At 72.1% G+C, this 55,680-nt stretch carries 53 protein-coding genes (1 of these 53 only partly in view); 17 read left to right on the top strand and 36 right to left on the bottom strand.

Going from position 1 to position 55,680, the window contains the following annotated elements; translation table 11 throughout:
* The 3 genes in view from ACESM1_RS09680 to ACESM1_RS09670 are tightly spaced (at most 18 nt apart) and all read left to right on the top strand, a layout consistent with a single transcriptional unit that may run on beyond the window.
* A protein-coding gene (locus tag ACESM1_RS09680; RefSeq protein ID WP_372619583.1) for an ABC transporter ATP-binding protein crosses the window boundary here: on the top strand, positions 1-470 show its end. 613 nt of this gene lie to the left of the window's left edge; only the last 470 of its 1,083 coding nucleotides appear in the window; its start codon lies off the left edge, out of view; the stop codon is at positions 468-470.
* Positions 467-1,504, top strand: a complete 1,038-nt coding sequence (locus ACESM1_RS09675; protein ID WP_372619581.1) for an extracellular solute-binding protein — start codon at positions 467-469, stop codon at positions 1,502-1,504. Before ACESM1_RS09680 ends, ACESM1_RS09675 begins: the two co-directional genes overlap by 4 nt.
* Positions 1,505-1,522: 18 nt before the next feature.
* On the top strand, positions 1,523-3,214 hold the full coding sequence (locus ACESM1_RS09670) for an ABC transporter permease (RefSeq protein ID WP_372619580.1): 1,692 nt from the start codon (positions 1,523-1,525) through the stop codon (positions 3,212-3,214).
* Between the two features lie 62 nt (positions 3,215-3,276).
* Here ACESM1_RS09670 and ACESM1_RS09665 read toward each other — a convergent pair whose 3' ends face one another.
* The 5 genes from ACESM1_RS09665 to ACESM1_RS09645 all read right to left on the bottom strand — a co-directional run bounded on the left by ACESM1_RS09665 (position 3,277) and on the right by ACESM1_RS09645 (position 8,930).
* Positions 3,277-4,404 (bottom strand): hypothetical protein, encoded by a 1,128-nt coding sequence (locus ACESM1_RS09665; RefSeq protein ID WP_372619579.1) that lies wholly within the window; start codon positions 4,402-4,404, stop codon positions 3,277-3,279.
* Positions 4,401-5,366 (bottom strand): tripartite tricarboxylate transporter substrate binding protein, encoded by a 966-nt coding sequence (locus ACESM1_RS09660; protein WP_372619578.1) that lies wholly within the window; start codon positions 5,364-5,366, stop codon positions 4,401-4,403. Before ACESM1_RS09660 ends, ACESM1_RS09665 begins: the two co-directional genes overlap by 4 nt.
* Before the next feature lie 34 nt (positions 5,367-5,400).
* Positions 5,401-6,870 carry a M81 family metallopeptidase gene (locus ACESM1_RS09655; protein ID WP_372619577.1) on the bottom strand — a complete coding sequence of 490 codons (1,470 nt, stop codon included), beginning with the start codon at positions 6,868-6,870 and terminating at the stop codon, positions 5,401-5,403.
* A gap of 64 nt (positions 6,871-6,934) precedes the next feature.
* Positions 6,935-7,813 carry a neutral zinc metallopeptidase gene (locus ACESM1_RS09650; protein ID WP_372619575.1) on the bottom strand — a complete coding sequence of 293 codons (879 nt, stop codon included), beginning with the start codon at positions 7,811-7,813 and terminating at the stop codon, positions 6,935-6,937.
* Between the two features lie 70 nt (positions 7,814-7,883).
* Positions 7,884-8,930 carry a TauD/TfdA family dioxygenase gene (locus ACESM1_RS09645; RefSeq protein WP_372619573.1) on the bottom strand — a complete coding sequence of 349 codons (1,047 nt, stop codon included), beginning with the start codon at positions 8,928-8,930 and terminating at the stop codon, positions 7,884-7,886.
* A 137-nt stretch (positions 8,931-9,067) separates the two neighbouring features.
* On the opposite strand from ACESM1_RS09645, the gene ACESM1_RS09640 reads away from it, so the two are divergent.
* Complete coding sequence (locus tag ACESM1_RS09640; protein ID WP_372619572.1) at positions 9,068-10,222, top strand: M20/M25/M40 family metallo-hydrolase; 1,155 nt, start codon at positions 9,068-9,070, stop codon at positions 10,220-10,222.
* Between the two features lie 94 nt (positions 10,223-10,316).
* The gene (locus tag ACESM1_RS09635; protein WP_372619571.1) at positions 10,317-10,904 is read left to right on the top strand and encodes a hypothetical protein; all 588 of its coding nucleotides are present in this window, start codon (positions 10,317-10,319) and stop codon (positions 10,902-10,904) included.
* A gap of 47 nt (positions 10,905-10,951) precedes the next feature.
* On the opposite strand, the gene ACESM1_RS09630 is transcribed toward ACESM1_RS09635, so the two are convergent.
* The 3 genes from ACESM1_RS09630 to ACESM1_RS09620 are packed head-to-tail and all read right to left on the bottom strand — an operon-like array spanning position 10,952 to position 13,960.
* Positions 10,952-12,121, bottom strand: a complete 1,170-nt coding sequence (locus tag ACESM1_RS09630; protein WP_372619569.1) for an MFS transporter — start codon at positions 12,119-12,121, stop codon at positions 10,952-10,954.
* Positions 12,122-12,140: 19 nt separating this feature from the next.
* Positions 12,141-12,893, bottom strand: a complete 753-nt coding sequence (locus tag ACESM1_RS09625) for an SDR family NAD(P)-dependent oxidoreductase (protein ID WP_372619568.1) — start codon at positions 12,891-12,893, stop codon at positions 12,141-12,143.
* Positions 12,890-13,960: a ketopantoate reductase family protein gene (locus tag ACESM1_RS09620; RefSeq protein WP_372619567.1), complete on the bottom strand. Its 1,071-nt coding sequence runs from the start codon at positions 13,958-13,960 to the stop codon at positions 12,890-12,892. The genes ACESM1_RS09625 and ACESM1_RS09620 overlap by 4 nt, the downstream gene beginning before the upstream one ends.
* A gap of 115 nt (positions 13,961-14,075) precedes the next feature.
* Between ACESM1_RS09620 and ACESM1_RS09615 the strand changes: the two genes are divergently transcribed.
* Entirely contained in the window at positions 14,076-14,939 is an 864-nt protein-coding gene (locus ACESM1_RS09615) for a DMT family transporter (protein WP_372619566.1), read from the top strand.
* Positions 14,940-14,947: 8 nt separating this feature from the next.
* Positions 14,948-15,907 (top strand): DMT family transporter, encoded by a 960-nt coding sequence (locus tag ACESM1_RS09610; protein ID WP_372619565.1) that lies wholly within the window; start codon positions 14,948-14,950, stop codon positions 15,905-15,907.
* Here the strand turns inward: ACESM1_RS09610 and ACESM1_RS09605 are convergent.
* Positions 15,850-16,272, bottom strand: coding sequence for a gamma-glutamylcyclotransferase family protein (locus tag ACESM1_RS09605; RefSeq protein WP_372619563.1), 423 nt, complete (start codon positions 16,270-16,272; stop codon positions 15,850-15,852). The two genes, ACESM1_RS09610 and ACESM1_RS09605, sit on opposite strands and share 58 nt — an antisense overlap.
* Before the next feature lie 47 nt (positions 16,273-16,319).
* On the opposite strand from ACESM1_RS09605, the gene ACESM1_RS09600 reads away from it, so the two are divergent.
* Positions 16,320-17,723 carry an L-lactate permease gene (locus tag ACESM1_RS09600; protein WP_372619561.1) on the top strand — a complete coding sequence of 468 codons (1,404 nt, stop codon included), beginning with the start codon at positions 16,320-16,322 and terminating at the stop codon, positions 17,721-17,723.
* A 3-nt stretch (positions 17,724-17,726) separates the two neighbouring features.
* Here ACESM1_RS09600 and ACESM1_RS09595 read toward each other — a convergent pair whose 3' ends face one another.
* From ACESM1_RS09595 to ACESM1_RS09585, 3 genes are all read right to left on the bottom strand, one after another.
* Positions 17,727-19,067: a CAP domain-containing protein gene (locus ACESM1_RS09595; RefSeq protein WP_372619560.1), complete on the bottom strand. Its 1,341-nt coding sequence runs from the start codon at positions 19,065-19,067 to the stop codon at positions 17,727-17,729.
* A gap of 102 nt (positions 19,068-19,169) precedes the next feature.
* Positions 19,170-19,418 carry a hypothetical protein gene (locus tag ACESM1_RS09590; RefSeq protein ID WP_372619558.1) on the bottom strand — a complete coding sequence of 83 codons (249 nt, stop codon included), beginning with the start codon at positions 19,416-19,418 and terminating at the stop codon, positions 19,170-19,172.
* 16 nt (positions 19,419-19,434) lie between these two features.
* A complete protein-coding gene (locus ACESM1_RS09585) occupies positions 19,435-20,178 on the bottom strand; it encodes a TSUP family transporter (RefSeq protein WP_372619557.1) in 744 nt (247 codons plus the stop codon).
* 86 nt (positions 20,179-20,264) lie between these two features.
* Here ACESM1_RS09585 and ACESM1_RS09580 point away from each other — a divergent pair, with 86 nt between their 5' ends.
* The 5 genes from ACESM1_RS09580 to ACESM1_RS09560 are packed head-to-tail and all read left to right on the top strand — an operon-like array spanning position 20,265 to position 24,488.
* Positions 20,265-21,194, top strand: coding sequence for a LysR substrate-binding domain-containing protein (locus ACESM1_RS09580; protein ID WP_372619555.1), 930 nt, complete (start codon positions 20,265-20,267; stop codon positions 21,192-21,194).
* Positions 21,195-21,201: 7 nt separating this feature from the next.
* Positions 21,202-21,882 (top strand): DNA-3-methyladenine glycosylase family protein, encoded by a 681-nt coding sequence (locus ACESM1_RS09575; RefSeq protein WP_372619554.1) that lies wholly within the window; start codon positions 21,202-21,204, stop codon positions 21,880-21,882.
* 15 nt (positions 21,883-21,897) lie between these two features.
* A complete protein-coding gene (locus ACESM1_RS09570) occupies positions 21,898-22,923 on the top strand; it encodes a hypothetical protein (RefSeq protein ID WP_372619552.1) in 1,026 nt (341 codons plus the stop codon).
* A gap of 14 nt (positions 22,924-22,937) precedes the next feature.
* The gene (locus ACESM1_RS09565) at positions 22,938-23,834 is read left to right on the top strand and encodes a metallophosphoesterase (protein ID WP_372619551.1); all 897 of its coding nucleotides are present in this window, start codon (positions 22,938-22,940) and stop codon (positions 23,832-23,834) included.
* 57 nt (positions 23,835-23,891) lie between these two features.
* On the top strand, positions 23,892-24,488 hold the full coding sequence (locus ACESM1_RS09560; protein WP_372619549.1) for an HD domain-containing protein: 597 nt from the start codon (positions 23,892-23,894) through the stop codon (positions 24,486-24,488).
* Here the strand turns inward: ACESM1_RS09560 and ACESM1_RS09555 are convergent.
* From ACESM1_RS09555 to ACESM1_RS09535, 5 genes are read right to left on the bottom strand one after another with little or no spacing between them, the layout of a single operon-like run.
* A complete protein-coding gene (locus ACESM1_RS09555) occupies positions 24,466-25,230 on the bottom strand; it encodes an alpha/beta fold hydrolase (RefSeq protein WP_372619548.1) in 765 nt (254 codons plus the stop codon). The two genes, ACESM1_RS09560 and ACESM1_RS09555, sit on opposite strands and share 23 nt — an antisense overlap.
* Positions 25,231-25,240: 10 nt before the next feature.
* Positions 25,241-26,137: a DMT family transporter gene (locus ACESM1_RS09550; protein WP_372619546.1), complete on the bottom strand. Its 897-nt coding sequence runs from the start codon at positions 26,135-26,137 to the stop codon at positions 25,241-25,243.
* A gap of 1 nt (position 26,138) precedes the next feature.
* The gene (locus tag ACESM1_RS09545) at positions 26,139-27,452 is read right to left on the bottom strand and encodes an NAD(P)H-dependent oxidoreductase (protein ID WP_372619545.1); all 1,314 of its coding nucleotides are present in this window, start codon (positions 27,450-27,452) and stop codon (positions 26,139-26,141) included.
* Between the two features lie 10 nt (positions 27,453-27,462).
* On the bottom strand, positions 27,463-27,660 hold the full coding sequence (locus ACESM1_RS09540; RefSeq protein ID WP_372619543.1) for a hypothetical protein: 198 nt from the start codon (positions 27,658-27,660) through the stop codon (positions 27,463-27,465).
* Positions 27,657-28,661, bottom strand: coding sequence for an NAD(P)H-quinone oxidoreductase (locus tag ACESM1_RS09535; protein WP_372619542.1), 1,005 nt, complete (start codon positions 28,659-28,661; stop codon positions 27,657-27,659). Before ACESM1_RS09535 ends, ACESM1_RS09540 begins: the two co-directional genes overlap by 4 nt.
* A gap of 128 nt (positions 28,662-28,789) precedes the next feature.
* Here ACESM1_RS09535 and ACESM1_RS09530 point away from each other — a divergent pair, with 128 nt between their 5' ends.
* Positions 28,790-30,061: an ABC transporter substrate-binding protein gene (locus ACESM1_RS09530; RefSeq protein ID WP_372619541.1), complete on the top strand. Its 1,272-nt coding sequence runs from the start codon at positions 28,790-28,792 to the stop codon at positions 30,059-30,061.
* A gap of 3 nt (positions 30,062-30,064) precedes the next feature.
* Here the strand turns inward: ACESM1_RS09530 and ACESM1_RS09525 are convergent, their stop codons facing one another.
* From ACESM1_RS09525 to ACESM1_RS09490, 8 genes are all read right to left on the bottom strand, one after another.
* Positions 30,065-31,069 (bottom strand): Bug family tripartite tricarboxylate transporter substrate binding protein, encoded by a 1,005-nt coding sequence (locus ACESM1_RS09525; protein WP_372619539.1) that lies wholly within the window; start codon positions 31,067-31,069, stop codon positions 30,065-30,067.
* Positions 31,070-31,168: 99 nt separating this feature from the next.
* Positions 31,169-32,332, bottom strand: a complete 1,164-nt coding sequence (locus tag ACESM1_RS09520; RefSeq protein ID WP_372619538.1) for a diaminopropionate ammonia-lyase — start codon at positions 32,330-32,332, stop codon at positions 31,169-31,171.
* Between the two features lie 55 nt (positions 32,333-32,387).
* A complete protein-coding gene (locus ACESM1_RS09515) occupies positions 32,388-32,786 on the bottom strand; it encodes an acyl-CoA thioesterase (protein ID WP_372619536.1) in 399 nt (132 codons plus the stop codon).
* A 41-nt stretch (positions 32,787-32,827) separates the two neighbouring features.
* On the bottom strand, positions 32,828-33,160 hold the full coding sequence (locus ACESM1_RS09510; RefSeq protein WP_372619811.1) for an acyl-CoA thioesterase: 333 nt from the start codon (positions 33,158-33,160) through the stop codon (positions 32,828-32,830).
* Positions 33,161-33,229: 69 nt separating this feature from the next.
* The gene (locus tag ACESM1_RS09505) at positions 33,230-34,357 is read right to left on the bottom strand and encodes a M20 family metallopeptidase (RefSeq protein WP_372619809.1); all 1,128 of its coding nucleotides are present in this window, start codon (positions 34,355-34,357) and stop codon (positions 33,230-33,232) included.
* 50 nt (positions 34,358-34,407) lie between these two features.
* The gene (locus tag ACESM1_RS09500) at positions 34,408-35,385 is read right to left on the bottom strand and encodes a tripartite tricarboxylate transporter substrate binding protein (RefSeq protein ID WP_372619535.1); all 978 of its coding nucleotides are present in this window, start codon (positions 35,383-35,385) and stop codon (positions 34,408-34,410) included.
* A gap of 81 nt (positions 35,386-35,466) precedes the next feature.
* On the bottom strand, positions 35,467-36,351 hold the full coding sequence (locus ACESM1_RS09495; RefSeq protein ID WP_372619533.1) for a fumarylacetoacetate hydrolase family protein: 885 nt from the start codon (positions 36,349-36,351) through the stop codon (positions 35,467-35,469).
* Between the two features lie 10 nt (positions 36,352-36,361).
* On the bottom strand, positions 36,362-37,789 hold the full coding sequence (locus ACESM1_RS09490; RefSeq protein ID WP_372619532.1) for an amidase: 1,428 nt from the start codon (positions 37,787-37,789) through the stop codon (positions 36,362-36,364).
* A gap of 79 nt (positions 37,790-37,868) precedes the next feature.
* Between ACESM1_RS09490 and ACESM1_RS09485 the strand changes: the two genes are divergently transcribed.
* A complete protein-coding gene (locus tag ACESM1_RS09485) occupies positions 37,869-38,768 on the top strand; it encodes a polysaccharide deacetylase family protein (protein ID WP_372619531.1) in 900 nt (299 codons plus the stop codon).
* A gap of 46 nt (positions 38,769-38,814) precedes the next feature.
* Here the strand turns inward: ACESM1_RS09485 and ACESM1_RS09480 are convergent, their stop codons facing one another.
* The 4 genes from ACESM1_RS09480 to ACESM1_RS09465 form a co-directional block, all read right to left on the bottom strand.
* A complete protein-coding gene (locus ACESM1_RS09480) occupies positions 38,815-39,792 on the bottom strand; it encodes a Bug family tripartite tricarboxylate transporter substrate binding protein (RefSeq protein WP_372619529.1) in 978 nt (325 codons plus the stop codon).
* Between the two features lie 118 nt (positions 39,793-39,910).
* Entirely contained in the window at positions 39,911-41,494 is a 1,584-nt protein-coding gene (locus tag ACESM1_RS09475; protein ID WP_372619528.1) for a gamma-glutamyltransferase, read from the bottom strand.
* A gap of 69 nt (positions 41,495-41,563) precedes the next feature.
* A complete protein-coding gene (locus ACESM1_RS09470) occupies positions 41,564-44,965 on the bottom strand; it encodes a beta strand repeat-containing protein (protein ID WP_372619527.1) in 3,402 nt (1,133 codons plus the stop codon).
* 176 nt (positions 44,966-45,141) lie between these two features.
* Positions 45,142-45,879: a GntR family transcriptional regulator gene (locus ACESM1_RS09465; protein WP_372619526.1), complete on the bottom strand. Its 738-nt coding sequence runs from the start codon at positions 45,877-45,879 to the stop codon at positions 45,142-45,144.
* 315 nt (positions 45,880-46,194) lie between these two features.
* Between ACESM1_RS09465 and ACESM1_RS09460 the strand changes: the two genes are divergently transcribed.
* Together ACESM1_RS09460 and ACESM1_RS09455 are read left to right on the top strand one after the other, a co-directional pair.
* Positions 46,195-48,357, top strand: a complete 2,163-nt coding sequence (locus ACESM1_RS09460; RefSeq protein WP_372619525.1) for a malate synthase G — start codon at positions 46,195-46,197, stop codon at positions 48,355-48,357.
* A 37-nt stretch (positions 48,358-48,394) separates the two neighbouring features.
* A complete protein-coding gene (locus ACESM1_RS09455) occupies positions 48,395-48,973 on the top strand; it encodes a hypothetical protein (protein ID WP_372619524.1) in 579 nt (192 codons plus the stop codon).
* Between the two features lie 72 nt (positions 48,974-49,045).
* Here the strand turns inward: ACESM1_RS09455 and rseP are convergent, their stop codons facing one another.
* The 7 genes from rseP to tsf form a co-directional block, all read right to left on the bottom strand.
* Positions 49,046-50,155, bottom strand: a complete 1,110-nt coding sequence (rseP, locus tag ACESM1_RS09450) for an RIP metalloprotease RseP (protein ID WP_372619523.1) — start codon at positions 50,153-50,155, stop codon at positions 49,046-49,048.
* Between the two features lie 35 nt (positions 50,156-50,190).
* Positions 50,191-51,375, bottom strand: a complete 1,185-nt coding sequence (gene dxr, locus ACESM1_RS09445) for a 1-deoxy-D-xylulose-5-phosphate reductoisomerase (protein WP_372619521.1) — start codon at positions 51,373-51,375, stop codon at positions 50,191-50,193.
* A 2-nt stretch (positions 51,376-51,377) separates the two neighbouring features.
* Complete coding sequence (locus ACESM1_RS09440) at positions 51,378-52,226, bottom strand: phosphatidate cytidylyltransferase (RefSeq protein ID WP_372619520.1); 849 nt, start codon at positions 52,224-52,226, stop codon at positions 51,378-51,380.
* A gap of 82 nt (positions 52,227-52,308) precedes the next feature.
* Entirely contained in the window at positions 52,309-53,070 is a 762-nt protein-coding gene (gene uppS, locus ACESM1_RS09435; RefSeq protein WP_372619807.1) for a polyprenyl diphosphate synthase, read from the bottom strand.
* Positions 53,071-53,101: 31 nt separating this feature from the next.
* The gene (gene frr / locus ACESM1_RS09430; protein ID WP_372619519.1) at positions 53,102-53,674 is read right to left on the bottom strand and encodes a ribosome recycling factor; all 573 of its coding nucleotides are present in this window, start codon (positions 53,672-53,674) and stop codon (positions 53,102-53,104) included.
* Positions 53,675-53,685: 11 nt separating this feature from the next.
* Positions 53,686-54,408 (bottom strand): UMP kinase, encoded by a 723-nt coding sequence (pyrH, locus tag ACESM1_RS09425; protein WP_372619518.1) that lies wholly within the window; start codon positions 54,406-54,408, stop codon positions 53,686-53,688.
* A gap of 204 nt (positions 54,409-54,612) precedes the next feature.
* Entirely contained in the window at positions 54,613-55,521 is a 909-nt protein-coding gene (tsf, locus tag ACESM1_RS09420) for a translation elongation factor Ts (RefSeq protein WP_372619517.1), read from the bottom strand.
* Positions 55,522-55,680: the final 159 nt, after the last annotated feature.

The following is a 55,680-nucleotide window of genomic DNA, read 5'->3' as shown; positions in this document are numbered from 1 at the left end:
ACCGCGTCGCGGTGATGGACCGCGGTCGCATCGTCGAATGCGCCGCGCCGGCGGAGCTCACGGAGCGGCCGCGCCACCTCTTCACCGCCCGCTTCCTCGGCGCGCGCAGCGTGCTGGAAGGCCGCGCGGAGGCCGGGCTGTTCCGCATCGAGGGCGCACCGGCGGTGCGCCTGCCGCCGGGCGCGCCGACGCGCCCGACGCATCTCGTGCTGCGCGCCGCGCGGCTGATGCTGCTGGCCGAAAGCGCGGCGCCCGACCTGCCATTGGTCGCTCCGGCGCAGGTCGAGGCGGTGACGCGCCTGGACGACGCGGTCCACTACGAGGTCGTGCTCGGCCCGCACCGGCTGCGCGTGCGCCGCCCGACTTCCGAACTCGCCTTCGCCCCCGGCAGCGCCGTGACACTCGCGGCGCCCGTCGAGGCGATGAGCTGGATCGAGGACTTCGCACCCTCCCGAGGAGAAGCCGCATGAGCCTGAACATCAAGCGCCGCGCCCTGCTTGCCGCGCTCGCCACCCCGGCGATCTGGGGCAAGGACGCGGTTGCGCAGATCCGCCGCGGCGACGAGCTGACCGTCGGCGTCTGGGGTGGCGCGCAGGAGCGCCTGGTGCGCCAGTACTGCGCCACGCCGCTGGAACAGCAGCACGGGGTGAAGATCAACTTCGTGCTCGGCGGCACCATCGAGCGCCGCGCCCGCGCCTATGCCGAGCGCGGCCGGCCTTCCTTCGACGTGCTCTACCTCAACATCTTCGAAAGCCGCCAGGCGCAGCGCGACGGCGTGACCCAGGCGCCGAGCGCGAACGTGCCGAACTACGCCAACCTCTACCCGATCGCCCGCCTCGGCGGCTACGGCGTGGCCTTCAACCCGGTGACGATCGTCTATGACCGCCGCGCAGTGGCGGCGCCGATGACCTCGTGGAAGGATTTCTGGCGCGACGACCTGAAGGGGAAGATCATCTGGCCGACCTTCCCCGGTGCGCAGGGCACCGCGGCGCTGCTGATGTCGGCCAAGGTCTGGGGCGGCAGCGAGCGCAACATCGACCCTGCCTTCCAGAACATCGCCCGCCTCAGGCCCTTCGCCGCCATCCAGGCCAGCCAGGACCAGCTCTACGGCATGTTCGACAACCAGGTCGGCGCGGCGAGCATCGAGTTCGGCAGCTTCACCCGCAAATACGCCGAGACGCGCAACCCCGACATCGTCGTCGCCGATCCCACCGAGGGCCAGGCCGTGGCGGTGAACGTCGCCTGCATCACCACCGGCACCCGCAACCAGGCGCTGGCCGAGGCCTGGGTCAACCTGCACCTCTCGCCGGACTGCCAGCGCGCCTATGCCGAGCAGATCTACTACAGCCCGACCATCCGCAACCTGGAGCTGCCGGCCGACCTCGCAGCCAAGCTGGTCATGGGCGAGGCCGCGGTGGAGAAGCTGGTGGATTTCGACTGGGACCTGGTGATCTCCAACCAGGCGCGCTGGTCCTCGCGCTTCACGCGCGAGATCGCGGGCTAGCCGATCGTCATGGGCAGGGTGGGTTCCGGGCTCCTTGCCCTGCCCTATGGCGTCTGGCTGCTGGCCGCCTTCGCCGCGCCGCTCGGCGCGGTGATGCTGCTCTCCGTGCAGGAGAGCAGCGAAATGTTCGCGCCGCTCTCGCTGCTCCCCTCCGGCGCACAATATGCCGAGTTGGTCGGCGACCCGTTCTACCGGCGCGTCTTCCTCAACACGCTGCTGCTCGGCGCCGGCGTCGCGGCGGCCTCGGCGATCCTCGGCTATCCCTTGGCGCTGTGGCTGACGCGGCTTTCGCCACGATGGAAGCCGATCGGCTTCGCTATCGTGCTGGTGCCGCTGCTGACGAACGTCGTCGTCCGCTCGCTCGGCATCATCCTGCTGCTGGCGCCGCGCGGCGTCATCGCCTCGCTGGTCGAGGGCATCGGCCTGCCGCGGCCGGAGCTGCTGTTCGGCTGGTTCGCGGTTGGGCTGGCACTGACCCAGGTCTTCCTGCCCTTCATGGTGCTGGCGCTTTACGACGTGCTGGAGGGCCAGGAGAAGCGGCTGGAGGAAGCCGCGACCGGGCTCGGCGCCGGGCCAGCCGCGCGCTTCTGGCGCGTGACGCTGCCGCTCTCTTTGCCGGGTCTGCGGGCCGGGCTGATCATCACCTTCCTGCTGGCCTCCGAATCCTACGTCTCCGCCGCGCTGGTCGGCGGGCGGAAGGTGTGGGTCAGCGGCATGATCGTGCTGAAGGAAGGGCTCGAGATCATGAACTACCCGCTGGCAGCCGCGCTGGCGATCCTGATGCTGGCCGCCGGCGTGATGGCGACGCTGCTGATCAGCCGCGTGGTGACGCTGCTGACCCCCTGGGTCGCCGGCCGCGCGCCGCGCGTCACCTTCTCGCTGCCGCCGATGCTGCGCCGCATCCTCTTCGCGGTGGCGGAGGCTGTGGCGCCGATCGTCTCCCGCGTGCTGCTGGTGACGGCCATCCTGCTGCTGGTCTTCCCGCTGCTGCTGGTGGCGGTGGCCAGCGTGAACGACAGCCCGCAGGCGACGGTGGCGCAGTTCCTCGGCTTCACCTGGCGCTGGTACGCGATGGTGCTGGACAATCCGCGCTACCTCGACGACGCCTTCACCAGCCTGCAACTAGCGCTGGCCTGCGTCGCCGTCTCGCTCGCCATCGCGCTGCCGGCCGCCTTCGCGCTGGTGCGCGGCGGCTTCGCCGGCCGGGAGACGCTGGGCGCGCTCTACATGCTGCCGCTGGCGCTGCCGGGCATCGCGATCGGGCTCGGCATGCTGCGGCTGCTGCAATGGTTCACCGCGCTGCCACCCTTCCTCGGCATCCTCGCGGTGCATGTCGTGCTGGTCGCACCCTTCATGCTGGCGCTGCTGCGCGCCTCGGTCGCGCAGCTCGACCGCAGCCTGGAGGAAGCCGCGGGCGGCCTCGGTGCGACGCCTGCGCGGATCTTCCGCCGCGTCATCCTGCCGCAGCTCGGCCCTGGGATCGCGGTGGCCTGCGTGATCGGCTTCCTGATCTCCTTCGGCGAGGTGACGGTGACCGCCTTCCTCACCACCGCGCGGCTGCAGACCCTGCCGGTGCGGATCTATGCCGAGGCGAGCTTCAGCCTGGAGAACACCGTCAATGCGATCAGCACCATCTTCATCCTGATGACGGTGGCGCTGCTCCTGCTGGTGAACCGCGTGATGCCGCTCGACCGCGTCTGGCGGCGTTAGTCTCCGCTGCCCTCAGGCGCCGGGCGCCGGCTTGGCTGCGCCGCACTTGCGGCGGGCCGCCTTTACCTCGCCTGCTCGCGCGCGAAGGCCGCCACCGCCTCCGCGATCGCCGTCGCCCGCGGCAGGTCCACGGTGTCCGGCCAGCGGTCCTCCGGCGCGTGGAACCAGGGGTTCTCCCCGATCAGCGAGAGATAGCGGCCGCCGCGCTGTTCGATCTCGTGCGCCTCGCCACCGGCCTTGCCGCCGGTCACCGCGTCGATCGGCCCGCGCCTGTGGCCGGCGGCGACCAGTGCCTCCTCCATGCGCTCCGCCAGCCCGTCCACATTGCTGCGCACCACCAGGCGCGGCGCCTCGGCACAGCCGAGATTGGCGCCGAGATGGATCACCAGCGCGCTGTCCCGCGCCAGCTCGGGTTCCGCGGCGAAGGCCTTGTGCGCGCCGATATGCCCGAGCTCGTGGCCACAGCTCGCCAGCGCTACCACCGCGCGCCGGCGCGGCGCCGCGGCCAGCGCGCGCAACGCGACCAGCCAGGCGAGGATGCCGCCACCGCGCTCGGCGGTGCTGGTCCACCAGGAGGTGCGCGGCGTCAGCAGCAGCAGCGGCGGCCCTTCGCCCGGCAGCTCGGCGCGCACATTGGCCGAGCGCGCAGCACCGCGACGCCCCTGCGCCACCAGCTTCGCCGGCGCGCCGCCGGCGGCAAGCCGTTGCAGCAGGGGCGCATCGCGCCCGGCCACCTGCAGCACCGGCGGCCCGACGGGATGCGCCAGGTCGTGCGCGTTCAGCGGCGCAAGGCTGTCCGGCTTCGTCCGCAGCGCGACGACGATGGCCGCATGCCGGCTCTCGCGCCGCGCCAGCGCGAAGGGGTTGTTGGGCAGGCTCGCCGCCTGCGGATGCATCTCGACGAAGCCGATCCGCGCGGCGGAACCGAGCGGCCCGAGCGTGCCCACCACGCCGCCCGCATCGGTGGTGCCGCCATCGAACAGCGGCAGGCCCTCGATGCGGTGATCGCCGGAGGAAAGCCAGGCCTCGCCCGGCACGAAGCGCTCGAAGCCCACCGGCACCAGCCGCGCGGAGGCGCCCGCCGCCTCGGCCTGGTCGCGCAGCCAAGTCGCGCTGGCGGCGTCACCCTCGCCACCGGCGCGGCGCTCGCCGAAGGCGTCGTAGGCGGCGAAGAACTCCGCGGCGTTCATTCCACCCGCGCCCCGGAAACCTGCACCAGCCGGCGCAGCCGGGCGACTTCCTCCGGCCAGTCGGCGGCATAGGCGGCGGGCGAGGCGGCGAGGGTGATGTCACCGCCCTCCCGCGTCAGCGCCTCGCGGAGCGCCGTGTCCTCGGTGACCAGCTTGTTCACCGCAGCATGCAGGCGCGCCACGACGGCGGGCGGCATGCCGGCCGGCCCGACGAGGGAGGCGCCGCTGACGATCACCGGCCCATCGGGCACCGTCTCCTTCAGGGTCGGCACCTCGGGCAGCGCGGAGATGCGCCGCGCGGCGGTTGAGAGCAGCACGCGCACCGTGCCGTGCCGCAGCCGCGGGATCACGATGTTGCTGATGGCGAAAGCGAAGTCCACTTCGCCGGTCTCGACCGCGAGGGTCGCCTGGTTGGCGCCGCGATAGGGCACATGCGTCCCCTCCAGCCCGAGCGCCTTCAGCATCGCCGCGGCCGCCATATGCGCCGGCGTGCCGACGCCGCCCGAGCCGTAGCGCAGCCCGCCCGCCGGCGCGCTGCGCGCGGCGGCGAACAGCGCCTGGTGGTCCTGCCACGGCGCGGCCGTGCGCACGGCAAGCAGAGCCGGGTTCTCGACGATGGTGGCGATCGGCGTGAAATCGCGCAGCACGTCGTAGCCGGGATCGCGCCCCATCACCGCATGGGTGATGGCGGTGCCGCCGCCCCAGAGCAGCGTCGCGCCATCCGGCGCCGCGCGCGCCACCATCTGCGCCGCGAGCAGCCCACCCGCACCGGCGCGGTTCTCCACCACGAGAGTCACGCCGAGCACGTCGGCGAGCTTCGCGGTGACGATGCGGGCGACAGTGTCCGAGGAGGCGCCTGCGGCGAAGGGCACGACGATGCGAATGGTGCGGGGCAGGTCCTGCGCGCGCGCGGGGCGCGCGAATGGCAGGGCGAGCCCCAGCAGCAGGTGCCGGCGGCGCATGGCGTTCCTCCTCTTCCGTCCTTTGGGCGAAAGCCTATGGCAGCGCCTCGGCTGGCGCCAGCATGGTCCGCTTCACGTGCCGGAAGGGCAGCGCGGCGAGGTCGAGCGCCGCCGGCCCCGGGCAGTCGCATTCCACGATGGCGGCGCAGCGTTCGGCGAAGGCGGCGCGGAAGTGGTTCTTCGCCTTGTTCGCCAGCAACCGCGTGGCGCGCAGGTCCACGCCGTGCAGCGCGAAGAAGGCGGGGTCCACCGCCGCCTCCTTCCGGGTGGTGACGATCACCCGCAGCAGCCCTGCGCGCAGCACACAGGTCGGGCCGAGATCCACCTTCATGCCGCGTTCCATCGGCCCGTCATTGACGAAGCGGCCATCGGTGAGGCGCTCGACCGTCGCCTCCAGGGGCACCGGCGGGCCGAAGGCATCGGTGGTGCGGGCGCAGAGGGTGAAGCGCCGTGTTGCCCCCTCCCCGGCCTCGCGCGCCTGCCCCACCGCCACGGGGTCGTGCAGGAAGGCGAAGACGGTCTCCACCGGCGGCCCGGCCGCGACCAGCGTGCGCAGCAGCCCCGGCGTATCCGCGACGCCGCCGGAGAGCGGGTTGTCCGCCGGGTCGAGCAGCGCCACCAGGCCGGCCGGCGCGGCCAGCGCGGTGGCCAACGCGGCCTCCGGCGAGGGCAGCGTCACGGCGAAGCGGGCGCGCCGCGCGGCGATGGCCTCCGCGATCGCCGTGGCCGCTTCGCGCGCAGCAACGGGGTCGGTGGCCCAGGCCATGCCGCAGGGGCCGGCATGCGGCGTGTCGGACCAGGCGAAGCCGCCGAAGGGCGCGGCTTCCAGCACCGGGCCGTGCCGCAGCACCGCCGCCTCGGCCCACACCTCGGCCATTGGGCCGCCGGCCGAGCGCATGTGGAAGCTGTGCAGCACGCAGGGCAGCTTGACGATGGCGCCGTGCAGCCGCTCGCCGGCCATGCGCCGTTCCAGCAGTTGCAGCGCGCGGTCCGCCGTCTCGGCCATGTCCACATGCGGGTAGCTGCGATAGACGCTCGCGCCGTCCAGCAGCGTCGCGATCTCGGGCGCCATGTTGCCGTGGAAATCGAAGCTCGCGACCAGCGGCGTGTCGCCGATAAGCGCCCGCACGCGCCGGATGATGGCGAGGTCGGCGGCCGGCTCGTGCTCCGCCACGCAGGCGCCGTGCAGCGAGAGATAGACCCCGTCCCAGGGCGCGCCGGCGCGCAGCCCCTGCTCCACCTCGGCGAGCCAGGCATCCAGGACGGCGGCGGCAATGGGCCCGCCGGGCTGGGCGGAGGTGGCGCGGAGCAACGCCGCCTGCCAGCCCGGCCGTGCGGCGAGGAAGGCGCAGAGCCCGCCGAGCTCCGTGCCGGTGCCCGCCTGCGCCGCCAGATCCGCGGCGCCCGCGAGCCATTCGCGGGAGCGGAAGGCCTCCATCCCGGTCGGGACGGGTGTGAAGGAGTTGCCCTCGAACCAGAGGCGGGCGACGGCGATGCGCGGCATGGGGACCAGCGTAGGGTAGGATTTCCCGCCCCCCAACCCCCCGCCTCGTCCGCGGGCGAGGCCGCTACAGCCGGTCGGTCAGGAAGGTGTCGCAGGCCTCAAGCCGGCCGCTTTCGAGGCCGGCGCGGAACCAGCGCACGCGCTGGGCGGAACTGCCATGGGTGAAGCTCTCCGGCTGCACGGTGCCGCGGGCACGGCGCTGCAATCGGTCATCGCCGACCGCTGCGGCGGCGTTCAGCCCCTCCTCGATGTCGCCCTTCTCCAGGATGGCGCGCGCCTCATGCGCCCGCCGCGCCCAGAGGCCGGCCAGGCAATCGGCCTGCAGTTCCACCCGCACCTGCAGCGCATTCGCCTCCGCCTCGCCTGCGCGGCCCTTCAGCGCCTCGGCCCTGGACAGCACGCCAAGCAGGTTCTGCACGTGGTGGCCGACCTCATGCGCGATCACATAGGCGGCCGCGAAATCGCCCGTGGCGCCAAGGCTCTGCTGCATCTGGCCGAGGAAGCCGAGGTCGAGGTACACGCGGCGGTCACCCGGGCAGTAGAATGGCCCGACCTGTGCCTGCGCCGTGCCGCAGCCGCTCTCCACCACGCCGTTGTAGAGCACCAGCCGCGGCTCCTCGTAGTTGCGGCCTATCGATTCGAAGAGCGGGTTCCACACATCCTCGGTCTCGGCCAGCACGCGGGCGACGAAGGTCCGCGCCGAATCGGCCGGCGGCGGCTCGCCGCCCGGTCCGCCGCCTTCGGTGGCATAGGGCGGCGGGGTCGGCCCGTCGCCGGAGAGGATCAGTCCGGGATCCACGCCGAACAGCAGCGCCAGCACCACCAGCACCACGGTCCCGAGCCCGCCGCCCGCCACGATCCGTCCGCCGCCGATGCGCCGCCCGACGCGCCCCTGGCCGCGCCGATCCTCCACATTGCCGCTTTCGCGCCCGCCGAGCCGCATGCCGCACCCCTCCCGTCCGGGAGGCGGAACGTAGGCCGGCACTGCGCAGTTTCGTCGCCGGCCCGGGCAGCTACCCGCCGACCATCCCGCCGCGGCCCTCACCCGCCCCGTCGCTCTCGCCGATGGCGACCAGACCCTCCGGCAGCGCGCGGGAGTTGGGCGTCAGCAGCAGCAGCCGCAGCGCCTGGCGTGAGCCGCCCGCATCCGGCGTCTCGGCCACCGGCGCGCCCGATGGCGATTCCGCGCGCCGCTTCCAGACCTGCAGCGGGTTGAACAGCAGCACGTCGCCCGGCCGCACTTCCATGCGCAGCGCCAGCCCCGGCTCGGCGCAGATCGCGTCCAGCAGGTCGAGCGCTTCGACCTGCGCCGCGGTCAGCCGCGGCGTGTGCGGCAGGCGCTGCGCCGCCTCGATTGCATCGCGCGCATAACGCCCGACGAAGGCGCCGGAGGCGGTGCTGAACACCGGCAGGTCCACCGCCGCGGGCTCGGCGACCGGGTCCGGGCCCTGCATCCGCATCTGCAGATGCGGCAGCGGCGCGTAGAGCAGTTCGAGCGCCGCGCGGTCGCGCTTCAGCATCTCGTTGTGCACCGCCGCCGCCGCGACCAGCATCGCCGGGTCCACCTCCGGCGGCTGGCGCAGCGTCAGCAGCACCACCGCATCCGCCGCATCGGCATGGAAGCGCCAGCGCTCCGCCCCGGTCGCCGGGCTCGCCAGGCGCTGCACCAGTTCGCCACCCTCGCCCTGCGGAATGGCGCCGCCGAGATGCACACCGAGCACCAACAGCAGCGCTTCCGCCTGGCCCTCGCCGAGGCGGTCCATCGGCAGGCCGCGCAGCAGCACGAAGCCGCGGCCGGTATCCAGCCGGGTCGCCGCCTGGCGCAGCACGGCACCGAGCCGCGGCATCGCCGCCTCCCCGGCTGCCACCGGCGCGCGGCCGCCCAGGGCGGCGAGCGCCGCCTCGATCTCCGCGGCGTCCTCGGCGCCGAGCGGCACCATCCAGTCGGCCGGCCGCAGATCCGCCGCGCGCCAGGCGGCGGGGCCCACCTGGGGCACGATGCGCGGGCGCACCGGCGGCGAGGAGGAGGATCGGGCGGGGGGCGGCTGGCTGGCGCTCATCCGGCCGAGGCTAGCCCGTCCGGCCCGCCGCTGGAAATCGCGATGACGCTGCTCCCCGCCGGAGCCATCCTTGCCGCACCCTTGCCGCCTTGGCGCATCGCCCGCAGGCTGCTTCCGTCCGCAACGGAGACCGCCGCATGGATGCCGCCACCACCCGCCACCCCGCCCTCGACCTGCCCTTCGACGCCGAGGCGATTCTCGCCGGGTTGCGCCCCTGGGTGGAATGCGAATCCCCCACCTTCGACGCCGCCGCCGTGAACCGCATGATGGAGCTGGCGGCGCGGGAGATGGCGCTGCTGGGCGCGCGGATCGAGCGCATCCCCGGCCGCATGGGCTTCGGCGACTGCATCCGCGCCCGCTTCCCGCATACCGCTGCCGAGACGACGCCCGGCATCCTGGTGCTGGCGCATCTCGACACCGTTCATCCCGTCGGCACGCTGGAGAAGCTGCCCTGGCGGCGCGAGGGCGGGCTGGTCTTCGGCCCCGGCGTCTTCGACATGAAGGGCGGCACCTATCTCGCGGTCGAGGCGATGCGGCAGCTGCTGCGTGCCGCCATGGCGACGAAGCTGCCGGTGACCTTCCTGCTGACGTCCGATGAGGAAGTGGGCAGCCCCTCCACCCGCGACATCATCGAGGCGGAGGCCGCGCGCGCGAAGTTCGTGCTGGTGCCGGAGCCGGCGCGACCGGATGGCGGCGTGGTGACCGGCCGCTATGCCATCGCGCGCTTCAACCTGCGCACCACCGGCCGGCCGAGTCATGCCGGCAGCACGCTCGCCGAGGGCCGCAGCGCGATCCGCGAGATGTGCCGCCAGGTGCTGGCGATCGAGGCGATGACCGGCGAGGACTGCACCTTCTCCGCCGGCGTCATCCATGGTGGGCAATGGGTGAACTGCGTCGCCACGCATTGCGACCTGGAGGTGCTCAGCATGGCCAAGCGCCAGGCCGACCTCGATGCCGGCATCGAGCGGATGCTGGCGCTGCAATCCTCCTCGCCCGACGTGATGCTGGAGGTCAGGCGCGGCGTCACGCGGCCGGTGTGGGAGGCGGATGCGCAGGTGATGGCGCTCTACGCCCATGCGCGCAGTCTTGCGCAGGCGATCGGCTTCGACATCAACAGCCAGAGCAGCGGCGGCGGCTCGGACGGCAACTTCACCGGCGCGATGGGCATCCCGACGCTGGACGGCCTCGGCATCGGCGGCGCCGGCGCGCATACGCTGAACGAGCATGTGACCGTGGCCTCGCTGGTGCCGCGGACGAAGCTGCTGGCGGGGCTGTTCGCGACGATGGCATAGGACAGGCTTTACGCTCTCTCACTTACCTTACAAGGCGCTTGACTTATACCATCGACACGGGCAAGGTGCGCTTCGTTAACAACGGAGCGCCGCCATGGCTGCCTTGATTCCCACTCCCAAACTGCGAGACCTGCTCGGGCAAGCCGACCCGACAGGTGCCATGAACGCCAGACTTGTCTCGTCAACTCGCATCGGCATCGCCGCGGGCCTCGAAGCGCCCAAAATCTTCATCGATCTGCCGACTGAGACGCTGGTACGCGCAACGACTGGTGAGGAGCAGGCGCAGTATGTAACCCTCACCGAAACTGCTCCGACTGAGGCGCCGCGTAGTGCACGGCGAAGCGGCCACTTCACCGTGCGCGTGCTGGACAAACAAGCGACCGAAACATCTTTGAAGAGCGCTCTCCAAAAAATCTTGCGCTTGATTGAGGAAGTGAGGCCCGGCACTTTGCAGAAGCTGGCGGCTTCGAAAGGCCGAACCAAGCGAATTGTCGCGCGCAACCGCCAAGACCTCTTCAAGGACCCGAAGCTGGCGGCCAAGTTTGCTACACCGCTGATGGACGGATGGTGGGTTGGCACGAACAACTCTACTAAGGAGGTCGAGAACTGGGTGCGGCTTGCCTGCAATCACGCAGGTTTGGAGTGGCAGCGTGAAGTTAGTTTGGCTGTGCGCCCCTTATAAGTGGAGCGTCCTTACTGCAACCTCGTATTGGCGCAAGCAGGCCGCGCTCAGGCCTGCCGCCGGCTGCCGATCGCCAGCAGCGCGCCCATCAGCGCCAGCCCCGCCGCCATCGGTGCGAAGCCCGCGAAGCCGAAGGCGGCGATAACCAGCCCGCCCACCGCCGCCGCGGCGAGCCAGCCGATCGAGGCCGAAGTCACGTTCAACCCGAGCACCGTGCCGCGGATCTCGTCGGGCACGTTGCTCAGCGCCGCCATCATGCAGGGCCGCGCGACGGAGGTCGCCAGCACGAAGGCGAAGCCCAGCGCCACCGTCACAGCGACCCCGCCCTGCCAGAGGAACAGCGGCAGCGCGATCACCGCGGCGCAAAGCATCGCGCCCGCGAAGGTCAGCAGCCGGTTCGGCAGCCGGTCCGCCAGCTGCCCGCCGAGCAGCGTGCCGAGGATGTTGCCGAGCGCGAAGACCGCCAGCGGCAGCGCCAGCCCCGCCAGCGAAACGCCATACGCAGTCTGCAGGTAGGTGGCGAAGAAGGTGACGGCCAGCGCGTAGCAGGTCCGCTCCGCCACGCCGATGATCAGCAGCCGCAGCACGCGGCCTGACAGCACGGCGCGATAGTCGATCGCCACCCGCCGCGCCCCGCCCGCCTTCGCCACCGGCTTGCGCATGGTCAGGAACAGTCCCAGCGCGGCGATCAGCGCGACCACGCCGACGGCGAGATGCACCCCGCGCCAGCCGATCGCCGCACCGGCCACGGTCGCCAGCGGCACGCCGAGCAGCAGCGCCATCGACTGTCCCGACAATGTCCAGCCGAGCGCGCGGCCACGCTGGCGGTTCTCGACGCGGGAGGAGACTTCCGTGACCACCGTCGCCGAGACCACACCCGCCGCCGCGCCGCCGACGGTCGCCCAGAAGGCGACACCGGCATAGCTCTCCGACACCGCCACGCCCACCGAGGAAACCGCGAGGCAGATCGGCCCGCCGATCAGGAAGGGCTGCCGCCCGACGCGGTCCGAGAGCGCGCCGGCGAAGACCGAGGCGATGCCCCAGGTCACCGCGTTCATCGCCATGACGTTCGCCGTGAGGCCCAGGCTGACCGAGAGGTCGCGCGCCATGTCGATCAGGAACGGCGCGCGCGTGGTGCCGCTGCCGGAGATGGCGAACAGCGCGAAGCTGCCCGCGGCGATCAGCGCCCAGGGCAGCGGCTTCAGCGCATCCGGCACGGCGCGCCGCGCCGCGGCGTCAGCCCCCGTCCACCGACAGGATCTGCCCGCTGACCCACCCCGCGAAGGGCGAGGCGAGGAACAACACGGCGTTGGCGATATCCTCCGGCGCGCCGAGGCGCTTCAGCGCGATGCCCTCCACCAGCGCCTTCTTGCCGGCCTCGCCATAGCCCTCGAACTGCACGATGGTGGCGGGGTTCGACAGGATGAAGCCGGGTGCGACGCTGTTCACCGTGATGTTGAACGGGCCGAGCTCACGCGAGAGCTGCTTCGTCAGCCCGACCAGCGCATGCTTGGCCGCGCAATAGGCCTGGATCCCGGTCTTGCTCGGCTTCAGCCCGGCGCCGCTGCTGATCGTCACGATGCGCCCGGCCTTCGCGCGCTTCATCCCCGGCACCACCGCCTTGGCCAGCCTGAAGGCGGCATGGGTGTTGATGTCGAAGATCGCGTGCCAGTCCTCCTCCGGCACCTCCTCCACCGGCCGCATCGCCTGGCCGCGCACGCCGCCGGCATTGCAGACCAGCACGCCGACCGCACCGCCGGTGGCGTCCTCGATGCCCTTGATCCAGTCCTGCGCGGCGCCGGGCGCCGTCAGGTCGAAGGCGGCGGTGGTGATGCCGGTGCCCTTCGCGGTCTCGGCGATGTTGTCGGCCGAGATGTCGCAGGCGAAGACCTTGGCGCCGAGCGCGTCGAAGCTGCGCGCGATGCAGCGCCCGAAGCCGTGGCCGGTGCCGGTGACGGCGACGGTCACGCCGTCGTAGCGGATGTTCATGCCAGGTTCCTCGCCAATTCGTTCAGGTTGTCGTCGGACATCGGGCGCTCGCCGCGCTCGCATTGGTGCACCATGGCGATCAGCGCCGTGAGCGCCGGGCAGGCGATGCCATGCGCACGCCCGATCGGGATCACCACGCCGATCTGCGCATCGGCCGGCGTCGCGCGGCGCCGCACCCACAGGTCGCGCCAGATGCCGGAATGGGTCTTCGCGTTCGGCCGGTTGAACGCCTCCAGCGCGGCGATCGAGGCGCGCGCGGCGTCCTCGCTGGCGCCTTCGTAGAAGGCCGAGGGCTCGAAGCCGTTGAAGCCGAGCGGCGTCACGCCCTCCGCCCGCGCGACCGCCATCACCTCGCCGCAGAGCGCGCGGATCAGCGGCAGCAGCTCCTTCCGCGCCAGCGTGTCCGCGATGCCCTTCTCCGCCAGGCCCTGCATGTAGAGCAGCGAGGAATAGGCGAGCTTGCCCCACAGGAAGCCCCAGATGTTCGGCGTCAGCACGGCATCCGGCTCGAAGGTGTCGCGCAGCAGCGCGTGCAGCGCAGTGACGCGCGGCGTCATCGCGCCGTCCAGCTCGCCCACCACCACCGCGCCGCGGCCGCCATACATGATGCGCCCCGGCTCAAGCCAATCGGCGCTGAAATTGACGAAGGCGCCCATGGTGCGCTGTGTGCCGCAGACCTCCGCGATCACCCGCTCGCACAGCCCGTTCTGCAGCGACAGCACATAGCCATCTGGCGCCAGGTGCGGCAGCAGCTGCCGGCAGGCGGCTTCGGTGTCGTGCGTCTTCACCGCCAGGAAGACGCGCCGGAACTCGCCCTGCACGGCATCCGGCGTGAAGGCCGGCGCGGTGACGCGGAAGGCGGCGAGCGGCCCCTCGATGGCGAGGCCGCGATCGCGGTCGCGGATCGCGGCGACATGGTCGGCAACGATGTCGGCGAACACGACAGCATGTCCGGCACGGACGAGATGCGCGCCGACGGTGCCGCCGATCGCCCCCGCGCCCCAGATCAGGATCGGCCCGCGGTCCACTGAAGCCGTCGCCCCGGCCTTTTCGGCGTCCTTCGCCACGCGGCGCAACTCCCCCATGCGCCGGCCGCGCTTGCTTCGCGGGGTGGGCGCGGCTCAACCTGCCTGCCACGCTAACCGGGATCGTCGGGACGTCAATGCGGACCAGCCGCGCCGGATGAGGGAGCAGGCCGACAACCTCCGCGGCGCCGCCCTGATGTCGGCGGCCGCGGTGGTCTTCGCCGCCGAGGCGCTGGCGATCCGCTGGATGACCGAGCGCGGCATCCCGATCGAGGTGCAGGTCGCCTTCCGCGCCGCCGGCCAGCTGATCTGGACGGTGCCGGCCTTCCTCGCCAGCGGCATCCGCGTGTTCCGCTCGCGGCGGGTGCCGATGCATGTGCTGCGCGGACTCGCCTCGCTTTTCACCTGGGCGCTCTACTACGGCTCCTTCGCGCGGCTGGAGGCGGCGACGGCGACCGTGCTCTCCTTCACCAACGTCATCTTCACCACCCTGCTCGCCGGTCCGCTGCTGGGCGAGCGGGTGGATCGCTGGCGCTGGGCCGGCACGCTGATCGGCCTCGCCGGCATCGCGCTGATGCTGCGCCCGGGCAGCGGCGCCGATCCGCTGGGCACCGCCATGGCCATCGGCGCGGCCATCGCCTGGTGCGGCATCACGCTCACCTCGCGCAGCCTGACCCGCACGGAGAGCACGGCGACCATCCTCGCCTGGGTGGGCCTGGTCACCTTCGGCGGCGCGGCACCCTTCGCGCTGGCGGCCTGGGTGCCGCTCGGTCTGCCGGACCTCACGCTGCTGGCGGTCCTCGCCTTCGTTTCGCCCTCGATCATCTGGCTGGTGACGGAGGCGCTGCGCGCCGGCGAGGCCTCCGCCGTCGCGCCCTTCCAGTATCTGCGGCTCGTCTTCGTCGCGCTGGTCGCCTGGCTGGCCTGGGGCGAGCTGCCGGATGCCTGGGGCTGGGCCGGCGGCGCGGTGGTGATCGCCGGTGCGCTCGTCGTCACCCTCGCCGAGGCGCGCCGGCGATGAGCGGCGGGATGAGCATCATGACGAAGGCGGCGCTGCTCGCGCTCGCCTCCGCCTTCCTGTTCAACCTCGAGACGGTGGTGGTGAAGGCGATCGAGGGCGTGCCGCTCGCCACCATCGTGCTGGCGCGCGCCCTCGGCCAGCTGGCCTGGACGGTGCCGCAGCTGCTGCACGATCCCATCGGGCTGGTGCGCACGAAGAACCTGAAGCTCAACCTGCTGCGCGGGCTGCTCTCCGGCGTCTCCTGGTATCTCTACTTCCTCTCCTTCGCGGCGCTGCCGCTGGCCACCGCGACGGTGCTGTCCTTCACCTCGGTGCTGTTCGTCACCGCGCTGGCCGGCCCGGTGCTCGGCGAGGTGGTGCGCTGGCGCCGTTGGAGCGCGACGCTGGTGGGCTTCGCCGGCGTGGTGGCGATCGTGCGGCCCTGGGACGGGGCGGAGGGCGTGGCGCTCGGCCTGCCATTGGCGGCCGCCATCGGCGCTTCCTGCCTCGGCGCCGGCATCGTGCTGACCACCAAGATGCTGGCGCGCAGCGAGCGCACCAACACCATCATGTTCTACATCGGCCTGGTCACCACCGCGCTGGCCCTGCCGGTCGCGCTGCCTGGCCTGGCCTGGCCGGGCTGGAGCAGTCTCGGCCTGCTGCTGCTGACGGCGCTCTGCGGGCCGTTCGCGATGCATCTCTGGATCAACGCGCTGCGGCTGGCGGATGCCAGCGTGATCGCACCGCTCTCCTATGTCCGGCTGGTCTTCGCCGCCGGCTTCGGCGTCGCGCTGTTCGGCGAATTGCCGGATGCCTGGCTCGGCCTCGGCGCGGCGCTGATCGTCGGCAGCGCGCTCTACATCACGCGGCGCGAGGCGAAGGTGGCACGGCGCCGCGCCGCGCCGCTCGTCGCCGCGCCGCAGATCCCGGCTCATCCACCCGAGAGCGCCGCCTCCAGCACCGCCGCATCCAGCGAGAAGTCGCGATAGCCTTGCCGGAGATGTGCGACATACCAGGCCTCGGGCGGGCCCGGCCGGTGGACCCGCTCCACATAGGTCCAGGCCTCCGACGCGCCCGCGACCGGCTCCGGCAGGCGGATGCGGATGCGCTCGTAGATCCCGAAGGCCGTTCCCTCCGCCAGGTCGAGCGCGGCGAGGTGCCCAGGCGTGATCCGCCACAGGCCGAGCGGCACGCTCGCCGCGGCATCGCGGGCGATGGAGGCGTAGCGGTTCACCACCAGCCGCCAGCCCGGCAGCAGCGCCGCGCCGGCCGGCGCCGCACCGAGGCAGCGGCCGAGCATCCGCGCATGGTCGAGATTGCTGCCATAGGCGGCGTAGAGCGTCGGCGCGTCCATCACCGCCGAGCCTCCCCCCGTTGCGCAGCCGGTGCAAGGCGCGCGCCATGATCCTCGCGCTGCAGGCCCTGCCGCTGCTGCTGCTGGTGGCATTGCTGCTCTCGGGCCGGGCCGGGCCGGTGCCGGCGGTGCTGGCCGCGCTCGCCGCCGCGCTGCCCGCCGTGCTGCTCTCCCTGCCGGCCGGAATCCCGCCTGCTGCCTTCGTCACGGAGGAGACGCTGCGCGGCGCCTTCCTGGCGCTGAAGCCGATCGGCGTGGTGACCGGCGGCCTGCTGTTCCACGCCGCCGTGGCGCGAGAGCGTCCGGAAGCCTCGATGGCGCGCGCCGAGCCGCGCCGCATCTTCGTCGCCACGCTGCTCGCCGGCGCCTTCCTGGAAAGCGTGACCGGCTTCGCGGTGGGTGCGGTCTTCGCGCTCTCGGCGCTGCGCGGCATGGGGCTCTCCGGCGCGGCGGCCGGGGCGATGGCGCTGCTTTCGCTCACGCTGGTGCCATGGGGCGGGCTCGGCCCCGGCACGGCGCTCGGCGCGGCGCTGATCGGGTTGCCGGCGCAGGAGGTCGCCTTCGCCACCGCCTGGCCCAATGCCGTGTGGTTCGCGCTGCTCGGCCCGGTGCTGTGGCGGCTCTGCGACGCCGCCGGCATCAAGGTGCCGCCGGGCGAGAAGCTGGTGCAGACGCTCGTGCTCTGCCTGGTCGCGGCGCTGCTGGTGGCGTCGCACGCGCTGTTCCCCTTCGAGGCGGCGGGGATCATCGCCACCGGCATCCCGCTGCTGGCGCTGCTGTGGCGGCTCGATCCGCCCCGCGATGCCGCGGGCTGGCGCGCGGCGCTGCGCTCGCTCGCGCCCTATGCGGGGCTGACCGCCGCGCTGCTGCTGGCGCGGGCGTGGGAGGGTGCGCCCGCCTGGGCGCCCTTCCCCGACCTGCCCGCCTTCCCGCTGACCCATGTGGCGGTGGTGCTGTGGCTCGTCTCCGGCCTGCTGCTGCTGCGCCGGGCCGATCCCGCGTCGGCCGCGCGCGGTGCCTTCGCGCGGGCGAAGCGGCCGGTGCTGGTGATGCTGCTCTATGTCGTGCTGGCGCGCTGGATGGCCGGCTCCGGCATCGCCGGCGCGCTGGCCGAGGCGACCGCATCCGGCCTCGGCCCGCTCGCGCCCTATGCGGTGCCGGTGCTGGGGCTCGCCTCCGGCATGGTGACCGGCAGCAATGTCGGATCGAACGCCGCGCTGATGCCGGTGCAAGCTGCGCTCGGCCAGGCGGCGGGCCTGCCGGAGATGCTTGCGCCCGCCCTGCACAACTTCGCCGGCGCGGCGGGGGCGGGGATGTCCTTCGCCGTCACCGCGCTGATCTGTGGCCTGCTGGCGGACGGCACCCGCCCGGCGCAGCTCTGGCGCCTGCTGGCGCCATCGCTGCTTTCCGTGCTGGTGATCGGGTGGATCGCGGTCGCGCTGGTCGGCTGAGCGCTATCCGATCAGGAAGTCGCTGCCCAACTGGCTGGCGCTGCGGCCCTCGAAGGTGACGACCTGGTAGTACTGGTTGCCGCCGCCGTTCTGGTCCACCCACAGCATCGTCCCGCCCGAGACCGACGTCAGCCGCGCATGGCCGCTGGCCGAAAGCTCCGACCAGCTGTCGCCGGCACCCGCCGCAAGGAAGGCGGAGATGTCCACGCGGTCGCCCTCCGCGGCATTGAAGTCGGTGATGCGGTCGCCGCGGTCGCTGGAGAAGTTCTGGTACAGGAAGGTGTCGGCGCCCGTGCCGCCGGTCATCCGGTCCCAGCTGCCCCCGCCGACCAGCAGGTCGTTTCCCTCGCCGCCATCCAAGGTGTCCCGGGCGGCACCGCCGAGCAGCGTATCCGCCCCGCCGCCGCCCGAGAGCGTGTCGGAACCGCCCAGCCCGTCCAGCTTGTCGGCCCCGGCGCCGCCGGTCAGCACGTTGCCGCCATTGGTCCCGGTCAGCACCTGTCCGCCAGGCTCGGACGGCGGCGGAGGTGGCGGCGGCGGAGGTGGCGGCAGCGGCTCCGGCGCGGCGGTCGCATCGGCGTTCAGGTCGAGCTTCACGTTGATCGAGCCGATGGTGACGTTCTTCTTCACCGTCGAGCCCAGCTCGCCACCCGAGAAGGTCGCCTCGTAGCTGCCGGCCGGCAGCGCGATCTGGTAGCCGCCGGACTCCCAGGTGGTGACGGTCTTCACCGCCCCGGTCGAGGTGTCGCGCAGGCTGAGAGAGACGCCGCCGAGCCCCTCGCCCGGATCGTAGAAATTGTCGCCGTCATTGTCGTCGAAGGCCACGCCGAGCAGGAAGATGCTGCTGCCGGACTTGGCGAAGTTCTCGGTGAGGTCGGTGGCGGTGAAGCCCTTGTACTCGCCCTGCGCCAGGCCGAGGCCCGCCTCGCGGAAATTGGCGTTGAGCAGGTTACCGCGGTGGCCGGGGCTCTCGAACAGCTGCTCGTGCAGCAGCTCGGCCGTCGTCGCGTTGATGGTGCCGGAACGCAGCGCGATGTTCTCGCCCCAGGTCCAGCTGCCGCTGAAGGTATAGCCCGCCGCCTTCATCCGGTCGCCCGCCGAGCTGCCATTGGCGCCGGTGTGGGAGAAGGTGTCGGTGGCCAGCATCCACTCGCTGTGGCCGCGAGCGGCATCGATCAGTTGCGGATTGAACGCCAGCGGCTGCTTCGGCGTGCCGTTCAGCGTGCCGGAGGAGAGGCCCTGGTTGAGGTCGATCCCATACCGCGCCGCCTCGCCGAGCGGGTCGAGGCGGGCGCGGTTGATCATCTCCAGGATGTACTGTTCGAAGTCGGTCGGCGCAGCCATGCGGTCGGACTCCCCCTGTAAGGTTGTATTCTGCCGACCGCATACCAACCCTAGTTGTGCTGGTGTTGCCAACCCCGGTCCGGGTTGAAAAACGTCACCTGCTCAGTTCGCCGCCACGGCGAGGCGCCCCGCCCTGGCGAGGGCCGCCCGGCCCGCCGCCGTTGCGCCGATCAGAAGCGCCCCGTCGGGCTGCCAGCGAAAGGCGATGAGGCCGCGCTCCACCGCCTCCTCCCAGACCGTCAGCCGGGGGCAGGAGGTGCGCCAGGCATCGATCACCTCGGCATAGGGCCGCGGCGCGCGCGCCACGCCCTCGACCAGGTCGAGGATCAGGGGTTCGAGGGTATTGGACATGCGGGTCTCCTCCCGTTCAGGGCCAGAGCAGCAGCCAGGTGCCCTGCGCCACATAGGTGAGCGCGATCCCGGTGACGAGGCGGCCGGCCCAGAGCCGGTAGGAGGCCTCGGTCATCGCGCGCAGCAGCGGCTGCGCCAGCACCGTGCCGAGCGCCGCGGCGGCGACCGCGCCGAGCACCGCCGTCGTGTCGAGCATGCCCGGCGTCGCCGCGAGGCCGCCGAAATAGACCAGCTTCAGCGCGTGCCCCTGCACCTGGCATACCGCCTTGGTGGCGACGATCGCGTGCCGGTCCAGCCGGCCGCCGAGGAAGAAGCGATCGAGCAGCGGCCCGGCGACGCCGGTCAGCAGCATCAGCGACATGCTGGCGACGCCCGCGGCGATGGCGTGCCAGGGGTGCCCGGGGTCCGGCTTCCAGGCGGCAGGCAGCGCCATCAGCAGGAAGGGGCTGAGGCCGAGCGCGATCAGCGCCACCGGCTTGGACGGCACGTAGAGCACCGCCGACCAGGCGAGGGTCGCCGCCAGGCAGCCCACGCCGTAATCCGCCGCGATCCCCCAGCGCACGTGCCGCAGCCCGAAGGCGGCGCGCCAGCCATTGGAGGCGATCTGCGTCACCGCATGCAGCGCCATCGCCGCCGGCAGCGGCAGCAGCACGAGCAGCAACCCGACCAGCAGCAGCCCGCCTGCCATGCCGAAGACGCCCGAGAGCAGCGTCGTCGCGACGGTCGCGGCCCAGATCAGGATCAGCAGCGGGATGGTCATGGCGAGGCCCTCCGACAGCGCCTGCTTGCGCCCGCGCCGGCCCCTGCACAAACTGCGTTTGCTGATCCTGAGGCTCAGTTTCCCTGATGCTACCCTTGTCTCGCCAGCCCTTCCTGAACGGCATCCGCGCCTTCGAGGCGGCTTCCCGCGCCGGCAGCTTCGTCGCCGCGGCGGCCGAGCTCAACGTCACGCCCGCGGCGGTCAGCCGGCTGGTGAAGCTGCTGGAGGAGCGGATGGGCGTCGCGCTGTTCGAGCGCCACGCCAACCGCCTCGTCCTCACCGCGGCCGGCATGCAGTACCGCGACGGCCTGGTGCCGCTGCTCGCCGCCCTCGCGCGCCTCACCGAGCAGGTGGCGGAGCGCGCCGGGCCGCAGCCGCTGACCGTCGGCGTCGGCCCGACCTTCGCGATCCGCTGGCTGATCCCGCGCCTCGCCGACTTCCAGCGCCGCGCGCCGGAGGTCGAGGTGCGGATCACCACCGGCGGCGCCACGGTGCCCTTCTCCGACAGCTGGAGCTGCGGCATCCGGCTCGGCGAGGGCGATTGGCCGGGGCTGGCTTCGACGCCGCTCTTCGCCGCCGACCTGCTGCCGGTCTGCGCGCCGGCATTGGCGGCGCGGCTCGGCTCGCCGCGGGACCTGCCGGAAACCGCGCTGCTGCGCGTGGCGCATGCGGCGGAGGACTGGCCGCGCTGGCTCGCCGCGGCAGGCGCCGCCGGCCTCACGGCGCATGGCCCGGTCTTCGAGTTCTACGGCCAGGCGCAGCAGGCGGCGGCGGACGGCGTCGGCATCGCCATGGGCATCCGCCCCTACATCGACGACGACGTCGCCTCCGGCCGGCTGGTCGCGCCCTTCCCGCTGACGGTGCCGAAGGGCCGCGGCTGGTGGCTGCTGCACCGCCCGGCGCGCGAGGCCGAGCCCGGCTTCCGCGCCTTCCGCGACTGGCTGCTGGCGCAGGCCGCGACGTCGGCGCAAGCCGCGGACACCCTTGCTGGATCGCGACGCGGTGGCGCGGCATGATGGCGCGATGACGCCCCCTGCCCTCGCCCCGAAGCTGCCGCGCCCCGCTCCGGTGCTCGGCGGGCCGGAGGCGCTGAAGCATCTCCGCCGCGATGCCGTGCTGAAGGCGGTGATCCGCCGGATCGGCGCCTGCACGCTGCGCCCGGTGCGGCGCGAGCCCTATGAGGCGCTGGTGCGCGCCATCGCCCATCAGCAGGTGCATGGCCGCGCGGCGGAGGCGATCCTCGGCCGCTTCATCGCGCTCTACCCCGGCCACGACTTCCCGCCCGCGGCGATGGTGCTGGAGACACCGGTGGAGGCGATGCGCGGCTGCGGCCTCTCGGGGAGCAAGGTCGCCGCGATCCGCGACATCGCGGAGAAATCCGTGGGCGGCCTGGTGCCGACGCGCCAAGCCGCCGCGCGCATCCCCGACGAGGCGCTGATCGAGCGCCTCTGCGCCATCCGTGGCGTCGGCCGCTGGACGGTGGAGATGCTGCTGATCTTTACCCTGGGCCGGCGCGACGTGCTGCCGGTGGACGATTTCGGCGTGCGCGAGGGCTGGAAGGTCGCCGCCGGGCTGGAGGCGCAGCCGAAGCCGAAGGAGCTCGGCGCCATCGGCGAGGCCTGGGCGCCGTTCCGCAGCATCGCGGCGTGGTACCTCTGGCGCGCGGCCGATGCGGCGAAGGCGAGCCGCTTCAAGCCGCAATAGCGGCTCGCGGCCGGCATGACCCCGACGCTGCATCCGCGCCTGCTGAACGGGCGCGCCGGCGATCCGGCGGTGTTCGTCGAGGCGCTGCACGCATCCGGCGCGGTGCTGTTCGACTGCGGCGATCTCTCCACCCTCTCGCCGCGGCACCTGCTGCGGGTGGAGGCGCTTTGCGTCAGCCATGCGCATATGGACCACTGGGCCGACGCCGACCGGCTGCTGCGCCCGCTGGTGGGGCGGGAGAAGACGCTCGCGGTCGTCGGGCCCGATGGCTTCGCCGCGAAGCTGCACCACCGGCTCGCCAGCTACACCTGGAACCTGGTGGACCGCATTCCGCTCGACCTGGTGCTGGAGGTCACGGAGGTGCGCGCGGCGCCGCCCTTCCCCCGCACGCGGCTGCGCCTGCAGACAGGCTTCGTACCCGAAGCATTGTCGCCCCTCCCGCCCGATCCCGACGGCGTGGTGCTGCAACTCGGCGCACTCCGCCTTCGCGCCGCGCCGCTCGACCACGGCACGCCCTCGCTCGGCTTCGCGCTGGAGGAGGCGGTGCACCTGAATGTCTGGCGCACGCGGCTGACCGAACGCGGCCTGCCGACCGGCCCCTGGCTCGCCGCGCTGAAGCAGGCGGTTGCTGACGGCCTGCCCGACGACCACCCGATCCCGATCTTCGCCCGCGCCGCCGAGGCCGCTTCCGCGCCCGTGCAGCCGCTGGGCGCGCTGCGCAACCTGGTCGCCGCCACGCAAGGCCAGCGCATCGCCTATCTCACCGACTTCGCCGACACGCCGGCCAACCGTGCGACAGCGACGGCGCTGGCAGCGCGGGCCGACACGCTGTTCATCGAGGCGCCCTTCCTCGCCGCCGACGCCGCCATTGCCGCCGAGCGCATGCACCTGACCACCACCGCCGCGGGCGCCATCGCGCGCGAGGCCGGCGCACGGCGCGTCGAGCCCTTCCACCTCTCGCCCCGCTATCTCGGCCGGGAGGCGGAGTGGATCGCCGAGATCGAGGCCGCCTTCGGTCGCGGACTCGGCCCGCCGGATTGAACCAGGAAAACCGCATGCCGACACGCCGCGCCCTGCTCGGGGGCCTCTCGGGCATGGCCGCCGCCGGCGCGGCGGGCGGCGGCTACGCCGTCTGGATCGAGCCGGCCTTGCGGCTCACCGTCGCCGAGCACCGGATCACGCCGGAAGGCTGGCCCGCCGGGCGCAGCCTGACCATCGCGGCGCTCTCCGACATCCACGCGGCCGATCCCTGGATGCCGCTCCGCCGCGTGGAGCAGATCGTCGCGGCGACGAATGCGCTGCGGCCCGACATGGTGGCGCTGCTCGGCGACTTCCCGCCCTCCCGCCGGATGATGCCCTATGCCGTGCCGATGGCGGAGCTGGCCGCGGCGCTGGGCGGGCTGCGCGCGCCGCTCGGCGTGCACACGGTGCTCGGGAACCACGATTGGTGGGAGGATGCGGAGGTGCAGCGCCTGCGCGGCGGCATCCCGGACGCCGCGCGCATCTTCGCCGATGCCGGCCTGCCGGTGCTGCACAATGCGGCGCGCAAGGTCGGGCCGCCCGGCGCGCAGCTCTGGGTGGCCGGGCTCGGCAGCCTCTGGGCCTTCCGCGGGCGGGGCGGCTTCGTCGGCGCGCACGACCTGCCGCGCGCCCTCGACGCGGTGACCGATGCCGATCCCGTGGTGCTGCTCTGCCACGAGCCCGACATCTTCCCAGACGTGCCGTCCGGCCGGGTGGCGGTGACGCTGTGCGGGCACACCCATGGCGGCCAGGTGCGGCTGCTCGGCTATTCGCCGATCGTGCCCTCGCGCTACGGCAACCGCTACGCCTGGGGGCATGTGGTCGAGCGTGGGAAGCACCTCGTCGTCTCCGGCGGGCTCGGCTGGACCATCATGCCGGTGCGCTTCGGGGTGCCGCCCGAGATCACGCTGGTGCGACTCGGTCACGGATGATTGCGCGAACCGAACCGCCCTCCTGCGTTGCTCGCCTCCCGGGTGCAGGATGGCGGCATGGATGACGACGAGATCGGGGGCACCCTCGCCTTCCTGGCCCTGGCCGAACGCCTGAAGGACACGCTGCGCACCGGCCGCACCGCAACGGGCCGGGTGGAGAGCACGGCGGAGCACAGCTGGCGGCTCTGCCTGATGGCGCTGGTGCTGGGCGAGTCGCTCGGCGTGGATAGCGGCCGGCTGATCCGCATCTGCCTGGTGCATGACCTCGCCGAGGCGCTGACCGGCGACCTGCCCGCCCCCGCACCCCGCCGCGCCGGCGTGAAGGAAGCGCGCGAGCGGGAGGCGCTGGGCACCCTGACGATGACGCTGCCCTCCGCGCCCCGCGCCGCGATCTTTGCGCTGTGGGAGGAGTACGAGACCGGCAGCACGCCGGAAGGGCGGCTCGCCCGCGGCCTCGACAAGCTGGAGACCATCCTGCAGCACGCGCAGGGGAAGAACCCGCCGGAACTCGACCTCGCCTACAACCTCGACTACGGGCGCAAGGACACCGACGCGCATCCGCTGCTCGCCGCGATCCGCGCGCGGCTCGATGCCGCGACCCGCGCGCGGCTGACGGCAGACGAGGACGCCGTCACGCTTCCAGGAACGCCGTGACCTCGGCCAGGAAGGCCTGGGGGTTCTCGGCATGCAGCCAGTGGCCCGCCGGGATCGAGGCGAAGCGCGCCGCCGGGAACAACGCCCGGAAGCGGTCGTGGTATTCGGGCCTGATGTAGTCGGAACTCTCGCCGGCCAGCACCAGCACGGGGCCATCGTAGCGGCCGGGCGGATCGGGCCAGCCGCCCAGCACGTCGATCTCGGCCGCCAGCACCTCGAGCGGCACGCGCCAGCGCGGCGGGCTTTCGGCGAAGAGCAGGTTCTGCAGCAGGAAGCCGCGCAACGCCGGGTTGGGCACCGCCTCCACCAGCGCCGCATCCGCCTCGCGGCGCGTCAGCCCTTCGCGGAGCGGGATCGCCCGCATCGCCGCGATGTAGCGCTGGAACAGCGGCGTGCCGTAGGAAACGGGCGCGATGTCCGCCACCACCAGCCGCTCGACGCCTGCGGGATGCGCCAGCGCCAGCGCCATCGCGACCTTGCCGCCCATCGAATGGCCGACCACGGCGCACGGCCAGGCACCGGCCGCGCGCAGCGTCTCCGCCACGTCCTCGGCCATCTCCGGATAGGACATGGTCGGCGCATGCGGCGAGGCGCCGTGGTTGCGCAGATCCAGCGCCAGCACGCGATGGCCGCGCTCCGCCAGCGCCTTCTGCACCGCACCGAAGTTCTGCCCCGACCCGAGCAGCCCGTGCAGGAACGCCACCGGACGCCCCTCGCCCGCCTCCGTCACCGCCAGCTTCATCGCCACCTCGTCACGACCGCGCCGCCAGCACCACGCTGACCACGATCAGCGCGCCGCCGACCAGAACGTCCCAGCCGATCGGCTCGCCAAGCCACAGCGCGCCCACCACCACGCCCACCGCCGGCACCAGCAGGAACCAGACCGAGGCGACCGCCCCCGGCAGCCGGCTGGTTGCCTCGATCACGCACCAGGTGCCGATCGGTGCCGCCAGCAGGCCGATGAACAGCATGTGCGGCCAGGCCTCGCGCCCGATCCCGCCATCCGGCTCGAACAGGATCGCCAGCGGCATCAGCACCATGGTGCCCACCGCGAAGCACCAGGGCAGCAGCTCCAGCATGGTGCTGCGCGGCGCCCATCGCCGGCTGCCGATGATGGCGATGGTCCAGGCGAGCCCCGCCAGCATCAGCATCACATGGCCGATCAGCATCTGCCTGTCGGTCCAGTCCACCGCCCAGGGCCCGATCAGCACGCCGGCACCCGCCAGGCTGATCCCCGCCGCGATCCAGCGCTTCGTGGAGACCTTCTCGCCCAGCACCAGCACCGAGAGCGGGATCAGCCAATAGGCGACCACGTTGGACAGCACCGCGGTCCGCCCCGCCGGCACCAGCGCCACCGCCAGATGCGTCAGCACGAAGAAGCCGCCGAGCTGGAAGGCGCCGAGGAACAGCACCGCGGTCCGGTCCTCCCGCCCCGGAAAGCGAAGCCGCCCGAGCACGGCCAGCAGCAGCGCCGCCACCATCGCCGCCAGCGCCGCGCGGCTGGTGCCGAACCACAGCGGCGAGGCATGCGACATCGCCGCCTTGGTGATCGGCCAGGACCCGCCGAACAGGAAGATGGCGACGATCAGCAGCCGGAAGGCCGAGCCCATGCCCATCGCGGTGGGGGCCCGGGTGGCCTGCTCCGACACCTCAGCCGGCCAGCGCTGCAAGCCGCGCGCGCAAGGCCAGCGCCTCGTCCTGCAGGCCCGCCTGGCGCGGCGCCAGATCGGCCTCGGTCACCATCGCGCCTTCCGCCAGGTCGCGCGCCAGCGCCACGCCATGCGCGAGCCCGATCGGCACCGCGGCCTCGCGCAGCGATCGCGCCGCGGGGATGCACTTGCCCCAAACCGTCGCGCCGCCCTCCCCGTCCAGCACCTCGCCGGTGCGCAGTGGGCGCTTCGCCACCGCGACGCAATCCGCCGCCCAGCGCGTGGCGCAGCCCGTCGGCTCCCGGCGCAGCGCGGCGGATGCGACGGAGACGCCGAGCTCCAGCCCGATGAAATGGTAGGGCCGCCACAACGCCGCATAGCGGCCGGCCTCATCGGTAACGACGCCGTATTCGGCGAAGCAGCGGCGCGCATAGTCGCTCTCGCCCTCGAACACGACAAAGACGCCCCAGCGCAGGTTGTCCGGGATCTCGGCCCCCTCGCGCGTGAGGGATGAGACGACCTCCACCATGCCCTTGCCCGGCAGCACGCCGCCCGCCTCGCGCGGGCGCAGCACGTTCGGCAGTTGCGCGGTGCCGCAGGGCGGGAACAGCAGTCCGTCCTCCGGCGGCGCCAGGTCGCAGGCATTGGCGATCGCCGCCATCTCGATGCCGGACTTCGTGCCATCCAGGAAGGAGTTGAACATGCGCGGGTTCATCCCGCCCGCCACGGCCTGCTCGCGCGTCAGCCCGTAGAAATCCCACACCGTCTCTGGTGTCGAGGCATGATAGGCCGGCAGGTACTTGGTCCCCTTCCCCGCCGCGACCACGTTGAATCCGGCCGTGCGGATGGTGTCCACCAGCTCCGCCACCAGCGCCGGCTGGTCGCCGTAGGCCATGGAATAGACCACGCCCGCCCGCGCGGCCTCCTCGGCCAGCACCGGGCCGGCCAGCACGTCGGCCTCCACATTCACCATGACCACATGCTTGCCATGCGCGATGGCGTGCCGCGCATGGCGCAGCCCCGCGGCGGGATCGCCAGTGGCCTCCACCACCACCTCCACGTGCGGATCGCCGATCAGCCCGGCCGCGTCCTCGGTGATGGTGGTGGCGGCGATCGCCGCCTCGCTCCAGCCGATGCGGGCCAGCGCGGCACGTGCGCGCGGCACCGAGAGGTCGGCGATGCCGTGGATCGCCAGACCCGGCATGCGCGGCGCCTGGTGGAGGAACATCGAGCCGAACTTGCCGGCGCCGATCACCGCGACCCGCACGGGCCTTCCCTCGGCGGCGCGCTGCCGCAGCATGCGATGGAGGTTCACCTGCGCTCCCTCAGGGTTGGTGCCAGCGCCGCGGCCCGTGGCCCGGCAGCAGCGCGGAGCCCGGCCGGCGCAGCAGCAGCAGCGCGCCCAGCACGGCGAGCAGCACCGCCGCACCCTGGGTAAGCCCGCGCGGCGCGCTGCCCCTGATCCGCTGGGCAAGCAGCAGCAGCACCAGGCCCGCCGCAAGCAGCACCCAGCCGAGCATCATCCGACCGTCAGCATGATCTTGCCGATGTGGGCGCTGCTTTCCATCAGGCGATGCGCCGCGGCGGCCTCGGCGAGCGGGAAGGTGCGGAAGATGCGCGGGCCGCACTTGCCGGCGGCCAGCATCGGCCAGACCTTCGCTTCCAGCGCCGCCGCGATCTCGCCCTTCTCCGCCGTGGTGCGCGGCCGCATCGTGCTGCCGGTCACCGTCAGCCGCTTAACCATGATCGGGCGGAGGTCCACCTGCTCCGCGACATGGCCGCCCAGGAAGGCGATCATCACCAGCCGCCCATCCAGCCGCAGGCAGCGGATGTTCTTCGCGAAATACGGTGCGCCGACCATGTCGAGCACCACGTCCACGCCCTTGCCGCCGGTGAGCTTCTTCACCTCCTCGACGAACTCCTGCGCGCGGTAGTCGATGCCGGCATCCGCCCCGAGCTCCAGGCAGGCGGCCACCTTCTCCGCGCTGCCGGCAGTGGCGAAGACCGTCGCGCCGAACGCCTTGGCCAGCTGGATCGCGGTGACGCCGATGCCGCTGGTGCCGCCATGGACCAGCAGCGTCTCGCCGGCGCCGAGCTGGCCATGACCGAACATGTTGGCAAAGACGGTGAAGTAGGTCTCCGGCAGCGCCGCGGCGCGCAGTGCGTCGTAGCCCTGCGGCCAGGGCAGCGCCTGGGCCTCCGGCGCGGTGCAGTATTCGGCATAGGCCCCGCCATTGGTGAGCGCGGTGACGCGGTCGCCGACCTTGTACCGCGTGGCCTTGGCGCCGACCGCCACCACCTCGCCGGCGCATTCCAGCCCGAGGATCGGACTCGCGCCCGGCGGCGGCGGGTAGCTGCCGCTGCGCTGCGCCACATCCGGCCGGTTGACGCCGACCGCCATGCAGCGGATCAGCACCTCGTCGGCCTGGGGTGCCGGCACCGGGCCGCGTTGCGGCACCAGCACCTCCGGGCCACCGCCCGCGCCATGTGCGATGAACGTCATCTCCGCCGGGATCGCAACCATGCCGTGCATCCTTTTTCGATCCCCGAGGGACCACGCCGAACGCGACCGCGTCAAGCCGCTCGCCGAGGGTTGCGCCGCGCGCGCCGGGCATGTGAGGTAGCGCCGCCTTGCAGGGGAGACGCGCGGGCATGCGGGACATGGTCCGCGGAGCAACCAGCCGCGGGCGGATAGGCCGGCGGGCACTCGGCCTTGCGGCGGCGGCCACGCTCATCGCACCGTCGGCCGCGCTGCGCGCACAGGCCCCGGCGGAGCTTCGGCTGGGCGCGGTCTTCCCGCTTTCCGGCCCGCTCGCGCTGCTCGGCGACGAGAGCTTCCGTGGCGTGGAACTGGCGGTGGAGGAACGCAACGCCGCCGGCGGCGTGTTCGGCCGCCCGCTCCGCCTGGTGCGCGCCGACGCGCCCGACGAGGCCGCCGCCGCCGCCGAGACGCGCCGCCTGGCGGCCGGCGCCGAGCGGGTGGCCGCCTTCATCGGCAGCTTCGCCTCCTCCATCGCGCTGCCAGGCTCGCAGATCGCGGAGGCGGCGGGCATCCCCTGGTTCGAGATCGGCGCGCTCGGCGATGCCGTGGTGGAGCGCGGCTACCGCTGGGTGTTCCGCGCCTCGCCGCACGCCACCGACGTGGCCGTCGCCAGCATCGCCGCCGTGGCGGAGGTCCTGGCGCCGGCGCTCGGCCTGCCGCCGGACCGGCTGCGGCTGGCCGTGGCGCATGAGGAATCGCCCGGCGGGCAGTCCGTCGGTGCCGCGCAGGAGGCGCAGGCCCGGGTGCTCGGCCTGACGCTGGTGGAACGCGCGGCCTATGCCTCGCGCGCGGCGGACCTCAACGCGCTGGTGCAGCGTCTGCGCGGGCAGGAGGCGGAGGTCCTGCTGCACACCGGCGCACCCGGCGACGAGCTGCTGCTGTTCCGCGCCATGCGCGATGCCGGCTGGCGGCCGCGCATGGTGATCGGCACCGCGGGCGGTTACGGCCTCGGCGAGACCGCGCGCAGCCTCGGCAATGCGCTGCTCGGCGCGATGAGCGTGCAGCTCGCGGCCTTCGCGGTGAACGAGGCACATGCCCCCGGCGCGACCGCCTTCGCCGAGGCCTATCTGCGCCGCTATGGGGCGGAGCCGCGCTCCGGCCACAGCCTGGCGGCCTGCACCGGCGCGCGGCTGTTCCTGGAAGCGCTGCATCGCGCCGGCGGGGCCGAGAAGGAGAAGCTGCGCAGCGCCGTGCTGGCGCTCGACGTGGCGCCGGGCACGACGGCGGCGGGCTGGGGGGCGCAGTTCGACGAGCGGGGGCAGAACCTGCGCGCCAGGCCGATCGTCTGCCAGTGGCAGGCCGGGCCGAACGGCCTGCGGCATGTCGCCGTGCATCCGGCCCCGGCAGCAGTCGCCGGGGCCGTGACGCGTCTGGGCGTGTGACCCTCAGTTCGCCCGGATGCCGGCGGCACGCACGATCGGCTCCCAGGTCGCCATCTCGCTGCGGAGATACTCGGCCGCCGAGGCCGGCGTGCTGCCACTCACCACCTGCATCGCCAGGCCCTTCAGCCGCTCCTGCACGTTGGGCAGCGCGACGGCGGCGGTCACCGCGCGGTGGATCGCCTCGATCACCGGCGCCGGCGTGCCGGAACGCACCAGCGCCATGTGCCAAGTATAGGCTTCGTAGCCCTCGACCCCCTGCTCGATGAAGGTGGGGATCTCGGGCGCCAGCGACGAGCGCTCCTTCGTGCTGATCGCCAGCGCCCGCAGCCGGCCGGACCGCGCATAGGGCAGCGCGGAGGCGGCGATGTCGAAGATCATCGGGATGCGCCCCGCCAGGATCTCCGGCAGCGCGGCGGAGGAGCCGCGGAAGGGGATGTGGTTCACCTTCAGCCCGCCCGCCTTGTGCAGGAACAGCTCGGTCGCGAGATGCACCGCGCCGCCGTTGCCGGAGGAGGCGTAGTCGTACTTCCCCGGATTCTCGCGCAGCACCTTGACGAATTCCTGCACGTTCTGCGCGGGGAAATCGTTGTTGACCAGCAGGATCACCGGCACCTGGCCGACCAGCGTCACCGGCGTGAAGTCGCCGATGGGGTCGAAGGGCAGGCGGTCGAACATCGCCCGCGTCACCGCATGCGCCACCGTGGTGTAGAGCACCACGCTGCCATCCTGTGGGCCCTTCGAAACCATGTCGGTGCCGATCACCACGCCCGAGCCCGTACGGTTCTCAACCAGCACGCGGTGCGGCAGCGACTTCGACATCTCCTCGGCGATCAGGCGGGCCGGCACGTCGGTGGGGCCCCCGGCGGCGAAGGGCACCACCATGCGCGTCGGCTGGGTTGGCCAGGCGGCGGATTGCGCGGCGGCGGGGCTGATGCCGAGGCCGGGTGCGGCCAGCGCGCCGGTGCCCAGCGCAAGCAGGTGGCGGCGGCGGAAGGAGGTGAAGCTCATCCGTAAACGTCTCCCTGGCGCGGCCTCAGGGGGCCGCTGCATTGGCGATGCCCCAACGGATGGAGAGAGCCTCGCCCGGTGTCAACCGCCTGGCGCCGTTCAGCCCTGCGCGGTCAGGCGCGCATAGGTCTCGGGGTCGGTCGCGCCTTCGGTGCCGAACAGCAGCACGCGGCTGTCGGAACCGAGCCCCAGCATGGCGCGCGAGAGCGGGTCGGCACTGGCCAGCAGCAGCGCCGCGAGGCCGGCAACCGCGCTCTCCCCCGCCACCACCGGCGGCTTGCGGCGGGCAAGGACGCGCATGCAATCCACCGCGCTCTCATCCGGCACCGACATGAAGGCGAAGGCGCCGCGCTCCAGCTCCTGCCAGGCGAGCAGGCTCGGCTCGCCGCAGGCCAGGCCGGCCATCAGCGTATCGAGATCGCCCGGCACGGACACCGCCTGCCCCGCCTCGGCGGAGGCGAGCAGGCAGGCGGCCTTGTCCGGCTCTGCCACGACCAGCTTCAGCGCCGTGCCATAGCGCGCGCGCAGCTGCACCGAGACCGCCGCCGCCACGCCGCCGACGCCGCCCGGGACGAAGGCATGGGTGGGGGGCGTGTCGAGCTGGTCGGCCGCCTCCTCCGCGATCAGCCGGTAGCCCTGCATCACGTCGCGCGGGACCTCGGTGTAGCCCTCCCAGGAGGTGTCGGAGACGACGAACCAGTTCTCGCGCTCGGCCTCCAGGGTGCAGGCCCGCACGGCGTGGTCGTAGGTGCCGGGCACCACGCGGATCTCGGCCCCGTATTTCGCGATGGCGTCGCGCCTTCCCTGCGACACGCCCTCATGCACGAAGATCACGCAGCGGCAGCCGAAGCGCTGCGCGCCCCAGGCGACGGAGCGGCCGTGGTTGCCATCGGTGGCGCAGGTCACGGTGATCGCCTGCGCGGCATCCCGGTATGCGCCCTCCTCCAGTTCCTGCGTGGTGGCGTGGTTGGCGACGCCGCGGCGGGAAAGCTCGGTCACTAGCAGCTTCGCCACCGCATAGGCGCCGCCCAGCGCCTTGAAGGAGCCGAGGCCGAAGCGCGGCCCCTCATCCTTGTAGTGCACGGCGGCGACGCGTGCAGCCTTCGCCACGTCGTCCAGCGCGATCAGCGGCGTCGGCGCGTAGCCGGGCCAGGATTCGATCTCGGCGCGGGCGCGGCGGAAGTGGCCGTCCGGCAGCACCACGACGCCGGGCGTGCCGTGGCGGCGGTTGAGCAGCAGGCGATAGGGGCGTTCGGGGATCATGGCGGCAGAGAGTGGCGCGCCGCGGGCGGCGGCGGCAAGGTACCACGGGCGCGGTTCAGCCCTCCGTCGCGCCCTCTTGCAGAAGCCTGGCGCGCAATTCGGGCCAGAGCGGCACCTTCTCGCCGCTGTCCTGCCGCGTCACCACGACCACGGCGCGGGCCTCGCAGCAGACGGCCCCGTCCTTCAGCAGCGCGTAGTCATGGACGAAGGAGGTGCGGCGGAAGCCGCTCGTGCGGCAGGCGAGCTGCACCCTGTCCCCGAACCCAACCGCGCGCAGGTAGCGCGCCTCGATCTGCGCCACCACCGGGCCGGGCCGGTCGGGCGCGATAACCGCGCCGCTCAGCGCCTCCCAATGCGCCACGCGCAGGTCCTCGAACAGGGTCAGGTAGGCGGCGTGGTTCACATGGCCGTAGAGGTCGCACTCCGACCAGCGGATGCGGTGGTCGCGGACCATAGCCCAAGGCTTTTGCGGGACTTGTCCGGGGGCCTGCCCGGTCATGCCGGCACCGCCCGCGGCCGCCGCTCGGCATCGATCGCGACGAAGGTGAAGTCGGCCTCGGTGACCTGCTGCATTGCCTCCTCCGCCAAGGGCCGCCGCCAGGCCTCGACGCTCACCCGGATCGAGGTGCGGCCGACGCCGGTGACGGTGGCATAGATGCTCACCTCGTCGCCGACGAAGACCGGGCGGTGGAACACCATCGCATCCACCGCGATGGTCGCCACCCGCCCGCGCGCCCGGCGCATCGCGGCGTTGCCGCCCGCCAGGTCCATCAGCCCCATCAGCCAGCCGCCGAAGATGTCGCCCGAGGGGTTGGCATCCGCCGGCATCGCGGTGGTGCGCAGCAGGGGAGCCTGCTCGGGCGGCCTGTCCTTCGTCGGCGGGCGGGAGGGCACGCCTCAGATCCCCGCGGCGTCCAGGCGCAGGATGGCGCGCGCCAGCGCCTGCGCGCGCGGCACCAGGCTGTCGAGTTCCAGGTATTCCTCCGGGCTGTGCGCCTTTCCGCCAACCGGCCCGACGGCGCAGAGCGTCGGCGCGCCCACGGCGGCGGTGAAGCCGGAATCGGCGCAGCCGCCGGAGAAGCGCGCATGCGCGGCGATGCCGCTGTCGCGCGCCGCCTTCTCGTAGAGCTCGTAGACCTTCGCCGAGGCCGGCGATTGCGTCAGCGGCAGGAACTCGCCGCGGATGGAGAGCGTCGCGCGCGTGCCGGGCACGAAGGATTTGGCGACGATCGCCTCGATCTTGCCCACGATCTCGTCGCGGTCGGCGGGCTCGATATAGCGAAGGTCGATCTGGCCCTGCGCCCAGGGCGCGGTGGTGTTGACGCTCTGTCCGCCGCTGACGAGCCCCACATTCAACGTGATGCCGCGCTTCAGGTCGGTCAGCGCATGGATCGCGGTGATCTTGGCGGCGAGTTCGCCGATGGCGCTGATGCCCTCCTCGAAATTGCCGCCGGAATGCGCGGCCTTGCCCTCGATGTCGAAGGCCATGAACACGCCGCCCTTGCGCCCCGTGACGACGCCCTGGTCCGGCCGCCCGGGCTCGGAGTTGAACACCACGCGCGCGCCGCGGCCTTCCGCCTCGATCACCGGGCGGCCTTCCGGAGATCCGATCTCCTCGTCGCCGGTGAACAGCCCCACCAGCGGCCCTGGCGCGCCGCCGAACTTCCGGAAGGCGGCGAGGACGAACATGTTCATCACCAGCCCCGCCTTCATGTCAGCCACGCCCGGGCCGTAGGCGCGGTCGCCCTGGATGGTGAAGGGCCGGCGCTGCGGCTCCCCTTTCGGGAACACCGTGTCGCGGTGGCCCATCAGCACGATGTTCTGCCGCTGGTTGCCGCTGGCCGTCGCATCACCGCCCTCGACCGTCGCGCGCAGGCAATCCCCGAAGCGCGATTGCGGCAGCCTTTGCACCGCAATGCCCTGCGCCTCACAGAAGCGCGCGACCTGCGCGCCCACGGCATCCACGCCCGCCTTGTCGTAGCTGCCGCCGTCGGTGTCCACCATCTCGCGCAGCGCGGCGATCATCGCCTCGCGCTGCCCGCCGAGCCATTCGAGGATCTGCTGTTCCGACACGTTCAATCCACCTTGCCGATGCGTTGCACCGCGCGCACCAGCCGCGCGCTGTCCTCACGGAAGAAGCGTTCGAAGGCGTCGCCGACGCGGAAATCCACCGGGCTGCCGGCGGCGGCGAGCGCCGTCTTCGTCTGCTCCTGCTCGACCGCCTGGCGCAGGCTGTCGCGCAGCTTCTGCTGGATCGGCGCCGGCGTGCCGGCGGGGGCGAAGACGCCGGCCCAGATATAGAACTCCACGTCGTCGTAGCCCTTCTCCTTGAAGGTCGGCACGTCCTCGAAGCCCGGCGCGCGCGTCGCACCCCATTGCGCCAGCGCACGCAGCTTGCCGTCCCGCACCTGGGAGAGCGCCGGGCCCGGCCCGGAGGAGAGCGCATGCACCGTGCCGGAGAGCAGCGCCGTCATCGCCGGCCCGCCGCCGGCATAGGGCACATGCAGCATGTCGATGTCGGCCGCACCGGTGAACATCGCCATGGCGACGTGCAGCGTGGAGTAGTTGCCGGCCGAGCTGTAGGTGATGGCGCCGGGGCGGCGCTTCGCATCGGCGACGAGATCCTCGAGCGTGCGCCAGGGCGCATCGGCCTTCACCACCAGCACGGTCGGGTCCGCGGTGATCAGCGCAATCGGCGCGAGCTGGTCCACGGTGTAGGATGGCGGACGCCCGTTGATGCGGTCGGCTTCCGGCAGCATCGCCAGCGAGGAGAGCGCCATCAGCAGCGTGTAGCCATCCGGCTGCGCGCGCGCGACGGCGGCATTGCCGATGGCGCCGCCTGCGCCACCGCGGTTCACCACCGGCACCGGCTGGCGCCAGATGCGCTCCAGCGCGGCGGCGACCGGGCGGGCGACGATGTCGGCCTGGCCGCCGGGCGGGAAGGCGACGGTCATGGTGACGGCGCGGGTGGGGTAGTCCGTGGTCTGCGCCTGCGCGGCGCCGAAGGGCAGCGCGGAGGCAGCTGCCGTGGCAAGGAGTGTGCGGCGATGCATGGCTGGTTTCTCCCTATTGCTTGAGGGACGGGGATCGCCCCCGCCCCGGCCCTCCCCCGCACGGGGGAGGCATGGACCGGCTCAGGCGACGGCGTTCTCGAGCACGCCGATACCGGTGATCTCGATGCGGATGACGTCGCCCTTGTTCAGGAATCGCGGCGGATTGTAGCCGATGCCGACGCCGGCCGGCGTGCCCGTGGCGATCACGTCGCCGGGCTCCAGCGTGATGGCGGCGCTGATCGCCTCGATCAACGTCGGGATATCGAAGATCAGGTCGGCCACGGGGGCCTTCTGCCGCTGCTCGCCATTCACCCAGGTGGTGAGCACCAGCTTCGTCGGGTCCGGCACCTCGTCGGCGGTCAGGATCGCCGGGCCCATCGGGCAGAAGGTGTCGAGGCCCTTGCCCAGGATCCACTGGCTGTGCCGCTTCTGCAAGTGCCGCGCAGTCACGTCGTTGACGATGGTGTAGCCGAAGACGTGCTTCAGCGCGTCGGCCTTGGAGATCGCCCGCCCACCATGGCCGATCACCACGCCGAGCTCGCCTTCGTAGTCGAGCCCGCCTGTCGGATCGAGGTCGCCGTTGATCTTCTCGCCGGTCGCGATGATCGCGGTGTGCGGCTTGCTGAACACCACGGGATAGGGCGGCACCACATCCTTGGCGCCGCCATCGAAGCCGGATCCGGCGAATTCCTTCGCATGCTCGTGATAGTTCTTGCCGACGCAGAACACGTTCTTCGGCGTGCGCGGGATCGGCGCGCAGAGCTTCGCGCCGTCCACCTTCGGCGCCTTCGCCACCGCGGCGCGCAGCCGGTCGAGCATCGCCGGCTCGGCGCCGGCCACGTCCAGCATGGTCTCGCCGCGCAGCGCCGGCTCCACCGCGCCGAGGTCGAGCACCGCGCCATCCGCGCCGAGCGCACCGACCTCGAACTGCACCCTGCCCGCGCGCGTGAAGGTCACCAGCCGCATCGTTCGTTCCTCAATTCAGCGTCGTGCGCATCTGCCCGGTTTCGGCCGGTTCCGCCAGGGGCAGGCTGGCCGCGCGCTCGATCGCGCGGGCGGCGCGGAAGGCCAGGTCATCGCGGTAGAGCGCGGCCGCCACCTGCACGGCCCGCGGCATGCCCTGCTCGTCGAGCCCGATCGGCACGCTGATCGCGGGTTGCCGGGTCAGGTTGAAGGCGAAGGTCCAGGGCGCCCAATCACGCCACAGCGATTCCACCGGCCGCACCGTCGGCGCATCGGCATCAAGGGCCGCGGTCGGCGTCGCGGCGGTCAGCACCAGGTCGTAGCGCTGGTGGAAGCGCGCCATGGCATGCGCGCATTCCACGCGCAGCATCTCGGCGCCGAGGAAATCGGCCGCGCTCATTCCGCCCATCTGCTTCGCCACCTCCTCGATGCCCGCATCGAGCAGCCCGCGCTTCTCCTCCGGCGTCGAGGTCCAGATACGCGCCAGCGCAACGCCCCAGACGCGGGAGAAGATGGCGCGGGTGTCCGGCAGTTCGGGCTCGGCTTCCTCGATGATGGCGCCCTGCTCCTCCAGCAGCTTCGCCGCCACCTGCAGCGCCGCCGCGCCTTCGTCGTCGAGCGGCGGATCGAAGCCGAGGCGGCGCACCAGCGCGACGCGCAGCCCGGCGACGCCCTGCTCGATGCCGTCGCGCCAGTCGCGCCTCTCGTCCGGCAGCGAGACCGGATCGCGCAGGTCATGCCGTGCCATGGCGGAGAACATCAGTGCCGCGTCGCGCACGCCGCGCGTCATCGGCCCGGCGACGGCAATGCCGGAGAAGGCGCCATGCGGCCATTGCGGGATGCGGCCATAGCTCGGCTTCACGCCCACCAGCCCGCAATAGGCCGCCGGGATGCGGATGGAGCCCCCGGCATCGGTGCCGATATGCAGCGGCCCGAAGCACGCCGCACCCGCCGCCCCGGCGCCGGAGGAACTGCCGCCCGGCGTGCGGCGGGGATTCCACGGATTGCGCGTGATGCCATGCAGCGGGCAGTCGCCCGGCGTCTTCCAGCCGAATTCCGTGGTGGTGGTCTTGCCGAGGATCACCGCGCCCTCCGCCTTCAGCCCCACCACCGCCGGCGCGTCCTCGGCGACCGGCGCCGCGTCGGTGGTGCGGCTGCCGCGGCGGGTGGGAAAGCCGGCAAGGTGCAGCAGGTCCTTCACTGTGCTGGGCACGCCGTCCAGCAGGCCCAGCGGACGGCCCGCCGCCCAGCGCGCCTCGCTCTCACCCGCGGCGCGCAGCGCCTGTGGGTTCATCGTCGCGAAGGCGTTCACCCAGGGGTTGTAGCGCGCGACGCGCTCCATCACCGCCTTCAACGCCTCCACCGGCGAGAGCGCGCGGCGGGCGTAGAGGTCGAGCAGTTCCTCGGCGCTCATCAGCGCGGGATCGGTCTGCTGTCTCATGCGGGGCGTCCAGGGGCGGGGCTTCCGGGGGCGGGCATGGGGGCGCAGCATAGGCGACCCATCAAGGAGGGAAACCCCGATGCCAGAGCTGAGCCCTAACCCCTGGGAATGGTCGGAACCGGAATGGCGGAAGATCGTCGGCCGCGCCCGTGCCGGGCGCCCGCTCAGGCCCGCCTCCTGGCCGGGCGGCGCGCGCTGCGCCGTCACGCTCTCCTTCGACGCGGACCATGAGACCATCCCGCTGCGCGACGCCGACCAGAGCCCGATGCGCATCAGCCAGGGCCAGTACGGCAACCGCCAGGGCGTCCCCCGCCTCCGTGCGCTGCTGGCCCGGCATGGCGTGAAGGCGAGCTTCTTCTACCCCGCCGTCTCCGCCCTGCTGCATCCGGCCGAGATTCGCGGCGTCGCCGAGGAAGGCCACGAGATCGGCATCCATTCCTGGATCCACGAGGCCAACACCAAGCTGCCCCCCGGCGTGGAGCGCGACCTCACGCTGCGCGCCGCCGAGACGCTGGAGAAGGTCAGCGGCCAGCGCCCAGTCGGCATGCGCACCGCGAGCTGGGACTTTTCCGTCGATACGCTCGCCATCATCCGCGAGATGGGGCTGCTCTACGACAGCTCGCTGATGGCCGACGATGATGCGTACGAGCTGCTGGATGACGGCAAGCCCACCGGCATCGTCGAGCTGCCGCCGGAGTGGATCCGCGACGACGCCGTCTATTTCAACATGGTGCGCTTTTCCGCGCTGCGCCCCTACACGCCGCCTTCGGCCGTGGAGGAGATCTTCCGCGCCGAGTTCGACGGCGCCTATGCGGAGGGCGGGATCTTCCTGCTGACCATGCACCCGCACATCATCGGCCACCGCAGCCGGGTTCCGCTGCTCGACCGGCTGGTGGATTACATGAAGGCGAAGCCCGGCGTGTGGTTCGGCACCCATGCCGAGGTGGCGCAATGGTGCAAGGACAACGCTGCGGTGTGACAGCCCGCGAGCCCTCCCCCGCAGACGCGGGGGAGGGAAAGCCCGGTCAGCTCACGACGATGTCGAACTGCCGCGCGACCGCGGTCCAGTCGCCGATCTGCTCGTTGATCAGCTTCACGAAATCCTCGCCCATCGGCGAAGGCTCGCGCGGCAGCGTCTGCAGGTCGGTCAGGCGCGCCAGCAGGTCCGGCCGGCGCAGCATCGGCGGCACCACCGCCTTCAGCCGCTCCACGATCGCGGGCGGCATGTTCTTCGGCCCCGACAGGCCAAGCCACTGCGCCGAGGTCAGCTTCGGGAAGCCCAGCTCGGCGAAGGTAGGCACGTTCGGGAAGGCCGCCAGCCGCTCCGGCGTGGAAACCGCCAGCGCCCGCAGCGTGCCCTCATGCATCTGCTTCACGTTGGTGGTGATCGGGTCGATCATCGACTCGATGTTGTTGGACAGCAGGTCCTGCATCGCCGGCGCGCTGCCGCGATAGGGCACGTGCTCGAAGTTCGGCACCCGCGCCTCGCCGCTCAGCATCGCGCCGAGCAGGTGCGGCGCCGAGCCGATGCCGGAGGATCCGTAGCGCACCGGCTGGCGCCGTGCGGCGGCGATCAGCTGCTCCAGCGTCTGGAACGGCGAGTTGCCGCGCACCAGGATGACGTTCGGCGCCTCCACCAGGTGCAGCATGTGGGTGAAGTCGTTGGTCGGGTGGAAGGGCAGCGTCGGCATGGTCGCGGCGGCGAAGACATGCACCGAGGCATGGCTCATCAGCAGCGTGTAGCCATCGGCCGGCTGCTTGGCGACGAAGTCGGTACCGATCACCCCGCCGGCGCCGGCGCGGTTCTCCACCACCACGGTCTGGCCGAGCGTCTGGCTCATCATCGGCGCCAGCAGGCGCGCGACGGTGTCCACCAGCCCGCCCGGCGGGAACTGGGCGACCAGGCGGATCGACCGGTTGGGCCAGGCGCCCTGGGCGAGGGCCAGCGATGGCGCGGCCAGCCCGCCGGCCGCAAGCCCCAGAAGGTGACGACGGTTCAACATGAATGCGCTCCCGTTGGTCATGCCGAGGCGGGAGCTGCACATGTCCTGGGCATGACGCCCCGGCCATGGGCGCGGCTGCGCCCCGTGACCGGGATGGCTGCAAGCGCCGTGCCGCGCCTCAGCCCTGCGGCAGCGCCGCCGACCAGGGCGACATCGCATCCGAGATGCCGGTGCGCGCGCCGTCCGGCCCGATGGCGATCAGGTTCGGGCAGGCGAAGTTCACCGGCAGCACGGCATGCTCAACCGTGGTCAGCGGCCCGGCCTTCGCCAGCGCGGCAAGCGTTTCCTCCGTCAGGCGGCGATCGGCGGTCGCGCCCTCCGGCCCGGAGACATCCACACGCGGATGATGCGCCGCCGCTTCGGGGTCCATGCCGAAGCCGGCGACGAAGGACAGCATCTGGAACACCGCCGCCAGGATGCGCCGCCCGCCGGACGCTCCGAGCGCGATTGCCGGCACCCCCGCCGCATCGGTGACGATCACCGGCGACATGTTGGTCAGCGGCCGCTTGCTCGGCGCGATGGCGTTCGGCGAGCCAGGCTGCGGGTCGAACCACATCACGCCGTTGTTCATCAGCACGCCGGACCGCGGCAGCACCACCCGGCTGCCCATGGAGGACAGCAGCGTGGTGGTCATCGACACCATCATCCCGTCCGCATCGCAGACGGTGAGATGCGTGGTGCAGGTCTCCGCCCCCTTCGGCTCGGTGTCGCCGAGGCCGGCCAGCCGCTCGGCATAGGCCGTCTGCATCGCGCGCACGAACTGCAACGTCCAGGCGCTCGAGGGCGCGGCGCCGGACCAGTCCGCCTCGGCCATCAGCTCGGCGACGCGGCGGAAGGTCGGCGTCGCCGTCAGGCCATTGGAGAGCAGCAGCCTGCGCCCGCGCCAGGGCACCTCCACCGCCGGCAGGAAGCGCGCGCGGCAGCCGGCGAGGTCGGCGGCGGAAAGCACGCCGCCCACCTCCTTCACATCCTGCGCGATCGCCTGCGCCACCTCGCCTTCATAGAAATCGCGGAAGCCGGCGCGGGCGAGCTGCTCCAGCGTGTCGGGCAGCGCACCCTGGCGGAAGAAGCCGGGCGCGCCCTGGTAGGGGGCGACCGGCGGCAGCCCGTTCGGCAGGTAGATGCGCGCCGACTCCGGATACAGCCTCAGGGTGCTCGCAGCATTGGCGATCTTCAGCGTGGTGAACCAGTCCTGCGCCAGGCCGCGCTTCGCCAGGGCCACCGCCGGCGCCAGCACATCCGCCGCCGGCAGCCTGCCATGCGCCTCGTGCAGCGCCGCATAGCCCGCGACCGAGGAGGGGATGACGAAGCTCAGCGGCCCGTGGATGTTGCGGTCGCCCTCGATCTCCGGCCAGGAGAACAGGTCCTGCTTCATCCGGCCCGTCATCGGGAAGGCGGCGGCCACCAGCCCACCGGGCGAGACCGGGCCGAAATCCAGCGTTTGCGGCTTCATCCCCGGCCCCGCCACCTGCGCGAATCCGATGCCGCCGAGGCCGGAGTTCCACGGTTCCACCGTCGCCAGCGCGAAGGCCATCGCCACCGCCGCGTCGGCCGCATTGCCGCCGGCCTCCAGGATGGCGATGCCGGCCTCCGCCGCCGCGCGCGACTGGCTCGCCACCATGCCGCGCCGGCCATGCGCGGCGGGCTTGGTCAGCTGCCAATGCTGGGTGGTGTGGGCGGGCGGGTCGTAGCGGAGCGGCATGCGGGGGATCCTTCCTTCCCCCGCAGGATCGCCGCCGCCGGCCCGCCCGGCAAGGCGCCCCCCCTGCCCTCAGACCACCGCGTCCTGGAACACCAGGTTGTCACCGGGCCCGCCATCAAGGACGTCGATGCCCGGCCCGCCGACCAGCAGGTCGTCGTCTTCGCCGCCCCTCAGCGTGTCCGCGCCGTCGCTGCCGATCAGCACGTCATCGCCATCGCCGCCATTGCCGATCAGCTCGATCACCGCGCCGAGATCGGAGGCCTCCAGCACGTCCTCGCCGTCCAGCAGGTTGATCACCAGCCGGTCGGTCGCCTCGAAGCCGAGGATCTCCATCGCGAAGGAAAGGCCGAGCACGCCGATGAACTCGGCGTCGCCCACCACCAGCGCCAGGTCGTCGCCGGCGGTGGCATTGATGATGATGGTGTCCACCTGGCCGTCGCCGCCACCACCGATGGCGGAAAGGTCGATGCTGATGTCGATGACGTCCGTGCCCGACAGGTCGTTGATGATGATGGTGTCGGCGCCCCCCGCGGCGCGGAGGTAGAGCGCCTCCACGCCGTTGACGTCCATCGTCACGTTCGCCACGTCGCGGAACAGGCTCACGCGACTGCCGACGGCGGCGATGTCGATGATCTCGGCGGCATCGCTGCCGTTGAAGTCCAGCAGGTCATAGCCGGCCTCGCCCTCGATCACGTCGCTGCCGTCGCCCGGGTTCCAGACGAAGACGTCATCGCCCGCGCCGAGCAGGGCGAGGTCGTTGCCCTGGCCGCCAGCGAAGATGTCAACGCCCGCCGAGCCCAGCATCACGTCGGCGCCGCGCCCGCCATCGGCGACCAGCTGCAGCGCGTCGGCGCCGAGGTTGGTGGCGTCGATCACGTCATCCCCGTCGAACGCCTCCAGCGTCAGCTGCTCCTGCGCGCCATCGAGCCCGAGCAGCACCACCTGCGCCTGCAGCCCGAACACCAGCACGCCGCCCGCATCGCCCGCCACGATGAACACGTCGGCGCCTCGCGTCCCCTTGATCGTCACGCTGTCCGCCTCGCCATCGCCGCCACCCCCGGCGCCGCTCAGGTCGATATCCACCCGCGTCACGTCGGTGCCGGTGAGATCGGCGATGACGACATCGTCCGCTCCCCCGAGCGCGCGGTACTCGATCCGCTCCACATCGTTCAGGTTCATCACGACGTTGCCGACATCGCGGGCGAAGCGCGTGCGGCCGCTGCCGCCGATGGGGGAGATGTCGACGGCCTCCGCCGCGCCGCTGCCGAGGAACAGCAGCGTGTCGAAGCCGCCCTCGCCCTCCACCTGGTCGCTGCCATCGCCCGGGTTCCACACGAAGGTGTCGTCGCCCGCACCGAGGCGCACGTAGTCGTCGCCCTGGTTGCCGAGGACGAGGTCATTGCCGCTGCCACCGATCAACACATCCGCGCCGCGGCTGCCGAGGATGGTATCGTCGCCATTGCCGCCGTTGAGCCGCAGCTTGACGACCCCGGCCTCCAGCGCGGATGCGTCCACCAGGTCGTCGCCATTGGCGGCATTGATCGTCAGGTGGTCGTTGGCGCCCTCGGACGCCGTCACGGTGACCAGGGCGGCGAGGCCCGCCACCGCGAAGGTGCTGCCCGCGCCGAACACCCCGATCGCCTCGTCGGCGCCGCTGGCACCCACTACCAGCGTGTCGGCCTCGCCGTCGCCGATATTGCCGCCCGGCGTCGCGGCGAGGTTGAGGCGCACCTCCGTCGCACCGGTCGCCGCCAGGTTGCCCAGCTTGACCAGGTCGGCGCCACCGGCGGCCTGGACATCGAGGATCTCGACGCCGGCAACGTCCATCACGACGTTGCCGACATCCCGCGTGAAGCGCAGTCGGTTGCCGTTCGCCGCCGCCTCGATCACCTCGGCCGCGTCGCTGGCATTGAACCGCAGCCTGTCGGTGCCGGCGTCGCCCTCCACCAGGTCGCTGCCGTCGCCGGGATTCCACAGGAACACGTCGTTGCCGTCGCCGCCGAGCAGCACATCCTCGCCGATGCCGCCGCGGATGACGTCGTCCCCCTCGTTGCCGACCAGGACGTCGTCCCCATCGACGCCGACCAGCACGTCCGCGCCGCGGCTGCCGAGCATGGTGTCGTCGCCGGCGCCACCATGGAGCCGCAGCGCGATGATCCCGGCATCCAGCGCGGAGGCATCCACGAAATCGTCGCCCGCGCCGGCATTGATCATCAGCTGGTCATTGGCGCCTTCGGCCTCGGTCACGATGACCAGCGCCGCGAGGCCGACCACCGCGACGTCGCTGCCCGCGCCGAACACCCCGATCACATCGCCGAGGGCGGTGCCCCCCACCACGACGGTGTCGGCCTGCCCGTCGCCGGTGCTGCCAGCCGGCGTCGCGGCCAGGTTGATGCGCACCTCCTCGACATCGGTGGCCGCCAGGTTGCCCAGCCTGATCAGGTCGGCGCCGCCAGCGGCCTGGATGGCGAGGATCTCCACATCATCCGCGTCCATCACGATGTTGCCGACATCGCGCGTGAGGCGCAGGCGGCCGCCGTTCGCCGTCGCCTCCATCACCTCGTTCGCGCCGCTGCCGTTGAACACCAGCACGTCGGTGCCGGCGTCGCCCTCCACCACGTCGTTGCCATCGCCCGGGTCCCAGACGAACACGTCGTTGCCGGCCCCGAGCCGCGCCAGGTCGTTGCCTTGCCGGCCGGCCACGAAGTCGTTGCCGTCGCCGCCAAGCAGCGTGTCCGCGCCGTTGCCGCCGATGATGGTATCGGCGCCGCCGCCGCCATCCACCGTCAGGGAGACCACTCCGGCGAGGTTGCTGCCGGCGACGAACAGGTCGGCGCCGCCGCCCATGTTCACCACCACCGCCTCGATGTCGCCGGCATCGATGGCGAAGGCCACCGGGCCGGGGCTCTCGATCCGCACCCGCAGGCCGTCGGTGCTGACGCCGAAGGCCTCGGGGCCGCTGCCGCCGTTGATCTCGGCGGTGTCGGTGCCGTCGCCGCCTTCGAAGACGTCGCTGCCGTCTCCGGCATTCCAGACCAGCCGATCATCGCCGGTCTCGCCGTACACCGTGTCGGCACCCTGGCCGCCGACCAGCGTGTCGTTGCCCGACCCGCCGAACAGCCGGTCGTCGCCACCACGCCCAAAAAGCACGTCGTCATTCGCCTGGCCGAACAGCTGGTCCACGCCGGACCCGCCGGTCAGCGTGTCGTCGCCATCGCCGCCGGCGAGATCGGCCGAGGGCAGCGCGCCGGCGCTCTCGTCGAGCGTGATGGCATCGTCGCCACCCTGGCCGACCGCCGTGAGCAGCAGGGTGTTGGCGACCGTGGGCGTGCCGCCGGGTGTCGGCACCGCGCCGCCATTGACGAACAGCAAGCCGGCCGCGTCGCGGCTGAAATCGATGACGTTGCTGTCCCCATCGGCGATCACGCCGAGTACGCCTGCCGCGGGCACGAAGATGCTGTTGATGGCCATGACGTCCTGCTCCACCGCTGGTGAACGATGGGCGGAAGCTAGGATGGCAACATTGCGCTTGGATTTCGTGCCGGTACTGGAATCAGACTCGTGATGCGCGAGAGAGTCACCTTGCCGTTACGAATCCACATCCAGTTGACGAAGGGATCTCCTGCTCGCCGGATGGTAGGGGCGCGTCAGCGTCGCTGCGTTCGCCGCGCCATGATGGCGCCTTCAAAGTCGAAGGATTCGTGCCAGCCGAGATGCGCTTCCAGCGCCGCCTGCGCGCCAGCGGCATCGCCGCGCGCCAGGCAGTCGAGCAGCGCGCGATGCTCGGCCGCCACGGCCGGCGCGGGACGCACGCCCTGGCCAAGGCCCCACACAACTGCAAGCTGCCGCGCCAAGCCGAGCCACAACCCGTACAGCACGGCATTGCCGGAGGCACGGCAGATCTCGCCATGCAGCGCGACATCGGCGGCGACGATGGTCGCCCGGTCGCTCTCGGCCAGTGCCTGCTCATAGGCGGCCGCGGCGCGGCGGGCCGCGGCGATGCGTGCCTCCCCGCCGCCGGCGGCCGCGATCTCCTTCAGCGCGAGCAGCTCCAGCGCCGCGCGCACGCGGGTGAGCTCCGCCACCCCACGGTTGGTCACCTGCATCAGCCGCATGCCCTTGTAGGGCGTGCTGACCACGATGCCCTGGCTCTCCAGCAGGCGCAGCGCCTCCCGCACGGGAACCCGGCTTATCCCGAGGTCCCGCGCGATCTCGGCCTCCACCAACCGGTCGCCGGGCAGGAAAGCACCGCGCGCGGCGGCGGCCACCACCGCCTCCGCGGCCTGTTCAACCATGGTACGCGGCTGCACGGGCGCCATGCGCCGCACGGGCAAGTCGTCGGTGCGCAGCGCTTCGGGTGCTGCCGCGGTGGTGGTGGGGCTCACGGTTCGCAGTCGTTCTCGGGAATTTGAAGAGCTTAGTTGCAATCCCCAGGATCATGAAGTCCGGTGTGACCTGGGAACGACACCATGTCGCAAGGTGTCACCCGAACGCCACGATCGTCGGATCCATCGGCCACATTTCGTGTTATGGTTGCGGGATCGCGAGGGCTGCCACACATCCGCAACCGTCGCGGACCGCCGGGCGGTGGCAGCGCCGCATGGTGTTCCCGACCCCCTTGCCTCGGCGGGAGATCGGCCGCAAACCCCGCCCGCCCGCTGCCCTTCTTCGAGGCGGCCGGCCAGACGGGAGTGGAACAGGTGGCAGGAACGGTCCGGATCGGCGGCCTCGACGTGGCGGCCGCGCTGCGCGACTTCATCGAGCACGAGGCACTGCCCGGCACCGGCGTCGAGGCGGCACGCTTCTGGGCCTCCTTCGAGGCGATCCTGCGGGAATGGGCACCGCGCAACGCGGCGCTGCTGGCCAGGCGCGACGAGTTGCAGGCCAAGATCGACGCCTGGCACCGCGCCAACCCGGCCCGGCCGGTGGACCTGCACGCCTACAAGGCGATGCTCACAGAGATCGGCTACCTGCTGCCCGAGCCGCCCGATTTCCAGGTCGGGACCACCGGCGTGGATGCCGAGATCGCCCATATCGCCGGGCCGCAGCTGGTCGTGCCGGTCTCCAACGCCCGCTATGCGCTCAACGCCGCCAATGCGCGGTGGGGCAGCCTCTACGACGCGCTGTACGGCACCGATGTCATCCCCGAGGCCGAGGGCGCGGAGAAGGGCAAGGGCTACAACCCCGTGCGCGGCGCCAAGGTCATCGCCTTCGCCCGCCGGGTGCTCGACCAGGCCGCCCCGCTCGCCGGCGGCGTCTCCCACGCCCAGACGGCAGGCTATGCCATCGAGGCCGGTGCGCTCACCGCGACGCTGACGGATGGCCGCAAGGTCGGGCTGGCGCGGCCCGGCCAGTGCGTCGGCTACCAGGGCGATCCCTGGTCGCCGCAGGCGGTGCTGCTGGTCAACCACGGCATGCACCTGGAACTGCACATCGACCGTACCAGCGCGATCGGCAAGGACGACCCGGCCGGGATCAGCGACGTGGTGATGGAGGCCGCGGTCACCACGATCATGGATTGCGAGGATTCCGTCGCGGCGGTGGATGCCGCCGACAAGGTGCTGGTGTACCGGAACTGGCTCGGCCTGATGAAGGGCGACCTGACGGCGGAGCTGGAGAAGGGCGGCAGGACCGTCACCCGCCGGCTGAACCCGGACCGCATCTGGAAGACCCCCTCGGGCGGCGCCGTCACGCTGCATGGCCGCTCGGTGATGCTGGTGCGCAATGTCGGCCACCACATGATGACCGATGCCGTGACCCTCGACGGTGCCGAGACGCCGGAGACGGTGCTGGATGCGATGTGCACGGTGGCGATCGCGCTGCACGACATCCGCGGCAAGCGCCTGAACTCGCGCGCCGGCAGCGTCTACATCGTGAAGCCCAAGATGCACGGCCCGGAGGAGGTCGCCGCCGCCGATGCGCTGTTCGCCAGGGTGGAGGACGCGCTCGGCCTGCCGCGCGCCACGCTCAAGATGGGCATCATGGACGAGGAGCGGCGCACCACGGTGAACCTCAAGGCCTGCATCAAGGCCGCGAAGGACCGCGTGGTGTTCATCAACACCGGCTTCCTCGACCGCACCGGCGACGAGATCCACACCGCGATGGAAGCCGGCGCCGTCGTTCGCAAGAACGACATGAAGGGCCTGCCCTGGATCAAGGCCTATGAGGAGTGGAACGTCGAGGTCGGCCTCGCCTGCGGCCTGCGCGGCCGGGCGCAGATCGGCAAGGGCATGTGGGCGATGCCCGACATGATGGCCGCCATGCTGCAGCAGAAGATCGGCCACCCGAAGGCCGGCGCCAACACCGCCTGGGTCCCCTCCCCCACCGCCGCCACGCTGCACGCGCTGCACTACCACGAGGTGGACGTCGCCGCCCGCCAGGCCGAGATCGCCGAGGGCGGCCGCCGCGCCAGCCTGGACGACATCCTCACCGTGCCGCTGGCCGAGAACACGAACTGGGCGCCGAGCGACGTGCAGGCCGAGCTCGACAACAACGCCCAGGGCATCCTGGGCTATGTGGTGCGCTGGGTGGACCAGGGCGTCGGCTGCTCCAAGGTGCCGGACATCAACGATGTCGGGCTGATGGAGGACCGCGCGACGCTGCGCATCTCCTCCCAGCACATCGCCAACTGGCTGCGCCACGGCATCTGCTCGAAGGAGCAGGTGATGGAGACGATGCGTCGCATGGCCGCCGTGGTGGACCGCCAGAACGCCGGTGACCCGCTCTACACGCCGATGGCGCCGGGCTTCGAAGGGGTGGCGTTCAAGGCCGCCTGCGACCTGGTCTTCGAGGGCGCGGCACAGCCGAACGGCTACACCGAATTCGTGCTGCACCGCCGGCGCCGCGAGGCGAAGGCCGCCTGACCGCCGGCGGCCGGTCGGCACGCGGGGGGCAGGCCGCTTGGACGCCGGGATCCTGGCCGAGTTGCAGCGCCGCTACGCGGAGCCGCACCGCACCTGGCATCGCTGGCCGCGCGTGGCGGAGATGCTGGAGCAGACGGAGGAGGTGGCCGGCGCCATTGCCGACCGCCAGGCCTTCATCCTGGCCGCGCTGTTCCATCGCGCGGTGTTCGACCGGCGCCTGCCGGACAGTGCCGCGCAGAGCATCGCGCTGATGCGCGAACTGCTGCCGGGCACGCCGAAGCCACGGCTGGCGCGCGCGGCGGTGCTGATCCAGGCGCTCGCACGGCAGGACCTGCCGGAGACCCGCGATCCCTCGCTGCGCGGCGACGCGTCGCTGATGCTCGACATGGACCGCGCCGTGCTGGGGGCGCCGGCGGCCGAGTTCGATGCCCATGAGGCGGCGTTCCGGCGCGAATTCGCCCATCTCGGCGACGACGCCTATGCCGCGGGCCGCTCCGGCGCGCTGCAGATGCTGCTCTGGCGGGAGCGCATCTTCCACACCGACCGCTACTTCCTGGAGCGCGAGCGCCGCGCGCGCAGCAACGTCACGCGGCTGCTCAAGCGGCTGATCGGATAGCCGGACCGGAAGCCGGCGATGAACGCCCCGGCGTGCCCACTCCTCGGTGTGCACGCCCGGGGCGAAGGCGGCCTACCCGAACAGCCCGGCCGCCCAGCGCACCACGCCGAGGTTGATCAGGTCGTTCCAGGTGGCGAAGACGAACAGCGTGATCAGCAGTGCGAAGCCGGCGCGGAAGCCGATCTCCTGCGCGCGCGGCGGCAGCGGCCGGCCACGGATCGCCTCCGCCGCATAGAATACCAGATGCCCGCCATCCAGCACCGGGATGGGAAACAGGTTGATCAGCGCCAGGTTGACCGACAGCACCGCCATGAAGCCGACCAGGCTGGCCAGCCCGAGCCGCGCCGCGTCGCCCGCGATCTTGCCGATGCCGAGCGGCCCGCCCAGGTCGTCCGTGCCGCGGCTGCCGGTGATCATCTGCCAGACCGCCGCCAGGGTCTGCGCGCTGACATCCCAGGTCTGCACCGTGCCCGCCCAGACGGCGGAGAAGGGATCGAGGCGCTCGAACTCCGCCGGGCCGGTGGCCACGCCCAGCACGCCGACGCTGCGACCGCCGTTCTCCCGCGCCAGCGGCGTGGCGCGGAAGCTGCGCTCCACGCCTTCGCGCACCACCGTGACCTCCACCTCCTGGCCGGCGCGCGGCTGGATGTGGCGCTGCACCTGGTCGAAGCGGGTGATCGTCTGGCCGTCCAGCGCGATGATACGATCGCCGGGCAGCAGCCCCGCGCGCTCCGCGGCGGAGTTCTCCATCACCGCGCCGACCGCGGTGGTCGTGGTCGGCTGGCCCACCGTGGCGAAGAGCCCGGCGAAGAGCAGCGCGGCGAGGGCGAAATTGGCGATCGGGCCGGCGGCGACGACGATGGCGCGGTCACGTACCGGCTTGTCGTGGAAGGTCTCGCCCCGGCGCCAGGCGGCCTGCACCTCGGGCGGGGCGTCGGCGGCGGTCTCCTGCCCGTGCAGCTTCACATAGCCGCCGAGGGGGATCCAGCCGATGCGCCACTGCGTGCCGCGCTTGTCCTCCCAGCTGGCGAGCGGGCGGCCGAAGCCGACGGCGAAGCGCTCCACGTGAACGCCGCGCCAGCGGGCCGCCAGGTAATGGCCGAGCTCATGGATGAAGACGAGGACGCCCAGCACCACCACGAAGGCGAGGATGGTGCGGATCGGATCGGGCAGGAACTCCACGTGGCTCTCCGGTTCGGCCGGTCCTCGGCCTGTTGTCAAACGGCGTAGGCGCGTGCCTCGGCCTGGCGCGCCGCCTCGGCGCGGGCATCCGCATCCAGCGCGATGATCGCCTCCAGCCCCTCGGGCCGGCAGGCGGGCAGCCGCGCCAGGGTGTCCTCGACCACCGCGGCGATGTCGAGGAAGCGGAGGCGCCGTTCCAGGAACAGGCCCACCGCCGTCTCGTTCGCCGCATTCAATATGGTTGGTGCCCCGCCCCCCGCCAACAGGGCCGCGCGCGCCAGGCGCAGCGCCGGGAAGCGCAGCGGATCGGGGGCGAAGAACTCCAGCCGCGCCAGCGCCACCAGGTCGAGGCGCGGGATCTCCGCCGCCATGCGCTCCGGCCAGGCGAGCGCATGGGCGATCGGGGTGCGCATGTCCGGCGTGCCGAGCTGCGCCAGGATCGAGCCGTCGGCGTATTGCACCATGCCATGCACCGCCGATTGCGGATGCACCAGCACCTCGATCCGGTCGGGCGGCAAGCCGAACAGGTGCGCCGCCTCGATCACCTCAAGGCCCTTGTTCATCATGGTGGCGCTGTCGATGCTGATCTTGGCGCCCATCGACCAGACCGGGTGGCGCAGCGCCTGGTCCGGCGTCACCGTCGCCATGCGCTCCAGCGGCCAGTCGCGGAACGGGCCACCCGAGGCGGTCAGCACCACCTTCTCGATGGCCGCCGGGGAGCAGCCGGCGAGGCATTGGAACACCGCGTTGTGCTCGGAATCGACCGGCAGCAGCGTCGCGCCGCCGCGCCGCGCGGCCGCCAGCACCAACTCGGCGGCGCAGACCAGGCTTTCCTTGTTCGCCAGTGCCAGCGTGCCGCCGCGGGCGAGTGCCGCGAGGGTGGAGCGCAGCCCGACGGCTCCGACGATCGCCGCCATGGTCCAGTCCGCCGGCCGGGCCGCCGCCTCGATCACCGCCTCCGGGCCGGCGGCCAGCTCGATGCCCTGGCCGCCGAGTTCGGCCTTCAGCCCGGCATAGGCGGCGTGGTCGGCGACCACCGCGAGGCGGGCACGGAAGCGCCTGGCCTGCTCGGCGAGGGTGCCGACATCCCGGTTGGCGACCAGCGCCTCGATGCGGAAGGCGCCGGGGGCCGCCGCCTCCATCAACGCCATGGTGGAACGCCCGACCGAGCCGGTGGCACCGAGGATCGAGACGGACCGCGCCATGCTCAGCTTCGCCATGCTCAGCCCCATGCCCACAGCACCCGGCCCTGGCCGAGCGCGAAGGAGAGCAGCGCCGCCACCGGCGCCGCGGCCAGCACGCCGTCCAGCCGGTCCAACACGCCGCCATGGCCGGGGATGAGGTGGGACGAGTCCTTCACATGGAAATGCCGCTTGATTGCGCTCTCCAGCAGGTCACCGCCCTGGGAGGCCAGGCCGAGCAGGGCCGCGACGGCCAGCACCGCCAGAGCGCCGGCCCCAGGGGTGAAGGCGAGCGCGCAGGCAAGCCCGACGATCATCGCCGCCAGCAGCCCGCCCGCCGCGCCCGCCCAGGTCTTGTTGGGGGAGATGGCCGGCCAGAGCTTCGGCCCGCCCAGCATCCGCCCGGCCATGTAGGCGCCGATATCGGACGCCCAGACCACCAGGAACAGGAACAGCACATTGGCGCGCCCCGCCTCGCCGTCATGGCGCAGCTCGATCAGCGCGATGCCGGCCAGCCCGATATACAGCACGCCGAGCGCCAGCCGCAGCGCCGGCTGGGTGAGCGCCGCCATGCGGTGGGCGAACCACCAGGAAACGCCGAAGCCGATCGCCAGCACCACCAGCGCCCAGCGCGCCTGGTCCTGCACCGCCAGCGCCCCGGCGGCGAAGACGGCGAGCGGCACCGCCATCCCCGGCAGCACCCGCACCCGCCGGCCGCACATGTGCACCCATTCCCAGGCGAGCAGCGCCACGGCCAGTGCCATCATGCCGGTGAAGGCCTCGGCGCCCAGCCAGATGCTCGCCACCGCCGCCGGGCCGAGCACCGCCGCCGAGAGGAAGCGCTTGCGCAGATCGCCCCAGCGCTTGGCGCGCCGCGCCGCCGCGGTCAACGTGGCCTCCGAAACAGCCTCGGCCGCCGCATCGGCAGCCGCCTGACCCCGCGCCGCGCCGCCCGTCACGGTGCCACCGCGATCAGGCCGCCCGGGCGCCGAAGCGCCGCTCGCGCCGCGCATAGTCGCCGAAGGCCGCTTCCAGCTCCTTGGGGCCGTAATCCGGCCAGAGCACGTCCTGGAACACGAACTCGGCATAGGCGGCCTGCCAGAGCAGGAAGTTGGAGATCCGCTTCTCGCCGGAGGTGCGGATGATCAGGTCCGGGTCCGGCATCCCCGCCGTGCCGAGGAAGCCGCCGAAGCTCGTCTCGTCCACCGTCTCCGGGTCGAGCGTGCCGGCGGCGGCGCGCCGGGCGATCTCGCGCGCCGCGGCGGCGATCTCCGCCCGCCCGCCATAGGAGAGCGCCACGTTGAGGTTGAGCCGCGTGCCGCCCGCCGTCGCCGCCTCCGCCTTCGTGATGGCGCGAACCAGCTCCGGCCCGAAGCGCTCGCGCTCGCCGATCACCCGCAGGCGGACGCCCTCCTTGATGAGACGGGAGACCTCGGTGGCGAGGTAGTGGCGCATCAGCGCGGTCAGGTCGCGCACCTCCTCGGCCGGCCGCTGCCAGTTCTCGGAGGAAAAGGCGAACAGTGTCAGCCAGCCCACCCCGGCATGGCCCGCCGACTCGATGATGCGGCGCGCCGCCTCGGCGCCGGCCTTGTGGCCGAGCGCGCGCGGCAGCCCGCGGGCAGAGGCCCAGCGGCCGTTGCCGTCCATGATGATGCCAACATGGCGGGGCACGCCGGGCGGCGTGCCGGAAGCCGCCGCAGGGCCGTTCGCCGTGGCCCGTGCGGCCGCGCTCATCCCGTCCATCAAAGCCCGTCCTGGGGTACGATCAACCGGTCCGGATGTCCTTCTCCTTCTCTGCGAGCGCGGCGTCTATCTGTTTGATGTGCGAATCCGTCATCTTCTGCACTTCCTCGGACCAGCGCTTCACGTCGTCCTGGCTGGCCTCGGACTTCTTGTCCTTCTCCCATCCCTTGACCGTCTCCATGCCGTCGCGGCGCACGCCGCGAACCGCGACCCGCGCGGCCTCGGCATATTTGGCGGCGGTCTTTGCCAAATCATTACGACGTTCCTGGGTCAGCGGCGGCAGTGGCACGCGGATCACCTGGCCCTCGGCCATCGGGTTCAGCCCGAGGCCCGAGTCGCGGATCGCGACCTCCACCTGCTTGGTGATGGAGCGGTCGAACACCTGCACCGAGAGCAGGCCCGGCCCGGCGATGGAGATGTTCGCCACCTGGTTCAGGGGCTGGTTGGTGCCGTAGGCCTCCACCCGGATCGGCTCCAGCAAGGCGGGGCTGGCGCGACCGGTGCGCAGGCCGGCGAACTCCTTCCGCAGCGTCTCCATCGCGCCATCCATGCGGCGCTGCAGGTCGGCCTTCAGTGCGGGAAAATCGGCGGGCATCTGCCTCCCCCTCAGAGATCAACGACCGTGGTGAACTTGCCCTCGCCCTTCATCACGGCGGTGAAGGCACCCGGTTCGTGGATGTTGAACACGACGATCGGCAGCTTATTCTCGCGCGCCAGGCTGATCGCGGCGGCGTCCATCACCGCGAGGTCGCGCGCCAGCATGTCGAGATAGGTGAGCGTGACGTAGCGCTCGGCATTCGGGTTCTTGCGCGGATCGGCGGAATAGACGCCGTCCACCTGCGTGCCCTTGAGCAACGCGTCGCAGCCCATCTCGGCGGCGCGCAGGGCCGCCGCGGTGTCGGTGGTGAAGAAGGGGTTGCCGGTGCCGGCGGCGAAGATCACCACGCGGCCCTTCTCCATGTGGCGGATGGCGCGGCGCCGGATGAAGGGCTCCGCCAGCGAGGCCATCGGGATCGCGCTCTGCACGCGCGTGGTCACGCCGAGCTTCTCGAGCCCGTTCTGCATCGCCAGCGCGTTCATCACGGTCGCCAGCATGCCCATGCCATCGGCCTGCGCGCGGTCCATCCCGGCGGAAGCGCCGGCGACGCCGCGGAAGATGTTGCCACCGCCGATCACCAGGCAAACCTCGACGCCGAGGGCCACCACGTCCCGCACATCCTCGGCAATCGCGCGCAGCGTCTTCAGGTCGAGCCCGTAGTCACGATCGCCCATCAACGCCTCGCCCGAGACCTTCAGCAGCACGCGCTTGTAGCGGGGGGTATCGGTCATCAGGGCTCCAGGCAGACTCCGGCCGGCGAGGTGGCGGAGGGCGGCGGAAGATAGGCGCCGCGATGTGGCGACGGCAAGGCAGGTGTCGCCAACGATGCACGCCAGGGTGGCGCCAGGCCGGGTACATACGCACGGCCCGGGGCGCACCGCACCCCGGGCCGTTCACGTCCTGGTCAGTGGCCGCGCGTGGCGTGGCCCGCCGGCTCAGCCCTTGCTCATCGACGCCACTTCCGCGGCGAAGTCCGAGGCTTCCTTCTGGATGCCCTCGCCGAGCTGGAAGCGGGCGAAACCGGTCAGCTTGCCGCCGGCCTTCTGCACCACCTGCTTCACGCGGCTCTCGCCGTCATGCACCCAGACCTGCTCCAGCAGCACCACTTCCTCGTAGTATTTCCGGATGCGGCCCTCGATCATCTTCTCGATGATCTCGGGCTTCTTGCCGGAAGCGGCGGCCTGCTCGCGCAGCACGTCCTTCTCGCGCTCCAGCGCCGAGCTCTCCACCGAGGCGATGTCGAGCGCCTCCGGCTTGGCGGCGGCGACATGCATCCCGATCTGCCGGCCGAGCATCTCCAGCGCCTCGATCTCGGACGCCGCTTCCAGCGCGACCAGGCAGCCGATCTTGCCGAGGCCGGGCTTCACCGCGTTGTGCACATAGGAGGCGACGGTGCCGCTCTCGACCCGCAGCACGCGGGCGCGGCGGATGGTCATGTTCTCGCCGATCGTGGCGATCAGGCGGGTCAGCTCCTCCTGGGTGGAGTGGCGGGTGCCCGGGAAGGTCGCCGCCTTCAGCGCCTCGACGTCATCACCGACGGAAAGCGCCAGGCTGGCGACTTCGGCCACGAAGTTCTGGAAGGTCTCGTTGCGCGCAACGAAGTCGGTCTCGGCGTTCACCTCGACCATGGCACCCACGCCGGGACCGCTCGCCACGCCGACCAGACCCTCGGCGGCGACGCGGCCGGACTTCTTGGCGGCCGCGGAGAGGCCCTTCTTGCGCAGCCAGTCGATCGCGCCCTCGAGGTCGCCATCCGACTCGGTCAGCGCCTTCTTGCAGTCCATCATGCCGGCGCCGGTGCGCTCGCGCAGTTCGCGCACCATCGCCGCGGTGATCTCGGCCATCGGAGACTCCTTTTCGTGCCCTCAAACGCGTCGTGCCAGAGGCACGCCTTCGGCATGGCGCGGCCTGCGGCCGCATGGCTGCGCGCCACGGGGCGCGGCGCCCATCCGGGCGCCCGGCCGGCGTTCGCCGGCCGGCAGCGCAGCCGGGCACCGTCACAT

This window comes from Falsiroseomonas sp., from assembly GCF_041690465.1.
Lineage (GTDB): Bacteria > Pseudomonadota > Alphaproteobacteria > Acetobacterales > Acetobacteraceae > Falsiroseomonas.
This window is presented reverse-complemented; position numbering and strand designations above follow the sequence as displayed.

Bases quoted from the DNA above. Each gene is read 5' to 3' on its own strand.
- ACESM1_RS09675 (WP_372619581.1), top strand. From the start codon at position 467: ATGAGCCTGAACATCAAGCGCCGCGCCCTGCTTGCCGCGCTCGCCACC.
- ACESM1_RS09665 (WP_372619579.1), bottom strand. From the start codon at position 4,404: ATGAACGCCGCGGAGTTCTTCGCCGCCTACGACGCCTTCGGCGAGCGC.
- ACESM1_RS09660 (WP_372619578.1), bottom strand. From the start codon at position 5,366: ATGCGCCGCCGGCACCTGCTGCTGGGGCTCGCCCTGCCATTCGCGCGC.
- ACESM1_RS09655 (WP_372619577.1), bottom strand. From the start codon at position 6,870: ATGCCGCGCATCGCCGTCGCCCGCCTCTGGTTCGAGGGCAACTCCTTC.
- ACESM1_RS09650 (WP_372619575.1), bottom strand. From the start codon at position 7,813: ATGCGGCTCGGCGGGCGCGAAAGCGGCAATGTGGAGGATCGGCGCGGC.
- ACESM1_RS09645 (WP_372619573.1), bottom strand. From the start codon at position 8,930: ATGAGCGCCAGCCAGCCGCCCCCCGCCCGATCCTCCTCCTCGCCGCCG.
- ACESM1_RS09640 (WP_372619572.1), top strand. From the start codon at position 9,068: ATGGATGCCGCCACCACCCGCCACCCCGCCCTCGACCTGCCCTTCGAC.
- ACESM1_RS09635 (WP_372619571.1), top strand. From the start codon at position 10,317: ATGGCTGCCTTGATTCCCACTCCCAAACTGCGAGACCTGCTCGGGCAA.
- ACESM1_RS09625 (WP_372619568.1), bottom strand. From the start codon at position 12,893: ATGAACATCCGCTACGACGGCGTGACCGTCGCCGTCACCGGCACCGGC.
- ACESM1_RS09615 (WP_372619566.1), top strand. From the start codon at position 14,076: ATGAGGGAGCAGGCCGACAACCTCCGCGGCGCCGCCCTGATGTCGGCG.
- ACESM1_RS09610 (WP_372619565.1), top strand. From the start codon at position 14,948: ATGAGCATCATGACGAAGGCGGCGCTGCTCGCGCTCGCCTCCGCCTTC.
- ACESM1_RS09605 (WP_372619563.1), bottom strand. From the start codon at position 16,272: ATGGACGCGCCGACGCTCTACGCCGCCTATGGCAGCAATCTCGACCAT.
- ACESM1_RS09600 (WP_372619561.1), top strand. From the start codon at position 16,320: ATGATCCTCGCGCTGCAGGCCCTGCCGCTGCTGCTGCTGGTGGCATTG.
- ACESM1_RS09595 (WP_372619560.1), bottom strand. From the start codon at position 19,067: ATGGCTGCGCCGACCGACTTCGAACAGTACATCCTGGAGATGATCAAC.
- ACESM1_RS09590 (WP_372619558.1), bottom strand. From the start codon at position 19,418: ATGTCCAATACCCTCGAACCCCTGATCCTCGACCTGGTCGAGGGCGTG.
- ACESM1_RS09585 (WP_372619557.1), bottom strand. From the start codon at position 20,178: ATGACCATCCCGCTGCTGATCCTGATCTGGGCCGCGACCGTCGCGACG.
- ACESM1_RS09580 (WP_372619555.1), top strand. From the start codon at position 20,265: ATGCTACCCTTGTCTCGCCAGCCCTTCCTGAACGGCATCCGCGCCTTC.
- ACESM1_RS09575 (WP_372619554.1), top strand. From the start codon at position 21,202: ATGACGCCCCCTGCCCTCGCCCCGAAGCTGCCGCGCCCCGCTCCGGTG.
- ACESM1_RS09570 (WP_372619552.1), top strand. From the start codon at position 21,898: ATGACCCCGACGCTGCATCCGCGCCTGCTGAACGGGCGCGCCGGCGAT.
- ACESM1_RS09565 (WP_372619551.1), top strand. From the start codon at position 22,938: ATGCCGACACGCCGCGCCCTGCTCGGGGGCCTCTCGGGCATGGCCGCC.
- ACESM1_RS09560 (WP_372619549.1), top strand. From the start codon at position 23,892: ATGGATGACGACGAGATCGGGGGCACCCTCGCCTTCCTGGCCCTGGCC.
- ACESM1_RS09555 (WP_372619548.1), bottom strand. From the start codon at position 25,230: ATGAAGCTGGCGGTGACGGAGGCGGGCGAGGGGCGTCCGGTGGCGTTC.
- ACESM1_RS09540 (WP_372619543.1), bottom strand. From the start codon at position 27,660: ATGATGCTCGGCTGGGTGCTGCTTGCGGCGGGCCTGGTGCTGCTGCTG.
- ACESM1_RS09535 (WP_372619542.1), bottom strand. From the start codon at position 28,661: ATGGTTGCGATCCCGGCGGAGATGACGTTCATCGCACATGGCGCGGGC.
- ACESM1_RS09530 (WP_372619541.1), top strand. From the start codon at position 28,790: ATGCGGGACATGGTCCGCGGAGCAACCAGCCGCGGGCGGATAGGCCGG.
- ACESM1_RS09525 (WP_372619539.1), bottom strand. From the start codon at position 31,069: ATGAGCTTCACCTCCTTCCGCCGCCGCCACCTGCTTGCGCTGGGCACC.
- ACESM1_RS09520 (WP_372619538.1), bottom strand. From the start codon at position 32,332: ATGATCCCCGAACGCCCCTATCGCCTGCTGCTCAACCGCCGCCACGGC.
- ACESM1_RS09515 (WP_372619536.1), bottom strand. From the start codon at position 32,786: ATGGTCCGCGACCACCGCATCCGCTGGTCGGAGTGCGACCTCTACGGC.
- ACESM1_RS09510 (WP_372619811.1), bottom strand. From the start codon at position 33,160: ATGCCGGCGGATGCCAACCCCTCGGGCGACATCTTCGGCGGCTGGCTG.
- ACESM1_RS09505 (WP_372619809.1), bottom strand. From the start codon at position 34,357: ATGATCGCCGCGCTGCGCGAGATGGTGGACACCGACGGCGGCAGCTAC.
- ACESM1_RS09500 (WP_372619535.1), bottom strand. From the start codon at position 35,385: ATGCATCGCCGCACACTCCTTGCCACGGCAGCTGCCTCCGCGCTGCCC.
- ACESM1_RS09495 (WP_372619533.1), bottom strand. From the start codon at position 36,351: ATGCGGCTGGTGACCTTCACGCGCGCGGGCAGGGTGCAGTTCGAGGTC.
- ACESM1_RS09490 (WP_372619532.1), bottom strand. From the start codon at position 37,789: ATGAGACAGCAGACCGATCCCGCGCTGATGAGCGCCGAGGAACTGCTC.
- ACESM1_RS09485 (WP_372619531.1), top strand. From the start codon at position 37,869: ATGCCAGAGCTGAGCCCTAACCCCTGGGAATGGTCGGAACCGGAATGG.
- ACESM1_RS09480 (WP_372619529.1), bottom strand. From the start codon at position 39,792: ATGTTGAACCGTCGTCACCTTCTGGGGCTTGCGGCCGGCGGGCTGGCC.
- ACESM1_RS09475 (WP_372619528.1), bottom strand. From the start codon at position 41,494: ATGCCGCTCCGCTACGACCCGCCCGCCCACACCACCCAGCATTGGCAG.
- ACESM1_RS09470 (WP_372619527.1), bottom strand. From the start codon at position 44,965: ATGGCCATCAACAGCATCTTCGTGCCCGCGGCAGGCGTACTCGGCGTG.
- dxr (WP_372619521.1), bottom strand. From the start codon at position 51,375: ATGGCGAAGCTGAGCATGGCGCGGTCCGTCTCGATCCTCGGTGCCACC.
- uppS (WP_372619807.1), bottom strand. From the start codon at position 53,070: ATGAGCGCGGCCGCACGGGCCACGGCGAACGGCCCTGCGGCGGCTTCC.
- frr (WP_372619519.1), bottom strand. From the start codon at position 53,674: ATGCCCGCCGATTTTCCCGCACTGAAGGCCGACCTGCAGCGCCGCATG.
- pyrH (WP_372619518.1), bottom strand. From the start codon at position 54,408: ATGACCGATACCCCCCGCTACAAGCGCGTGCTGCTGAAGGTCTCGGGC.
- tsf (WP_372619517.1), bottom strand. From the start codon at position 55,521: ATGGCCGAGATCACCGCGGCGATGGTGCGCGAACTGCGCGAGCGCACC.